At 60.9% G+C, this 57,671-nt stretch carries 46 protein-coding genes and 2 tRNA genes (1 of these 48 running past the window's edge); 29 read left to right on the top strand and 19 right to left on the bottom strand.

The window, feature by feature from the left end; genetic code table 11:
- Positions 1 to 899, bottom strand: the 5' end (the start) of a protein-coding gene (locus J3T92_RS08210) for a heavy metal translocating P-type ATPase (RefSeq protein WP_267400999.1). The gene continues 1,960 nt to the left of window position 1, outside the view; 899 of the gene's 2,859 nt are visible here — the first part of the coding sequence; its start codon is at positions 897 to 899; the stop codon falls past the left edge of the window.
- Between the two features lie 115 nt (positions 900 to 1,014).
- Here J3T92_RS08210 and J3T92_RS08205 point away from each other — a divergent pair, with 115 nt between their 5' ends.
- Both J3T92_RS08205 and J3T92_RS08200 read left to right on the top strand, forming a co-directional pair.
- Positions 1,015 to 1,296 carry a metal-sensitive transcriptional regulator gene (locus J3T92_RS08205; protein ID WP_110416674.1) on the top strand — a complete coding sequence of 94 codons (282 nt, stop codon included), beginning with the start codon at positions 1,015 to 1,017 and terminating at the stop codon, positions 1,294 to 1,296.
- Between the two features lie 165 nt (positions 1,297 to 1,461).
- On the top strand, positions 1,462 to 2,796 hold the full coding sequence (locus J3T92_RS08200) for a dicarboxylate/amino acid:cation symporter (RefSeq protein WP_267400996.1): 1,335 nt from the start codon (positions 1,462 to 1,464) through the stop codon (positions 2,794 to 2,796).
- Between the two features lie 178 nt (positions 2,797 to 2,974).
- On the opposite strand, the gene J3T92_RS08195 is transcribed toward J3T92_RS08200, so the two are convergent.
- Positions 2,975 to 3,057, bottom strand: a tRNA-Leu gene (locus J3T92_RS08195).
- A gap of 56 nt (positions 3,058 to 3,113) precedes the next feature.
- On the bottom strand, positions 3,114 to 4,412 hold the full coding sequence (tgt, locus tag J3T92_RS08190; RefSeq protein ID WP_267400995.1) for a tRNA guanosine(34) transglycosylase Tgt: 1,299 nt from the start codon (positions 4,410 to 4,412) through the stop codon (positions 3,114 to 3,116).
- Between the two features lie 232 nt (positions 4,413 to 4,644).
- Here tgt and J3T92_RS08185 point away from each other — a divergent pair, with 232 nt between their 5' ends.
- From J3T92_RS08185 to J3T92_RS08145, 9 genes are all read left to right on the top strand, one after another.
- The gene (locus J3T92_RS08185; protein WP_267400993.1) at positions 4,645 to 6,519 is read left to right on the top strand and encodes a S1C family serine protease; all 1,875 of its coding nucleotides are present in this window, start codon (positions 4,645 to 4,647) and stop codon (positions 6,517 to 6,519) included.
- 172 nt (positions 6,520 to 6,691) lie between these two features.
- The gene (locus J3T92_RS08180) at positions 6,692 to 8,659 is read left to right on the top strand and encodes a heavy metal translocating P-type ATPase (protein WP_267400992.1); all 1,968 of its coding nucleotides are present in this window, start codon (positions 6,692 to 6,694) and stop codon (positions 8,657 to 8,659) included.
- Between the two features lie 88 nt (positions 8,660 to 8,747).
- Complete coding sequence (locus tag J3T92_RS08175) at positions 8,748 to 10,244, top strand: FAD-dependent oxidoreductase (protein WP_416378884.1); 1,497 nt, start codon at positions 8,748 to 8,750, stop codon at positions 10,242 to 10,244.
- A gap of 250 nt (positions 10,245 to 10,494) precedes the next feature.
- Positions 10,495 to 11,505 (top strand): D-alanine--D-alanine ligase family protein, encoded by a 1,011-nt coding sequence (locus J3T92_RS08170; protein WP_267400991.1) that lies wholly within the window; start codon positions 10,495 to 10,497, stop codon positions 11,503 to 11,505.
- A 136-nt stretch (positions 11,506 to 11,641) separates the two neighbouring features.
- Positions 11,642 to 12,577, top strand: coding sequence for a zinc metalloprotease HtpX (gene htpX / locus J3T92_RS08165; RefSeq protein ID WP_254478207.1), 936 nt, complete (start codon positions 11,642 to 11,644; stop codon positions 12,575 to 12,577).
- Between the two features lie 47 nt (positions 12,578 to 12,624).
- Entirely contained in the window at positions 12,625 to 13,251 is a 627-nt protein-coding gene (locus tag J3T92_RS08160; RefSeq protein WP_267400989.1) for a response regulator, read from the top strand.
- Entirely contained in the window at positions 13,248 to 14,423 is a 1,176-nt protein-coding gene (locus J3T92_RS08155; protein ID WP_254478205.1) for a sensor histidine kinase, read from the top strand. The genes J3T92_RS08160 and J3T92_RS08155 overlap by 4 nt, the downstream gene beginning before the upstream one ends.
- Before the next feature lie 110 nt (positions 14,424 to 14,533).
- Positions 14,534 to 16,522 (top strand): ABC transporter permease, encoded by a 1,989-nt coding sequence (locus tag J3T92_RS08150; RefSeq protein ID WP_267400986.1) that lies wholly within the window; start codon positions 14,534 to 14,536, stop codon positions 16,520 to 16,522.
- Between the two features lie 176 nt (positions 16,523 to 16,698).
- A complete protein-coding gene (locus tag J3T92_RS08145) occupies positions 16,699 to 17,571 on the top strand; it encodes an ABC transporter ATP-binding protein (RefSeq protein ID WP_267400985.1) in 873 nt (290 codons plus the stop codon).
- On the opposite strand, the gene nagA is transcribed toward J3T92_RS08145, so the two are convergent.
- The 4 genes from nagA to J3T92_RS08125 are packed head-to-tail and all read right to left on the bottom strand — an operon-like array spanning position 17,562 to position 22,109.
- Complete coding sequence (nagA, locus tag J3T92_RS08140; RefSeq protein WP_267400984.1) at positions 17,562 to 18,869, bottom strand: N-acetylglucosamine-6-phosphate deacetylase; 1,308 nt, start codon at positions 18,867 to 18,869, stop codon at positions 17,562 to 17,564. The genes J3T92_RS08145 and nagA overlap by 10 nt on opposite strands.
- Positions 18,870 to 18,906: 37 nt before the next feature.
- Positions 18,907 to 19,695: a glucosamine-6-phosphate deaminase gene (nagB, locus tag J3T92_RS08135; protein WP_267400982.1), complete on the bottom strand. Its 789-nt coding sequence runs from the start codon at positions 19,693 to 19,695 to the stop codon at positions 18,907 to 18,909.
- Positions 19,692 to 20,798, bottom strand: coding sequence for an ROK family protein (locus J3T92_RS08130; RefSeq protein WP_267400980.1), 1,107 nt, complete (start codon positions 20,796 to 20,798; stop codon positions 19,692 to 19,694). The genes nagB and J3T92_RS08130 overlap by 4 nt, the downstream gene beginning before the upstream one ends.
- A 6-nt stretch (positions 20,799 to 20,804) precedes the next feature.
- On the bottom strand, positions 20,805 to 22,109 hold the full coding sequence (locus J3T92_RS08125) for an AGE family epimerase/isomerase (protein WP_416378828.1): 1,305 nt from the start codon (positions 22,107 to 22,109) through the stop codon (positions 20,805 to 20,807).
- A gap of 296 nt (positions 22,110 to 22,405) precedes the next feature.
- Between J3T92_RS08125 and J3T92_RS08120 the strand changes: the two genes are divergently transcribed.
- The 3 genes from J3T92_RS08120 (at position 22,406) to J3T92_RS08110 (ending at position 24,298) form a co-directional block, all read left to right on the top strand.
- Positions 22,406 to 23,524 carry an ROK family transcriptional regulator gene (locus J3T92_RS08120; RefSeq protein WP_267400978.1) on the top strand — a complete coding sequence of 373 codons (1,119 nt, stop codon included), beginning with the start codon at positions 22,406 to 22,408 and terminating at the stop codon, positions 23,522 to 23,524.
- Between the two features lie 118 nt (positions 23,525 to 23,642).
- Positions 23,643 to 23,713, top strand: a tRNA-Gly gene (locus tag J3T92_RS08115).
- A gap of 102 nt (positions 23,714 to 23,815) precedes the next feature.
- The gene (locus tag J3T92_RS08110; RefSeq protein WP_267400976.1) at positions 23,816 to 24,298 is read left to right on the top strand and encodes a hypothetical protein; all 483 of its coding nucleotides are present in this window, start codon (positions 23,816 to 23,818) and stop codon (positions 24,296 to 24,298) included.
- Here J3T92_RS08110 and J3T92_RS08105 read toward each other — a convergent pair.
- From J3T92_RS08105 to J3T92_RS08070, 8 genes are all read right to left on the bottom strand, one after another.
- The gene (locus J3T92_RS08105) at positions 24,249 to 24,881 is read right to left on the bottom strand and encodes a bifunctional DNA primase/polymerase (protein ID WP_267400975.1); all 633 of its coding nucleotides are present in this window, start codon (positions 24,879 to 24,881) and stop codon (positions 24,249 to 24,251) included. The two genes, J3T92_RS08110 and J3T92_RS08105, sit on opposite strands and share 50 nt — an antisense overlap.
- 822 nt (positions 24,882 to 25,703) lie before the next feature.
- Entirely contained in the window at positions 25,704 to 26,555 is an 852-nt protein-coding gene (locus J3T92_RS08100) for a phage major capsid protein (RefSeq protein WP_267400974.1), read from the bottom strand.
- A gap of 214 nt (positions 26,556 to 26,769) precedes the next feature.
- Complete coding sequence (locus tag J3T92_RS08095; protein ID WP_267400973.1) at positions 26,770 to 27,147, bottom strand: hypothetical protein; 378 nt, start codon at positions 27,145 to 27,147, stop codon at positions 26,770 to 26,772.
- Positions 27,140 to 27,655, bottom strand: coding sequence for a hypothetical protein (locus J3T92_RS08090; RefSeq protein WP_267400970.1), 516 nt, complete (start codon positions 27,653 to 27,655; stop codon positions 27,140 to 27,142). The genes J3T92_RS08095 and J3T92_RS08090 overlap by 8 nt, the downstream gene beginning before the upstream one ends.
- Positions 27,652 to 27,999 (bottom strand): hypothetical protein, encoded by a 348-nt coding sequence (locus J3T92_RS08085; protein ID WP_267400968.1) that lies wholly within the window; start codon positions 27,997 to 27,999, stop codon positions 27,652 to 27,654. Before J3T92_RS08085 ends, J3T92_RS08090 begins: the two co-directional genes overlap by 4 nt.
- On the bottom strand, positions 27,993 to 28,250 hold the full coding sequence (locus tag J3T92_RS08080; RefSeq protein WP_267400967.1) for a hypothetical protein: 258 nt from the start codon (positions 28,248 to 28,250) through the stop codon (positions 27,993 to 27,995). The genes J3T92_RS08085 and J3T92_RS08080 overlap by 7 nt, the downstream gene beginning before the upstream one ends.
- Positions 28,228 to 29,358 carry a DUF3631 domain-containing protein gene (locus tag J3T92_RS08075; RefSeq protein ID WP_267400965.1) on the bottom strand — a complete coding sequence of 377 codons (1,131 nt, stop codon included), beginning with the start codon at positions 29,356 to 29,358 and terminating at the stop codon, positions 28,228 to 28,230. Before J3T92_RS08075 ends, J3T92_RS08080 begins: the two co-directional genes overlap by 23 nt.
- A 392-nt stretch (positions 29,359 to 29,750) precedes the next feature.
- Positions 29,751 to 30,071: a hypothetical protein gene (locus tag J3T92_RS08070; protein WP_267400963.1), complete on the bottom strand. Its 321-nt coding sequence runs from the start codon at positions 30,069 to 30,071 to the stop codon at positions 29,751 to 29,753.
- A gap of 344 nt (positions 30,072 to 30,415) precedes the next feature.
- Here J3T92_RS08070 and J3T92_RS08065 point away from each other — a divergent pair, with 344 nt between their 5' ends.
- The 5 genes from J3T92_RS08065 (at position 30,416) to J3T92_RS08045 (ending at position 34,865) form a co-directional block, all read left to right on the top strand.
- Complete coding sequence (locus J3T92_RS08065) at positions 30,416 to 31,078, top strand: hypothetical protein (protein ID WP_267400961.1); 663 nt, start codon at positions 30,416 to 30,418, stop codon at positions 31,076 to 31,078.
- Positions 31,062 to 32,243, top strand: a complete 1,182-nt coding sequence (locus tag J3T92_RS08060; protein ID WP_267400960.1) for a tyrosine-type recombinase/integrase — start codon at positions 31,062 to 31,064, stop codon at positions 32,241 to 32,243. Before J3T92_RS08065 ends, J3T92_RS08060 begins: the two co-directional genes overlap by 17 nt.
- A gap of 588 nt (positions 32,244 to 32,831) precedes the next feature.
- Entirely contained in the window at positions 32,832 to 33,065 is a 234-nt protein-coding gene (locus J3T92_RS08055; RefSeq protein WP_045934889.1) for a DUF2188 domain-containing protein, read from the top strand.
- 203 nt (positions 33,066 to 33,268) lie between these two features.
- The gene (locus J3T92_RS08050; protein ID WP_267400954.1) at positions 33,269 to 34,078 is read left to right on the top strand and encodes a hypothetical protein; all 810 of its coding nucleotides are present in this window, start codon (positions 33,269 to 33,271) and stop codon (positions 34,076 to 34,078) included.
- A gap of 31 nt (positions 34,079 to 34,109) precedes the next feature.
- Positions 34,110 to 34,865, top strand: a complete 756-nt coding sequence (locus J3T92_RS08045; protein WP_267400953.1) for an alpha/beta hydrolase — start codon at positions 34,110 to 34,112, stop codon at positions 34,863 to 34,865.
- Between the two features lie 6 nt (positions 34,866 to 34,871).
- On the opposite strand, the gene J3T92_RS08040 is transcribed toward J3T92_RS08045, so the two are convergent.
- Positions 34,872 to 37,091 (bottom strand): cation:proton antiporter, encoded by a 2,220-nt coding sequence (locus tag J3T92_RS08040; protein WP_267400952.1) that lies wholly within the window; start codon positions 37,089 to 37,091, stop codon positions 34,872 to 34,874.
- A 571-nt stretch (positions 37,092 to 37,662) separates the two neighbouring features.
- Here J3T92_RS08040 and J3T92_RS08035 point away from each other — a divergent pair.
- Positions 37,663 to 40,398, top strand: coding sequence for a cation-translocating P-type ATPase (locus J3T92_RS08035; RefSeq protein WP_267400950.1), 2,736 nt, complete (start codon positions 37,663 to 37,665; stop codon positions 40,396 to 40,398).
- 35 nt (positions 40,399 to 40,433) lie between these two features.
- Positions 40,434 to 40,886, top strand: coding sequence for a nucleoside deaminase (locus J3T92_RS08030; protein WP_258561511.1), 453 nt, complete (start codon positions 40,434 to 40,436; stop codon positions 40,884 to 40,886).
- An 8-nt stretch (positions 40,887 to 40,894) separates the two neighbouring features.
- On the opposite strand, the gene J3T92_RS08025 is transcribed toward J3T92_RS08030, so the two are convergent.
- Complete coding sequence (locus J3T92_RS08025; RefSeq protein WP_267400948.1) at positions 40,895 to 41,722, bottom strand: sulfite exporter TauE/SafE family protein; 828 nt, start codon at positions 41,720 to 41,722, stop codon at positions 40,895 to 40,897.
- Positions 41,723 to 41,966: 244 nt separating this feature from the next.
- On the opposite strand from J3T92_RS08025, the gene J3T92_RS08020 reads away from it, so the two are divergent.
- Together J3T92_RS08020 and J3T92_RS08015 are read left to right on the top strand one after the other, a co-directional pair.
- The gene (locus J3T92_RS08020) at positions 41,967 to 42,941 is read left to right on the top strand and encodes a ketopantoate reductase family protein (RefSeq protein ID WP_267400946.1); all 975 of its coding nucleotides are present in this window, start codon (positions 41,967 to 41,969) and stop codon (positions 42,939 to 42,941) included.
- 176 nt (positions 42,942 to 43,117) lie between these two features.
- A complete protein-coding gene (locus J3T92_RS08015) occupies positions 43,118 to 45,343 on the top strand; it encodes an alpha-galactosidase (RefSeq protein WP_416378885.1) in 2,226 nt (741 codons plus the stop codon).
- A gap of 22 nt (positions 45,344 to 45,365) precedes the next feature.
- On the opposite strand, the gene J3T92_RS08010 is transcribed toward J3T92_RS08015, so the two are convergent.
- Positions 45,366 to 46,649 (bottom strand): ROK family transcriptional regulator, encoded by a 1,284-nt coding sequence (locus J3T92_RS08010; RefSeq protein WP_267400942.1) that lies wholly within the window; start codon positions 46,647 to 46,649, stop codon positions 45,366 to 45,368.
- Positions 46,650 to 46,880: 231 nt separating this feature from the next.
- On the opposite strand from J3T92_RS08010, the gene J3T92_RS08005 reads away from it, so the two are divergent.
- From J3T92_RS08005 to ilvA, 6 genes are all read left to right on the top strand, one after another.
- Positions 46,881 to 48,137, top strand: a complete 1,257-nt coding sequence (locus J3T92_RS08005) for an ABC transporter substrate-binding protein (RefSeq protein WP_267401078.1) — start codon at positions 46,881 to 46,883, stop codon at positions 48,135 to 48,137.
- Positions 48,138 to 48,157: 20 nt separating this feature from the next.
- Positions 48,158 to 49,096, top strand: coding sequence for a carbohydrate ABC transporter permease (locus tag J3T92_RS08000; RefSeq protein ID WP_267400940.1), 939 nt, complete (start codon positions 48,158 to 48,160; stop codon positions 49,094 to 49,096).
- 1 nt (position 49,097) lies between these two features.
- Positions 49,098 to 49,997: a carbohydrate ABC transporter permease gene (locus J3T92_RS07995; protein ID WP_267400939.1), complete on the top strand. Its 900-nt coding sequence runs from the start codon at positions 49,098 to 49,100 to the stop codon at positions 49,995 to 49,997.
- Positions 49,998 to 50,084: 87 nt separating this feature from the next.
- On the top strand, positions 50,085 to 51,995 hold the full coding sequence (locus J3T92_RS07990) for a glycoside hydrolase family 13 protein (RefSeq protein WP_267400938.1): 1,911 nt from the start codon (positions 50,085 to 50,087) through the stop codon (positions 51,993 to 51,995).
- A 162-nt stretch (positions 51,996 to 52,157) separates the two neighbouring features.
- A complete protein-coding gene (gene otsB / locus J3T92_RS07985; RefSeq protein ID WP_267400936.1) occupies positions 52,158 to 54,623 on the top strand; it encodes a trehalose-phosphatase in 2,466 nt (821 codons plus the stop codon).
- Positions 54,624 to 54,925: 302 nt separating this feature from the next.
- The gene (gene ilvA, locus J3T92_RS07980) at positions 54,926 to 56,191 is read left to right on the top strand and encodes a threonine ammonia-lyase (RefSeq protein WP_267400935.1); all 1,266 of its coding nucleotides are present in this window, start codon (positions 54,926 to 54,928) and stop codon (positions 56,189 to 56,191) included.
- Between the two features lie 196 nt (positions 56,192 to 56,387).
- Here the strand turns inward: ilvA and J3T92_RS07975 are convergent, their stop codons facing one another.
- Positions 56,388 to 57,143 carry a Sir2 family NAD-dependent protein deacetylase gene (locus J3T92_RS07975; protein WP_267400934.1) on the bottom strand — a complete coding sequence of 252 codons (756 nt, stop codon included), beginning with the start codon at positions 57,141 to 57,143 and terminating at the stop codon, positions 56,388 to 56,390.
- Between the last annotated feature and the right edge of the window lie 528 nt (positions 57,144 to 57,671).

Below are 57,671 nucleotides of genomic sequence, written 5' to 3'. Positions count from 1 at the left end.
CGGGCCCGTGCCTCCAGGATCTGGCCGAGGATCATCAGGGTGATGATGGTGCCCACGGCCTCGTAGTAGGGTTCACGGCTTCCCTCAGGCAGGAGCTGCGGGGCCACGGTGACCACCAGTGAGTAGAGGAAGGCCGTCGCAGTGCCCAGGGCGACCAGGGAGTTCATCTCCGGAGCCCGGTGTGCCAGAGCCAGCCAACCGGTGCGGTGGATGGGCCAGCCAGAGTAGAACATCACCGGCAATATCAGGACAAGCTGGACCCAGGGGTTCATCAGAATGTGGGGCATGGGCAGGAACATGCCGAACATGGCCGGGACGAAGACCGGGAGCGTGAAGACCAGGGCCACGATGAACCGCCTGGTCAGGTCGCGGATTTCTGCCGTGCGCTCCTGATCCGCCTCATCCTGGCCGTTGTCGCCTTTGGTCTGGGCGGGCTTGGCAGATTCGGCGGCCTCGTCCTGTGAATGCTCTTCTTGCGACTGGCTACTTTGTGCTTGTTTGGACTGAGTCTCGGCATTGTCGGTCGTCGGTCCATCGGTGGCCCGGAGTATCCCGTGGAGCATGTTCATCCCGCAGGCGAAGGGATAGTCGCCGGCCTTGGGCGGGGTCAGCTGGACGGTCGAGGTCTGGAAGGCGGGCAGGGTCTTATCGATGTTGAAATCGTTGAAGACCACGTGCGAGGAGCATTCCCCGCTCTCCTGGCGGTCGAAGACCAGCTTGACCGGTCGCCCGGCCTGAACCTGGATCAGCTGGGGGCTGTATCCGCCCTTGACTGTGATGTGGACGGTCTGGATGCCGCCCTCATCCTTGGCCTGGGTGGCCTTTCTGGGCGCGAAGAAGTACCAGATGATGCCTGCCGTGATGGCCAGGGCTGCTATAAGGACCAGGATGCTGCTCATGTGGCCCACTATACCCCCCAGGGGTATACTGATAGTGAATTTCGAGATGGGTTTCATGGATTCGGGTCGGTCCTGGCTCTGCCATGAAGACCATTGACTAGGAATGGAGTGAATCGTGCCCGGATATGCCAACGATAAAAAGCGGACCATTACCAGACTCCGGCGTGTCGAGGGCCAGGTCAGGGCCATCGAGCAGATGGTCGAGTCAGACACTTACTGCATCGATATTCTCACTCAGATTGCCGCCTCGACCAGCGCCCTGAAGTCGGTGGCCCTAACCCTGCTGGACGACCACATGAACCACTGCGTCCGCGAAGCTGCCGAAAAGGGAGGTGAAGAGGCCGACGAGAAGATGGAGGAGGCCTCCGAGGCCATCGCCCGCCTGGTCCGTTCTTAGCAATCCTCGTCAGACAGGCCTAATCTGCCCGGGAATAGCAGTCCATAAGCAACGGGTATAGGCATTCTTCCGGGAATCGTTGGACTTCCGCCGCTCTCCTGTTAGATTGAACCCCAACCCCAGGCCGTTTGGTCCTGGGGAGGAGAGATCGATGAGGGAGAGGCAATGTCGGAAACGAGTTGGGATTGGGCGGCCCTGATAGTGGTCGTCATTCTCTTTGTGGGGCTGGCCCTGCTGAGCAGGAGGACCAAGGTCAACTTCAGTTGGCGGGTCATCATAGCGACGGTGCTGGGAATCCTGGTGGGTGTGGGCTTCTCAGGTCACACGACCTATGTGGGGGCATTCGGCAACGTTTGGTCCGAGGTCATTTCGGCCTTGGTGGTGCCGCTCCTGCTCTTCAGCATCATCGCCAGCATCAGCCGTATCGGCGGGTCCGGTCGGCTGAAAAACATCAGTCTGAAAACCATCGTTCTGCTCCTGGTCAACACCTTCACAGCAGCCGTGATCGCCCTGGTTCTGGGGCTGCTCTTCCAGGTCGGCAAGGGGTTCGACCAGGCCCTGCCCAAGAGGGCCAAGCCTCACGAGGTGCCAGGGGTGCTTGACACCCTGGTCGGTCTCTTCCCCTCGAATCTGGCTGAAAACTGGGCCCAGAACCAGGTCATTCCTGTCGTGATCTTCGCCATCCTCCTGGCGGTCTCTCTGAACAAGGCCGCCTCAACCCCGCGCGGCGAGCAGAGTGTGGCCCCCTTCAAGGCTTTCGTGGAAGCCGGCAATGTGGTCCTGTCCAAGGCCACCCAAATCGTCGTTGGCTTCACCCCCTATGCGGTCCTGTCCCTGATCGCAGCCGCCATCGGTCGAAGCAACCTGAAGACCCTTCTGCCCCTGTTGGCTGTCCTCTTGGTGTCCTACCTGGGCTTGGCTATTCAGCTCTTCCTAGTCCAACCCCTGATCCTGGCCCTGGTCGGCCGGGTCAATCCTCTGCCCTTCTTCCGCTCCCTTTGGCCGGCGGGCGTGGTGGCCTTCACCTCCGAGAGCAGCATCGGTACCATCCCAGTCACAGTCCGTCAGTTGCGTTCCGCTGGTGTTCCTGAAGAGACGGCCTCCTTTGTGGCCAGTCTGGGAGCCAATCTGGGCATGCCAGGATGCGCCGGGCTCTGGCCCGTTCTTCTGGCGGTTTTCGCTATCAATGCTCAGGGGATTCCTTACTCCCCTCTCCGTTTTGCGCTCCTGATCGTCTTTGCTCTGGTGGTTTCCGTGGGGACGGTGGGTGTGCCAGGCACAGCTACGATCACCGCCACCTCCCTCTTCACAGCAGCTGGCCTGCCCGTACCCTTCATCGCTATCATGCAACCTATTTCCCAGCTGGTGGATATGGGCCGCACGCTGGTGAACGTAGCAGGTGCCGCCAATACGGCAGTCATCGTGGCCAGGACCGAGAACGAGCTGGACCTCGACCTCTACAAGGGCCGCAAGGTCTTCGACGACCAGGACATCGAGTGACTGGTCTGTATGATCAAAAGCTGCATGGTCGGGCGGCAGGCGGCAAGAGGATGAACCATCCTGACCCGACTTGCGGCGGCCAGAAGGCCGGATAGCCAGAACGGCCTCAGCTGTAATTCGACCAATAAAAAATGTCTTCGACTGACATCAATCAGTCGAAGACATTTCCATTTCTTCGTGCGAACGGAGGGAGTTGAACCCTCACGAGCATCAGCTCACTGCCACCTGAAGACAGCGCGTCTACCATTCCGCCACGTTCGCAGACAACTGGAAAGGTTAGCACGGTTGTCTGCGCGGCGCAATAATGGCGTGTTGGTTCAGCCCTTGGATCCGTGGGCGTAGAACCTGGCCAGCGTCTTCTTCTTATATTCGTCGAAGTAGCCGCCGTCAATGGACTGGCGGATCTCGTCCAGCAGCCTCACGAAGAAGCGTTCGTTGTGGATGGTGGCCAGCGTGTAGCCGTTGAGCTCATGGGCGCGAAGCAGATGGTCGATGTAGGCCCGGGAGTAGTGGGTGCAGGTGTAGCAGTCGCAGTCCTCTTCGATGGGTCTGAAATCGGCCTTGAACTGGGCGCGTTTGATGTTCCAGCGGCCGTCACGGGTGAAGACGGCCCCGTTGCGGCCGCAGCGAGCCGGGGATACGCAGTCGAAGGTGTCCCCGCCGTTTTCCACGCCTGCAAAGATGTCGTCCACGGCGGCGATGCCCAAGACGTGCCTGGGCCGGGATTCGGGCATTTCGTCGCAGATCCAGGCGCAGGTCTGCCCCAGCAGCCGTTTCTCTATGGCGCCCCCGATGCCCACGCCGTCAAAGTCCAGGGAGGCGATCTGGCGGGCGGCGCGTCGGCGGAGATCCTCGTAGTTGGCCCCTTGTACCACGCCGAACAGGGCCTGATAGGGCTTGCCGGTCCGCGCCTGGGTCAGCCTGTGGTGCTCATCCACGCAGCGCTTCGCCCACCGGAAGGTGCGCTCCACTGACTGTTCCTGGTAAGTGCGGGTGTTCATCAGTGTGGTCAGCTCGTCGAAGGAGAACATGATGTCGGCGCCGATGCGGTGCTGGATGCCCATGGAGATCTCAGCCGAGAAGCGGTGCCGGTCGCCGTTGAGCGGAGACTTGAAGGTGACTCCGTCCTCATCCACGAAAGCCAGGCGCTCCTTGCCCTCGGCGATCACCTGGTCCGACTTCATGCCGGTCACGTCCATGGCCAGTGTCTTCTTGAATCCCGCTCCCAGCGATAGGACCTGGAAGCCGCCCGAGTCGGTGTAGGTGGGGCCGTCCCAGTTCATGAACCGGGCCAGGCCGCCTGCTTGGTCCAGAATGTCGGGGCCGGGGCGTTCGAACAGGTGGAAGGCGTTGGCCAGCAGGACCTGGGCGCCCAGCTGACGCATTTGCTCTGGCAGAACGGCCTTCATGGCCGCCTGTGTGGCCACGGGGATGAATGCGGGGGTGTGGATGTCTCCGTGCGGAGTATGGATGATGCCGGTGCGGCCGTAGCGGCGGCCATTGCGTCCCAGGCCTTCGGGGCTGTCGGGCAAGCGGTTCAGGGTCTCGAATGAGAATGCGGTGCGGTCGCCGGGTCGGCCCGGTGTGGCTCCCAGCGGGTTGGTGATCAGGCTCATGGCTCCACTGTATCCAAGACATCCAACCGTCCTGCTGCTGCCCTGCGTACAGTCGATATGACTTTCATCCAACGTCCAGACAACATTCAGCATTTCGGCCCTAGACTTGGAAGCAATGCATGCGAGGACCCGCTTCGCCTGTCAGCCGGAAACGGCAAAAAGCGCGGGCGACGGGGTAGATTGACAAGCGTGACCGAATAGCAGGCAGTGGCATCGATCCGAAGGAGCAGAAATGGCTGAAGAGCATAAGGCCGACCCGTGGAGGGGCGGCGATGACGGTCAGTCCTGGCAGCCAAGCCACATCGAGCGCGGGGCCGCCGAGCAAGAGCAGGAGACGGGAGCCTCCACAGAACAGACCGACTCTGCTCAAGTCCCAGCGACAGAAGAAGGGGACCAGCAGACTCAGGCCTGGGACCAGAGGCCCACGACACCTATTGCCATGCCTGGTGGCGATGCACGGCCCGCGACTACAGAAAATGCGTCGAATGACAGTAGCGGCACCGGGACCTCCGCCTCCGCCTCCGGTGGCTCGACTGCGGGGCAGGATGCGCAGACGCAGCAGCAGCCTTACTATCGGCCAGCGCCCGAGTATGGTGCTTATGCTCCCGCAGGCTCGCGTCCACCTGCCAACAATCAGGGTCAGCAGCAGTCCAACCAGCAGTCCAACCAGGGGTATGGCTCTGGTCCTCGGCAGAGCTTCTTCGGACAATATGGACAGCCAGGCCAGTTCGGTCAGAATGGCCAGCCTCGCCAGAATGCCGGTCAGAACCCCCAGGGTGGCCGACCCGCCAGCCAGGGGCCCTACGTGCCCTTCGGAACTGGCGGCCCCAATGGTCGGCCCGGTCCTGCCAACAATGCCAGCAGCAGCATGAGCGGCACGGGCAAGTACGTCTTTACCGCGGTGGTGGCCGCCCTGGTGGCCGCAGCCCTCATGCTGGGCCTGGGCTGGGCGGCTCTGTCCAACGGGTGGATCACTCTGCCCTCGTCCTCCTCGCTCAGCGGGGTCTCCTCTAACTCCTCGGGCCAGGGCACGGCCAAGGTCGAGGGCGGGCAGGCTCCTGACTGGCAGGGCATCAGCAAGCAGGTCTCCGAGTCCGTGGTCTCCATCCAGGTGCAGACCAAGAGCGGGGTCGGGGCCGGATCGGGCGCGGTCTTCGATACTCAGGGCCATGTGGTCACCAACAACCACGTGGTCGATGGCGCCCAGGAGATCCACGTCACCCTCTCCAACGGGCAGATGTACACGGCCAAGGTTGTCGGTACCGACACCACAGCCGATCTGGCCATCCTCAGCCTGGATCAGGCGCCTTCCGACCTGAAGCCAGTGAAGTTCGCCGACTCCGAAAAGCTGGCCGTGGGCGAGAACGTCATGGCCATTGGCAACCCCCTGGGCTACGAGAATACGGCCACCACTGGCATCGTCTCGGCTCTGAACCGCCCGGTCTCGGTCATGGACGAGAGCAATAACAACCCCATCGTGACCAACGCGGTCCAGCTGGATGCGGCCATCAACCCCGGCAACTCGGGCGGTCCCACTTTCAACGCGGCCGGTGAGGTCATCGGGATCAACTCCTCCATCGCCTCCATGGCCTCCTCCAAATCTGAGGCAGGGTCCATCGGCATCGGATTCGCCATCCCATCCAACCTGGTCAAGCGGATTGCCGATGAAATCATCAAGGACGGCAAGGCTAAGCACGTCTCCCTGGGGGTCACCATCCAGAGCAGCACAGCCCAGGCCAACGGGGTCACCCGCGGCGGCGCCAAGGTCACCAATGTGGTTTCAGGTTCTCCGGCGGACAAGGCCGGCATCAAGGTCGGCGACACCATCGTGGCCTTCAATGGCCATGCCGTCAACAACAACTACTCCCTGCTGGGCTTCGTCAGGGCTGCCGCTTTCGGTGACTCGGTCAAGATCACCGTGGTGCGCGACGGCAAGACTGCCGAGGTGAATGCCACGCTTGACAGCGAGGAGCAGAACGTCCAAGGCAAGCCCAGGACCAACAGGAAGAACTCGGACGGCAGTGGCCAGGACGGTGGCTCCGACCAGGGCGGTTCGGGCGATGACGATGACTCCATGGATCCCTTCCGCTTCTTCTTCGGGCAGTGATCCGGGACTGAACCCAGGGGGCCGCACCCGTCACATGGCGGGTGCGGCCCCCTGACGTATCCGCCATCCATCACTGGCTCTGGCGCGGTATAGGCTTGATGTACAAGAGGACAAGAGAGCTGTAATCCGGCTGCGGTCGACGGATCGACAAGTCCGGATCGGGGAAGTGGTCATGTCAAGAATTCTGCGTTTCGCCAAGAAGGTCCCCATGCTTTGGGTGGTTCTGGCCTGCGGACTGGCCATGGGCCTGCTCTGGCACCCCTATCGCCAGGCTGCCCAATGGCTGGTCGCCGTCCTGGTGGCCGTCTCGCTGGTTGACACCCTCAAGGGGATGATCGATGACGTGCGTCAGGGCCACGTGGGCGTGGACATCCTGGCCGTGGTAGCCATCCTCTCCACGCTCGCCGTTCGGCAATACTGGGCCAGTTGGGCTGTGGTCCTCATGCTCTATTCCGGCGACGCCATCGAACAGTACGCCGGGAACAAGGCGCAGAACAACCTGACCGTCTTGGTCCAGGCCGCCCCCCAGGTGGCCCACGTGGTCCAGGCAGATCTGCCGGAGGGGGAGCATACCCTTCCCAAAGAGAGCGACTGGAGCACGGTGGATGTCGATAAGGTCCGTCTGAACGACCTCCTGGTGGTCAAGCCGGGCGAGACCGTGCCCGTTGATGGCGAGCTGATCAGTCCCGCCGCCACCCTGGACATGTCCACCATCAATGGCGAACCCATGCCCCGCAGGCTCTACCAGGATGCCCAGGTCATGTCCGGGGCGGTCAATGGTTCGGGCACCTTCCTGATGCGGGCCCGGCAGCTGGCCCGGGATTCCCAGTACCAGCGAATCCTCAACCTGGTGCGCTCCGCCCAGAACTCGCGTGCTGCAGTCGTCAGAACAGCCGATCTGATGGCGGTGCCCTTCACTGTAGTGGCCTTCATCATCGCCTGCGTGGCCTGGATCATCTCCGGAGCGCCGACCCGGTTCGCCCAGGTTCTGGTCCTGGCCACCCCCTGCCCTCTGTTGATCGCCGCTCCTGTGGCCTACATGGCCGGGACGGGAAGGCTGGCCAAGGCGGGGCTGCTGATCAAGACCCAGGACGTGATTGAGAATCTGGGCCGGGTTTCGCACATTTTCTTCGATAAGACCGGCACGCTGACTGTCAGACGTCCCCAAGTGGTTCGAATCGATCTGCCTGACGGTGAGGGGCAGGAGGTCGATACGGACCGGATTCTGGCTATGGCGGGCGCTGTGGAGTCCTACTCGGTTCACATCCTGGCTAACGGGATTGCCGAGGCTGGGGCTGCAGTCCAGGAGCGTTTGCGTGCACAGAGCAGCGGTGAGGTCCATCTGCACGCGCGGGAGGTTCAGGAGGACTCTGGCAATGGGGTCCAGGGTTTGGTTGACGGCCATCAGGTCAAGGTGGGCAGGGCCGAATTCGTGGCTGGCGAGCAACCAAGCGATTCATTCGGCCCCCTGGCTCCTGACGAGATGGCCTCCTACATCGCTATAGACGGGGCCTTGGCCGCGCGAGTCGTCATGAAGGACGTGCCCAGGTCGGATGCCGCTCAGACCGTCGCTCGGCTGCGGGAGCTGGGGATTACCCGCCTATCCATGGTCACTGGAGACAAGGAGGCCTCGGCCCGGATCATCGCCGACCAAGTGGGGATCACCGACGTGCATGCTGGCCTTTTCCCTGAGGACAAGGCCGATCTGATCGCCAAGGCCGCCAGGGAGGAGCCCAACCGGCAGCCCCTCTGGGACATCTGGCTGTCCAAGTTCCTAGGTGAATCGGTGACTAAATCCATCACCATGATGGTGGGGGACGGGGTCAACGATGCCCCGGTCCTGGCTGCCGCCGACGTGGGCATGGCCATCACCGACGGGACCACCACGGCCGCCTCCGAATCCGCCCAGGCCGTGATCATGAACGACGACATCGCCTGCCTGCCCAGGTCGATCACCATCGCCCGCAGGACCAAGCGGGTCATGCTCCAGGCGGTCATGCTGGGGCTGACCCTGGCCACGGTGGGCATGCTCTGCGCCGCCTTCGACCTGATCCCGGTGGTTGTCGGCGCCTTTACGCAGGAGGCCATCGACGTGGTTTCCATCCTCTGGGCCTTGACTGCCCTGATAGACCGGGGCTGAGGCCATTTCATGACGCTTGGTGAAAGTCCCGGGGATGGAGCCCGGCCAGCTCTGTTCCCGACCGTTGCTTTGCGTTAGGCTGGCAAACATGAGCGATAATAATGCCAACGATTCCACCATGCCTGCGTCGGCCAGCGACGAGGGAGCCGACTCCCCGCTGCGCGTAGCCGTCATAGGCGCCGGGCCTGCAGGGGTCTATGCCTCCGATATCCTGTTGCGGCAGCTTCGGGAGAAGGGTGCAGGATTGGGCCTGGGCGACCGGGCCCGGATCGATCTGTTTGAGAAGCTGCCCGTTCCCTTCGGCCTGGTCCGTTATGGAGTAGCCCCGGACCATCCCAGCATCAAGTACATTGCAGGCGCCTTGGAGAAGACGCTGGACAACCCTGAGATTCACCTCTATGCGGATGTGGAATTCGGCAGGGACATTAACTTGGATGATCTGCTTCAACGCTACGATGTGGTCCTCTTCGCCACCGGCGCCGTGGACGACCGCCCATTGGAGATCGCCGGCCATGAACTTGATGGCGTTCACGGGGCCGCCCACTTCGTCGAGTGGTATGACGGCTATCCCGACGCTGACCAGGATTGGCCCCTGGATGCCAAGCAGGTGGCCGTCATCGGTGGCGGGAACGTGGCCATGGATGTGTCCAGAATCCTGATGCGCCGGGCTGACGATCTTCTGGGCACCGACATCCCCGACAATGTCTACAAGGGGATTCAGGGCAACCAGGCCCGCGAGCTGCACATGTTCATCCGTCGCGGGCCGGCCCAGGCCAAGTTCTCGGTCCAGGAGCTGCGCGAACTGGAGAAGCTGCCCGGGGTGCAAATCGTCCTCGACGAGGAGGACTTCGACCTGGATCAGGAGACAATCGATCGGGCCGGTGCCGACAAGCTGACCCGGCAGATGCTGGAGGAGCTCTTCGCCATCAGGGAGATGGCCGAGGACATGGCTGAGGACGGCGGAGTCGACTTCGAGGGCAATCCTGCCGATCGCCGTTTCTATATGCACTTCTACCGGATGCCTGCCGCAATCATCGGCCAGGATGGCACAGTGACCGGCATTCGCGTGGAGAAGACCAGGGTCACGCCCGAGGGCACCATGGAGGAGACCGGCCAGTACGAGGAGTACCCGGTTCAGGCCGTCTACCACGCCATCGGCTACAAGCCTGCCGAAGTTCCCGGCATTCCATACGATTTCTCCGGCTACACCCTCTCCAACGTCCACGGCCGGGTGACCACTGCTCCCGAGGGGCAGGGCGGCCGGTCCATCGACCGTCTCTACGCCACGGGCTGGGCCAAGAGGGGGCCCGTGGGTCTGATCGGATCCACCAAGTCCGATGCCCTGGAGACCATCGGCAACATGCTGGATGACCTGGCTGCCAGCCCGGATCATGGCCGCTTCGCCCAGGACCGGGACGACGATTCGATTGACCGCTTCCTGGCGGACAAGGGCATCCAGCCTATCGACTTCGCCGGCTGGAAGCGGGTGGATGCTTATGAGCGGGCCGAGGGCGCCAAGGTCGGCCGTGAGCACATCAAGGTCACCGACCCCGACCAGCTCCGCCAGCTTGCCCACGGCGAGTAAGCGAGCGGTCCTGGGTCGGCAGCGGCAGAATTTGGATGAGGTTCATGAATCCTCGTCCAAATCCTGTTTTCTTGGTCTGCACCACGGGGAGGGCATCTGGCAGAGTATTCAATCGCCTATACGGTTGAATCGTCCCTTTGTATTCGTTATCTTAAGGAGTGTGCCGGTTAAGCGTTGACGAACACGCTCTAGATTCTCTAGTCCATGAAGTGGAACTATGCAGGTGAGTGGACAGCCAGGAGGCTGAACGATGAGGATAGCTGTCGTCTTTGGTGGGACCAGTACCGAACGCGAGGTATCGGTCGCTTCGGCTATTGAAGTCATTCGTGCGCTCCGTGAACGAGGCCACGAGGTCGTCGCCGTTGACAGTGCCCGCGGCAGATTGAGTTTGGAGGAGGAAGGCAGGCTGGCCCTTTCTTCATCGGCATCGACTTCCATCCAGAATCATCCAGGCGCCAAACAACTTGAGACATTGAAACGTGCACATTCTGAGGTGAATCTTTCGTCGGCTGTCCTGGACTGCGATTTGGTCTTCCTGGCCCTACATGGTGGCTCTGGTGAGAACGGTCAGATCCAGGCCCTTTTAGAATTGGCTCAGATTCCGTTCACTGGGTCGGGAAGCACAGCAAGTGGCTTGGCCATGGATAAGGAGGTCTCGAAGAGGGTGGCTGGAAGTGCGGGCATCCTCACGCCTGAATGGTTGACGGGCTCCGTCGACGCGACTGAGGTTGAGGATCGTCTGGGCTGGCCAGTAGTAGTCAAACCGAATGCCGAAGGTTCCAGTGTCGGCCTGAGTATTGTGGACAATCCTGATGGTCTGCCTGCTGCCATTCAGGAGGCGGCTGCCTATGGCCAGGTCATCATAGAGCGTTTCATCACAGGCAGGGAGTTCACTGTCAGTGTTATCGACGACTCTGCGCTTCCAGTCGGTGAAATCGTCAAACCGGATGGGCGGGTCTTTGACTATGCCTCAAAGTACCAGAAGGACGGGGTGGATGAGATCTTCCCGGCCCGAATACCTGCAAGCTTGGCTGAACGGCTCCGAGAGGGGGCCGAGACTATTCACCGGGTTTTCAAACTGAGCGGTTACAGCCGCAGTGACTTCATTGTGGATGGAGAAGAACAGATCTGGTTCATGGAGGCCAACACTTTGCCCGGCCTGACGCGGTCCAGCCTCCTGCCCAAGGCAGCAGCTGCAGCTGGTATAAGTTTTGGCGATCTATGCGAACGGATCTGTCAGCTGGCTCTGGCTAAGGAATAAATCGCTCTTTGGCTCATGAAACTGCTCCGTCAAGCTTCTCCCGGGGTATGTGTTTCTGGTCTGACGCGTATGAAACCCGTGGGACGTACAGGCTTCGTTCAGCAGAAATTCAGCAGCATTGTCTACCATGGTGTCTATGAATGGCAAGCTGAAGGTTCACGGACATTTCAACGGCCTGAAAACGACGCTTTTGTTCGCCCTTATGTGGGCCGTTATCATGCTCATCTGGTGGCTGACGGGTGGCCGTCAGGGGACTCTGGGCATCTATATCCTCATAGGCCTGGCCACCACTTTCGGGTCCTACTGGTTCTCCGACAAGGTGGCGATCGCCTCCATGCATGCCCGGCCGGTCAGCGAGCAGGAGGCTCCCGACCTCTACCGTATCGTCCGAGAACTGTCGGGGAGGGCAGGCAAGCCCATGCCCCGTATATACATCGCCCCCACGGACTCTCCCAACGCTTTTGCCACAGGCCGTAACGAGCGCCATGCCGCCGTCTGCTGCACCCAGGGAATCCTGCGAATCCTCAACGAGCGTGAGATCCGCGGGGTGCTGGGCCACGAGCTCATGCACGTCTACAACCATGACATCCTGACTTCTGCAGTGGCTTCGGCCATGGCCACGGTCATCACCTATCTGGGATACTCTCTTATGTATTTCGGCGGCGACAGCAGGGACAGGGATAACGATTCCGGCGTCTTCGGCCTCCTGGGTGTGCTGATCAGCTCGATTCTGGCCCCCCTGGGCGCTTCCTTGATCCAGATGGCCATTTCCCGCACCCGTGAGTATGACGCCGACGAGGACGGCAGTCGGCTGACTGGTGACCCAGCGGCTCTGGCATCGGCGTTGAACAAAATATCCTACGGGTCTCAGGCTGTGCCCATGCCTCAGACTGCCGGCACCCAGAGCGCCGCCGCCATGATGATCGAAAATCCCTTCTCGGTCAAGGGGTTCAGCAGGCTCTTCTCCACTCATCCGCCCACGGAGGAGCGCATAGCCCGCCTGATGCAGATGAGTCAGGAGATGGGGCAGACCCAGGTGAATTCCGGGCATGAAGCCCAGGTGGGGTACTGAGAGGCAGAGCAGCTTTGCGCTTCAGTCGATGGGAGATGATGCCTGGGATGACGGAGACCATCAATCTGGCCATCGTCGATGATCAGGAACTGGTCAGAGCAGGACTGGTCTCAATACTGGCTGATGAGGACGATATCAAGATTGTTGCGGATGCAGCCAGCGCCCGAGAGCTTCTGGAGCATCCTCGTCTGAGCGATGTCGATGTGGCCCTAGTTGACTGCCGGATGCCTGACATCGACGGGATTTGTCTCATTGGCATTCTGCGGAAAAGAGGACTGAAAGTCCGATGCGTCGCACTGACGGCATTCGACGAGGATGAGAATCTTGTGGGGAGCATCAAGGCTGGGGCATATGGGCACCTGCTCAAAGACGCCGATGCCGAGGAGATTATCGGTACTGTGCATAGGGTCTATAGGGGCGAACGCGTCCTTGGGGCTGCCGAGTCGGGCAGACTGATGGATCTCATTAGCAGGGAAGGAGTCGATGATGCCTGCGACTTCGATCGGACGGACCGTCAGATTATCGACATGATTGTGGCTGGCTCAACCAACAGGGAGATCGCCGATCGTCTATGCCTGGCTCTGGGCACGGTCAGGAACCGCGTCAGCAGCATTTTCGACAAGATCGGCGTGCGTAACCGCACCGAGTTGGCCATGACCTTAAGGCGGCCATGAGCCCGTCAGAGCCTGAGCCATCTCAGGAGCGGAAACCAGGGTCCCTCCCATATGTAGGCCTGGTGGAGGTCGCCTCGTTCTGCTGCTCCTTCCTATGGTCAAAATACGGCAATCCGCTCAACTTCTTTCTCTTCCAGACTGCCATGATCTCGGCCTGGCTGGGTTATAGGCTGATTCGGCGACGTATTCCCGCCTTGATCTGCGGGGGCCTTCTCATCGTGGTTTGTCTTGCAGCCACCCTTTTCGACAATCCGCCGCAGATGTTTCTCACCGCCATCGTGACCGTGGATGTTCTCTTCGCATTCCCGGAGATCTGGACCTGGGTCTCAGTGGGAGGGGAAATTGCGGCCTATATTCTGCATATGGCATGGAAAAGCGGATGGCGGCAGACCATCTGGGGCGATATGATCCTGAACTTGGCTCTGATTATCTTCTTCGCGGTGGCTTTCCTGTTTTATGCACGGGCCAGCCGTCTGCTTATTGAAAAGAACCGGCAGCTGGCCAGACAGTCGTTCACAATCGAGAGTCTGGCCTTGTCCAAAGAGCGGGCGGAAATGGCCTCGCAGATGCATGATTCGATTGGTCAGTACCTGTCGGCCATGCACATGGAGCTTGAAGCAGCGCAAAGGACTCTGCACAAGGGTTTGTCCATCGACCGAGTCCTCGCTCATGTGGCTAAGGCCGAAGACATCGATAAGAAGGCTCTGGCTCAGGTACGTCAGCAGGCCAGGGCTTTGAATCCGGCCGTCTTTGGTGGGGAACTGACCAAGGAGTCGATTGTCAGTCTGGCAGACTCATTTGAATCCACGGGTCTGCATGTGACCGCTACGGTGCATGGGAGCCTAGAGGGCCTGTCGTCGCAGAGCAAAGTCCTTATCTACCGGGCCTTGCAGGAGACTTTGACTAACGTGGTCCGTCACGCTCATGCCTCATCCGCCTCGATTGTCATTGATCTGGCACCAAGAACCCTTCGCCTGAGTGTGACGGACAACGGAGTAGGTCCTGGCGACGGATCCGTTCGGTTTGTGCCTGGCTTCGGCCTGTCCTCCCTGGAGCAGAGGGCGAAGGCCCTGGGCGGCTCTCTGGATGTGGGGCCGGCAGAGGCATCGGAGTCTCCTCATGGCACTAGGGTGGCGCTTTCTTTTCCGCTGGCTGCGCAATCCGGTAGGTAACTTCGGACCTTCGGCCAGGATGACGACTTCTGCAAGGCAGTGACATTCGTCCACTTGATAGTGACGTCTGTCGGTGGCCTACCTGTTGCTTGCCCATGTAGCTTGGTCCTATGCAACGGATAAGAATAGGCGGTGACGGGAAAGAATCCGGGGCGGAATTGCCTAGAGGGCGGGGTATCAGGATCGGATACATCCGCCTGGTGAATTCCCTATGGAGGGAGAACCGCGGCCTGCAAACCCTGAACGTACTGGCTGGAGCCTGCCCCATGGCCTTGATCTTCCTGGTCCTTGAGGCCATGGCCAGGGGAGAAGGGCGGCCCGACTCGACCACCCCGGTAGCTATGGTGGCTATATTTTTAGCATCCTCGGCCTCCGTTTCCAAGACCATCAGCGATCACGCCTTTACAGCTCAATGGGACAGGCTCATGCGCGTCCGTCTGCTGGGCGCCTCCCCCAGCCGGCTCTTGGGATCGATATTGGTCGTCCAAGGTCTCATGGCTGTCTTCTCTGGCCTCATCGGCGTGATCGTGGGTGAGCTGGTGATGCCTCTGGCAGGGTCGGCCATGTCCCAGCTGGGCATGCTTCTGCCAAGGCAGAGCAGCCTGCCGAGCTTCTCCTCCATTCTTGTGACGGTTCTGCTTTCCGTCTTGTGCCAATGTCTGGGCGCCATGTTGGCTGCAGTGAGGGTCGTCAGAGCTCGGCCTGACTTGCAGTCCATGCCCTGCTCGTCCGGGAGGCGCCGCCGCGCCCTGTTTACTGTGGTCATTCTTTTGGCGGTCTCTGCGGCCTGCATGATGATCTGCCTAAAGGGGACTGGAGCGACCGCCGGCAGTTTGGGCATCTTCCTGATCCCTCTTCTGGTGTGGGCCTTGGCACGAATGGGCAGGACCCTATTGAACCGAATAGCGAGCGTTATCCTGGCTGGTCGTCTGAAAGGTCCCGTGGTCACCTTGGCCTTGCGCAGTCAGGAGACCGCCAGGGCAGCTTCCCTTTTCACGATGGTGGTCGTCGCCGCTGCGGTCACTTGTGGGCTTTTCGGGTTTTTGGGGTACAGCGATGCCAATGCGCGCGCCTCCCTGATCGAAGCGCTGGCAGGCGGGTCTGTGATCAGACCGGTCGGGCGCGGCCAGGGGACTTTGGATCGTTGGTCCGCCTATGTAAGGTCGCGCGATGCTGACCCGCTTATTCTGGCTCCTGCCACTGTTGTGCCTATGGAGAAGAACGGTGGAGGATGTGATCGGCAGGTCCAGCGGGCAGCCTCTTACTATCGTGGTGCCTCCCGTCTTCAAATAGACGGCGATCTAGGCCGGGTTCTTCCATCCGCCGCCCTCCGCCATGCGCAGGGCGGAACAAGCCTGGAGGGGCTCGATGGGGTGGTAGCCTCCAAGCCGGAGGCGGGGGTGGGCGTGTCAGTCGACAGCCCGGTCTGTATCGATGATGGGAGCGGGTCAGCCCGACGTAGTCGAATTGCGGCTGTGGCCGATTTGCCGGGGGGAATGGGCCAGTACTTCATCCCCTCCCGTCTGTCGTCTTCTATATCCCGAGGTTCATGGAAGTCCGGATATGAACGTTGGGGTGAGCACACGCCTCTGGCCCTGGTTTCGTCCCGGCCAGATGGCCGGGAGGTGCCGACAGGAGTTACCGACCAGGCGGCCAAGGCATGGGTGGCGGATCTGCCGACAGGCAAAATCTACACGCAGACTGGGGGGGACGGGATGAGAGAGATGGCTGTCATCGTGTACCCAGTCCTGGCCATATGTGCTGTGGGCGTCCTGTCGCTGATCTTCACCATGGTGGAGGAGGGGCGCAGAACCAGGGCCGTGACCGTTCTCCTGGACCTGGGAGTCTGGCGGTACGGGTGCAGCGGGACTCTCAGGTATCTGGGCGAAGTTTTGTCGGCCTTCTTCCTGGGCTGCGTCGGCTCGCTCCTGGTCGTCAACCTCTGCTCCCACCCACAGTCAGTCGAACTCTACGGGGGTATCTCCTTTTATTGCCCGGCTAGGCAGCTGGGCCTGCTTTTGACGGTAATCCTGACGATGGGTCTGGTGGCCCTGTCCGCCCACATGGTTTCCTATGCTCGTCTGGCTTGCCAAGGATGAGCGAGCAGCCTGTGGCGGTGGCGGCATGGGAATGAGTGAGTGCACGACGGACGGCCGTGCAGGCGGGGGTGGGGGATAAGTGGCCTGAGAAGTCTGTTGCGGTCATCACGAAATGCGTTGCTCGCAGCAGTCGTGCAGCTGGCATTTCGAAAATCGGACGCAGGAAAGAGGGACATATGGAAACAAGACATGGGGGACGGGACGCAAGGATAAGGCTGAAAACTGCTCATGACGGGGATCCGGATGCCAACGATAAGGTCTTGCAGGCCAAGTCTGTCTGCTACGACTATCCGGACAGCGGTCGCCGTAGGCGTCGTCTGCTGGGAAGGTCGCATGACAGGAATGGGTCGGCCCCGCAGATCGGGCCGGTCGATATAGTGTTGCAATCTGGTCGGATCACGGCCTTGATCGGACCTTCGGGATGCGGGAAGTCCACTGTGCTCAAGCTGCTTGCCGGCATTCTGACCCCGTCGCGAGGAGAGGTCTGGTATGGGCATCGGAACATCGCTCAGCAGCCGGGTTTTCGCCGGGCAAGGCTTCGCAGGACCGAATTCGCCTTCATCTTCCAGGATTACATGCTGGTCGATTCCCTGACAGTCGCCGAGAACATCATCCTGCCGCAGTCCTTGAATGGTTCAGCCGCCGATGATCATGCTGTACGTCGGGCTCTGTCCTGTGTGGACCTGCCGACCGATGTAATGGGGCGAAAGGTGGGCGAGCTGTCAGGAGGTCAGCAGCAGCGGGTGGCCATCGCTCGGGCCATGATCATGGATGCGCATGTTCTCTTTGCGGATGAGCCCACCGGCAACCTGGATCCCAGAGCCCGTGAGGACACACTTGATGCCATCCAAGCAGCCATGAGTGCGGGACTCAAGGCCAGCCTTCTGGTCACTCATGATGCCAGGGTGGCTTCCAGGGCTGACAGAATCCTGTATATGCGGGATGGGAGGATTTGCGGTTCCTACCATCATATGGATCAGGAGGATATAGAGCGGCTCCTTCTGTCCGGATCCGAGCAGAAGGAGCCGCTCAGATCAATTCAGGTCTGAATTCTGCGCCCGTTGCAAACCACGGTTTTGACGGACCAGTCGGCCGGGCTCAGGAGGAGGAGGTCGGCTGCATAGCCGGGTGCCAGCAGACCCAGTGGAGCACCTGTGACCGGGTTGGGACGGTCCAGCCCCAGAGCCCGGGCTGGTGTCAGAGTGGCGGCTTCCACGGCCTGGTGGGCCGGGAGACCGATGGCCTGGATGGCTCTGCCGACTGCCACATCCAGGGTCAGGGTTGAACCAGCTATGGCTCCGTTGGAGGTCAGGCGGGCGTGGCCGCCTCTCACTGTTACATCCAGGGAGCCCAGCTTGTAGGCACCGTCCTCGCAGCCAGTAGCCTCCATGGCATCGGTGACCAGGGCTATCCGATGGGGAAAGAGCCTGAAGGCCAAGTCGATGCAGGGGTCCTGGACATGGAAACCGTCGTTGATCAGCTCGGCCGTGACACGGGGGTCCTTCACGGCGGCCGGAACAGGTCCTGGCTGACGATGATGGATGCCGTTCATGGCGTTGAAAACATGAGTGAGTATGCGGGCGCCGGCATCGAAGGCGCGGCGGGTCTGGTCGTAGTCGGCATCGCAATGGCCGACCGCAGGAACCACGCCGGACTCAGCCAGGCGGGATATGGCCTCGTAGCCATGGTCGCGCTCGGGAGCCAATGTCACCTGGCGTATGCAACCGTCGGCAGCCTCCAGGAGACTGTCGAGGGCCGCAGGTTCAGGGTCGCGTAGACACTTGGGATCGTGCGCCCCTTTACGGGAGAGGGCGATGAAAGGCCCCTCCAAGTGGGCCCCCAGCACGTCGGGTCTGGAGTCCATGACCCGCCTGACCGAGCGCAGATTGACGCACATCGTGTCGACTGGGTTGGTGATCAGGCTGAGCACCTGCCTGGTGGTTCCATGGACCATATGGCAGGCTCTGGCTGTACGGATGGCCTCGTCTCCGTCATCGAAGGAGTGGACCCAACCGCCGTGGGAGTGGATGTCGATGAACCCGGGAGTGAGGATGGAGCCGGTCGCGTCGATGAACTCTACACCGTTCGCATTCGCGTCATGGTTATCGGATCCAGGCTGAAAGAATGAGAGCAGGCTGGGCAGGCCAGCGGCTCTCAGGGCGGATTCCAGGCTCTCCCTGCCTTGCCCGACCTGCTCAATCCTGCCATCCAGGGCCAGAATCCAGCTAGCTTCCCTGATGCCGCGGGCGTCTATCAGCCTTGCGCCGGTCAGGACAAGGGGATGGGCAGGTCCGTTCAGGGATGACTCGACCGCGAGCCCTGCCGACTCGTATGCTTCCTTGGACATGTATGATTTGCCTTCTGTACTTTGCCGGTCAGGACGATCAGATGGATTGCCAGTCAGGCTTGTTGGCATATGCCCACTTGTAGTAGTCGCGGTTGCGCAGGCGTGAGGCGGCGGCCTCGTCCACGATCACGGTGGCATGAGGATGCATCTGGAGGGCGGAGGCTGGGCAGAAGGACGATATGCCGCCCTCTACGCTCTCGGCCACGGCTTCCGCCTTCCCGGCGCCGAAGGCCAGAAGGACCAACTGGCGTGCCTTGAGGATGGTTCCGATTCCTTGGGTGATGCAGTGGGTGGGCACCTGGTCCATGTCATCGTCGAAGAAGCGGGCGTTGTCGATGCGAGTCTGCTCGGTCAGGGTCTTGATGCGGGTGCCCGAGGCCAGGGAGGATCCGGGCTCGTTGAAGCCGATGTGTCCGTCGGTGCCGATGCCCAGGATCTGCAGGTCGACGCCGCCGGCATCCTCGATTGCCTGGTCGTATACGCGGCCAGCGTCCTTGATGGTGTCCAGGTTTCCATCAGGTACCCTCACCTTGGCGGGGTCCAGGCCCAGAGGCTCGACCACTGTCCGGTCGATGGTGGACCGGTAGGACTGGGGGTGGGCCGGATCCAGCCCTGCATACTCGTCCAGGGCGAACCCGCGCACCTGGGAGACGTCGATTCCCTCCTTGTGGACCAGATTGGCAAGCGCCTGGTATGCCGCCAGTGGGCTGGACCCCGTGGCCAGACCCAGCACGCAGTCGGGCTTGCGCCGGATCAGGTCGGCCGTGCAGCGGGCATAGATTTCGCCGGCTTCCTCCTGGGACTTGACGATGATGATTTCGGTCATGATGCGGTTTCCTTTCCAATAAAGTCAGATGGACGACTATCGGCGGCCATGCGTCCTGCCAGGGCTGCGCCGATGGCCGCGATGGGCAGGTCGGCTGGGGCTAGACGAAGCCGGTCGGGCAGACTCAGCGAGGTGATGAAGTGGCTGCAGGCCGCACTCCTATTCAGATGCTCGGTGACCAGATCCAGCAGGGGCTGACCGGTTTTGCTCATGCCTCCGCCCAGGATGATGACTGCGGGGTCGATGGTCAGGGCCACGATCTGCACGGCCAGGGCAATGCCATGTCCAATGATGTCCAGCACATCCTGGGCCTGCTGATTCCCCTGGCCTGCCTGGGCGATAAGGTCAGGCAAGGGGTGCGCGATCCCCGGCCAGAGGGCCTGCGCGGCCGAGCCGGAGGCCACGGTCTCCAGACAGCCCCGCTGGCCGCACTTGCAGGGAAACTGGTGGGCATCTACTGGGATGTGGCCGATTTCGCCGATTGCCCCGCTGGCTCCGTGTTCGATCCGGTCCCCGCTGATGATGCCCGCTGCGAGACCAGTGCCTAGGTTGATGAAGGCCACCGTGTGGTCGTCATGGTCGGGCAGGGCCCTGGGGCCGTCGCGTCCAGGCTCAGTTGCGGGTCGTCGGGCCTGGTCCCGAGCAGCCTGGGAGTGGGGTGTGGCTCCAGGGGTCATCAGAGTGTCGCCAGTCTGCGAGGCAGCTCCCAGAGCAGCGATGTTCACATCGTTCTCGACGCGGACGGGCAGACCGGTCGTCTTGGCGACGGCAGGGCCCAGAGCCATGTGGCGGATGCCTAAGTTGACCGCGTCGTCCACCATCCCTCGATTGGCGTCCACTCGCCCCGGGATGCCTAAGCCTACGGTGACCGGACCCTGGTTTGGGCCCACCTGGTCCAGCAGGTGGCGGATAAGCATCACTGTGTCGTCATGAACCGCTTGGCTGCCCTCGCGCGTGGGGATCCGATGGCAGGCCAGCAGGTGTTCGTCACCATCCATGGCCACACCCTCGATCTTGGTGCCGCCGATGTCTATCCCTAGGCTGATCGGGTCGGCCTGGACGCTATTTGTGCCCGCCCTGAGGTGCGGGGTCGCTGCTGCCATGGGGTTTTAGCGGGCCTGGGCCTGGTTCGCCCATCCCTGTCCGCAGGCCTGCTTGATGGCCGTAGCGATGGAGACCGCCGGGTCGTTGTAGGGGATCAGGGTGGATTGGAAGGCGTGGTAGAGGTCGGACTTGCCGGGCCAGACCGTGCCGATCACGTGGTTGTCGGCATTCAGCTGATGCCACCAAGATCCGCCCTGGTGGTCGATCAGGTAGTGGTCTACGTAGCTGCAGAAGGTTGCGTACCAGTCAGCGTAGGTGGTCTTGCCGGTGGCTGCGTAGAGGGTGGACGAAGTGTTCAGGGCCTCGGCCAGGGTCCAGTGCATGCGGTCGTGGACCACCGGGCCGCCCTGCCAGTCGGTGGTGTAGACCAGGCCTTCGGACCCGTCGGCGGCCCAGCCATCCTCCACAGCCCTGGCGAACAGGTGCTCGGCTGCCTCGGTGTAGCGGCGGCGGTCGGCCTCCTGATCGAACCTGCTTAATGCGTACTGAGTGATCAGCCTGGCCCATTCGATTCCGTGGCCCGGCGTGGCCCCGTAGGGCTTGAACTGATCGGCCTTGTTGTCCTCGTTGTAGTCCAGGTCGGCCTGCCAATCGCTGTTGAAGTGCTCGGGGATGCGCCACTGATTGTTCTCGGCCCAGCCGATGACCTGGTCGATGATGCGTCCGGCGCGCTCGCGGTATTCCTCCTTGCCGGTGGCATCGGCTACGGCGAGGAAGGCCTCAGTGCTGTGCATATTGGCGTTGAGCCCCCGGTAGGGGTCCAGCCGGGTGAAGCCGCTGTCCCAAGTGTCGACGGCCAGGCCCCTGTCATCATCCCAGAAGTAGCGGTTGAAGATCTCCAGCGCCTGTTCCAGCAGGGATTGTCCATCGGAGTCGCCCGCCAGCATGGCCGAAGAGGCGGCCAAGACCACGAAGGCGTGGGTGTAGCAGGTCTTGCCGCTCTCGGGCTGGCCCTGCCAGGAGACCGAGGGGTACCAGCCGCCGTGTTCGTCATCGTGCAGGTTTCCTTGAAGAGCCTGGACGCCGCGGTGGACCAGTTGTGATGCTCCCGGGTAGCCCAGGAGGCTGCCGATGGCGTAGACGTGCGTCATTCTGCAGGTGATCCAGGTTTGGATTCCCTGGTCTGGGTCGATGCTGCCGTCGTCATTGAGCCAGCCGGCGCCGCCCTGCTCGGTGGGGAACCCGCGCCCGAAGTCCAGGAAGCCATAGGTCTGCGAGGCCATGAAGATGCGATTGGCTTCGTTTCCCAGCAGGTATCGGGGATTCATGGCGGAAGATGAGGCTCCCGGATGGTTCGGTGTCTTGGTCATGGCGATCGCTCCTTTGCTCAGCGAGGGATGCAGCTGTTTCTGGTATCTGTTCACAGCCTAACACGTAATTGTTAGGGAACTGAACTTTTTACTGACTATCCCGTAGTCTTGCCCATGATGCTAGTGCGTAGTCTTGAAAACGAACCAGTTTGATGCCGTTATGGCGAGATCTGGATCTGTCCGGGCAAGGATGTTTACAATATAAGGAGCAAGCATGGATGGGCATGGTCACGGGGTTCAAGGCCCAATCCCCATGGCGGGTCCCCGTTCCCGCATTATCTATCGTCAGGCGAATTATGACCAGCAATAGCGGCAACCTGTCCAAGGCATTGCCCAAGTCGGTGCGGCACCACAATCGAGCAATCCTGCTCAGATTGCTCTATCCCGATGTCAGTATGACCAGGGCTGATCTGGCCCGCGCTTCAGGACTGACCAGGGTCGCCATATCAGATATTGTGGCCGAGCTGCTGGGCGAGCATCTGCTCATGGAGGTGGGTTACAGCAAATCCACCGGGCCGGGCAAGAGGGGACGGCTGCTGCGCATCAATCCCGACGGGCGCAACATCCTGGCCCTGGACCTTTCCACGCCCTACGTTTTCAGGGGGGCGGTGCTCAACCTGACCGGGCAGGTAGTGGCGCGTGAGGAGATCCCTCTGACTGCTGGCGGCAAGGTTCCCCTGGACTTGGTGGGGGAGCTGACCGATTCATTGATGCAGCGGGCAGCCCACCCCATCATGGGCATCGGCGTATCCAGTCCTGGCATCGTCAGTGCTGAAGGCGTGGTGGATGATGCTACCAACCTTGGCTGGGTTCAGACCGACCTGCGCGGCTATTTGCATGAGAAGACAGGCCTGGAGGTAACGGTCAACAACGATGCTAACAACGAGGTGCTGGCCGAGCAGCAGTTCGGCTCAGGACAATCTGACCTACTGCTGGTCCATCTGGGCGACGGAGTTGGGGCGGGGTTGCTGGTTTCCGGCGAGCTGGTGACCGGTTGCAACCGTGCGGCCGGCGAGATCGGCCATGTGGTCGTTGACCCCACAGGCCCTCAGTGCCGCTGCGGCAAGCGCGGCTGCTTGGAATCTCTGATCAGCGTTCCCAAGCTGACTGCTGCAATGGACAGGGATCCTGACAATCTGGCCAGCATTTTGCGCCGAGCCGGTGAACTGCTGGGCCGTGTTCTGACCATGTCTGCCGGCCTTATGGACATTCCTCGCGTGGCTGTTCTGGGCGACTCCAGGGTGGTCAACCGCATCTTCCTGAGTGCTATGGAAAAAACCATGAACGATGCCCTGGCCACTGATTTCCGGCGGCCCCTTGTGGTTGACCGCTCGGCCCTGGGTGAGGATGCCGCCTTGCTTGGGGCCTGCTCCACAGTGGTGTCCGACCTGATTGAGCCTGACGGCACCGTCTGAAAGTTGATTGAAGACCTGTTTCGCAGCCGCACCCGGAGTTGGTGATTCGCGCACATCGCCGAGACCTGCTACCATGGTGACTCGCGGTTGGCCGAGGTCTGACCCCGGTAGCCAATTTGCGGGCGTAGTTCATTGGTAGAATGGAAGCTTCCCAAGCTTCAGAGGCGGGTCCGATTCCCGTCGCCCGCTCTTATAGGATTGTTGGAATGCCAAAGAAGACATCGCCTTATTGCTCTGTTTTTTAAGTGAGTGGCAACACTTTGGCAACACTTTGCTGATGAAGGAGAAGTAATGCCAGCACTAGAGGCAATGGCTGTAACGCTTACTAATTTAGTAGGGAAGTCACTTGGCGATGCGGTTTTCAGCAAGATGAAAGCAGCTAGGCTTCGTAAAAATCAGAAAGAAATGGCCGACTCGTATGAGGCTATTATCCATGACTTAATGGAGGACCGCTCCGAAGCCATTACACTGGCACAAACATATAAGTCTGAGATAGATAGAATCGAAATTAGTGACGAAGATATTGAGCATTTACATAATACGATAGAGCAACTTATTAATATCTTTGGCAAGGACAATGCTGACTTTAAGACTGAGGCTGATGAAATAAATGCTTTAGTGTCGGTAGATACACTTAAAGCAGTTCAACTATTAGGCTTCAACTATAAAGAAGCAATTGGTGAGCCGCTCACGGAAGCATGCGCGGATGCAATTCAAATGATGTTCACGAAGGACAATCATAAACGGCCAGTCTCTCGATCACGTCGAAAATGAAGGTCAGGTCGGCCAGCTTCACAGGGCTGTCTCGCCAGGCGTGGCCCGTGTAGGTCATGTACCGGCCCTGCGAGTAGGCCTCCGCGTCCATCAGGCCCCGGACCTTGATGCCCTTGCGCTCCTGGCAGCGGCCCCAGATGTGCAAACCCTGGCCGGATGGGCTGATCTCGATCCAAGTCCTGCCCGCCACGGGCGCAAGCAGCATCTTGGCCCAGTCCGCCAGATAGCCGCGCGCATCGTAGCAGTGATCCAGGTCGATGCAGGCGAACCCGCCCCCCAGGGCGAACCCCAGGCCATCCCCGGCCGTGGACTGCTCCGCTGTGGACAGGCCGGTCCAGGTGGCGGGGTCGGTGCTTGAGGCCGGGGCTCCGTCGAAGCGGATCGGACGCTTGCTGGCGCTCTCGCCCCCGTGGACCAGCCGCCAGCGCAGCCACCGGTCGGCCATCGCCATGTCCGGGGGCACCGGCATCGTCCTGCCGGCCCGATGGGCACGCTGCCGGCAGGCGTCGGAACAGAACCTGCGCCGGCGTCCCCTTCCGGAATGCTCAGGCAGGGGCTTGCCGCAGAACTCGCATCGTGTCATGCTTTAATTATATCGTGACAATACTTGGAAAACAAGAAAACCAAGCAATAGCAGGCATTCAGTCCATTACGTGACAACGGTAAAAACCAGTTCCTGCCACGGAATGCCGACCCAAGCACATCGCCCAGCCGCTCCTGAAAGGCACAGAATCGGGCCGCAGAGCCGCGAACGCCAGGAGACCCTGCAAGCCCTGAATCCGGCCGGAAAACGAATGGGAAGGCGCACGCACAATCGGTGGTGCTATCCGGCGGTTATCCGCCCTTGCCGGGGGAGGCACCCCCCACCCCGGGTCGGATCATTCATTGAGCAAGTAACCCTGAATAAAGTGTGACGAAGATCACACTTGAGTTCCCCGAAAACTAGTCAAAAAAGGCTCCATCGCTGAGCTGATCGGTACCATGCACAAAGTCAGCAGTCAAGAAGGTCTTGACTCGACTGGCAAGAAAGGAACAGTCCAGCGATGGATAAACACAATATCGAAAGCATGCTGATCATATTCATCTCGTCACAGTTGATTGATCAACTCACTTCTATCCAAGCAATGATAACACTGATTATTGTTAGCGCAATAATAATTGTGATCAGTTTGTGGAGGTCGCGACATCAGTGAGTCAGTGAGTCACTGAGTCACTGCGCCTTGCTGCTATTTTGTCAACAAGGCGCAATTGTCCTGAATGCCACGAGCATGCCGAGTGGCCGATACCAGGGGTGGCTGTCTGAGTCTTCCGGCGTGTTCGTGATGTAGGTGTGGTTGAAGGCAGCCGTCGCGTGTTGGTTCGTGTCGGCTGCCTTCTGGTTTGCTCCTGGTTTCGCCTGTGGTGTTTATTTGGCTGGTGTCTTGTTGACGGTGAGTCTGGCGAGCCGGTTGGGGCGGAGGACTCCGAAGCCGAGGCGCATGGTGACGCGCAGGGCGATGGAGTCGTTGGCGAAGTAGGCCTGGTCGCTGGAAGCGATGGCGGCCTGGCTGACGGCGCTGAGGACCTGGCTGCTGTCGTTGAGGAGGATGGTGCCTGCCGGGGTCTGCATGTTCAGGATGATGGGGATCCCGTAGATGGCGGGTGTGGGGCTGTTGGCCACGTCGGTGGCGATCAGGGGCCGGTTGTTTTTGTCGTTGAGTTTGAGCAGGTTGGCCCAGGTGCCGTAGCCCATGATGATGCCGGTGGGGCTGCCTCCGTTGTCGCCGACCTTGCCGATGGCGTCCAGGAGCGGGGTGAGCCCGGTGGTTTCGTTGATGTCGCCCGCGTCGATCATGTCGGGGGTGAGGGCCAGGCCCTTGATGTCGCCCTGGTCGCCTTGCAGGAGGAGCCTGTCGGCCTTGTCGGTGATGGCTTTGACCATGCCGGCCTGGATGAGGTTGACGGTCTGATCGTATTCGGCGGCCTCGTTGCTGATGGGGGTGAGGACGGCGATCTTGTGGGTGTGCACGTACATTTCGCTCAGGTCGGGGTCGGTTTCGGCGATCCTGGTGCCTTCGGCGACGATGGCCGCGTCCAGGCCGTCCTTGATGTAGGGGATGCGTGCGACGGGTCCGTCGCCGCTGATGCTGCCGCCGACGCTGGTCTGGGAGAAGATGAGCGCGTCGGGGGTGATCTGCTGGGCGGGGTAGAAGGTGCCTCCGGGCCACAGGCCTTCCTTGCCGGTGCCGGTGGTGATGATGTTGGTGGTGTCGGTCATGATGGTGTTCCTGTCCGCATGGCGCGTCGGGAGCCCTGTGAAAGGACGTGCTGCGGCCATGCTCGTCTTGTTGCGAGTGTGATTGATTGTGTCCAGTCCCGGTCGCCTTGGACCCGGATCCGGTCGGCATGGCCTGCACGCCGTTGAAATTATAAAAGTGAGACGCCCGCATGTCCTGCACGCGGACGTCTCCATTATACCTCATGGGCCGGTTTCATGCCTGGCCTTCCCCGGTCTGCCTCCTCCAGTCGGTGATGGTGGTGTAGGGCAGGCCCAGCCGGTCGCAGGCCTCCAGCAGGAGGGTGCCCGGGTCGCTGTCCCGGTCCTTGGCCTGGGTCTCCTGAAGGTCCAGGAGCCCTTCGGCCACGTTGCGCAGCACGGCGGCCACCATCAGGCGGGTGCGTTCCGGGGTGTCGGGGTTCGCGCAGGGCAGGGCCACCCTGACCTCGCCCACGCCCAGCGCGTACGCCCTGGCCGCCAGGAGCACCCAGTCCATCATGACCCGCAGGCCCACCGTCCTGGCCGCCTGCCCGTCCAGCCGGTCGGCCTCCTCCAGGCGGCGCGCCAGCCCGTCCATGTCCTCCTCAGTCATTGGCCTGCCCCCTCCTTGTGGTGTTGATGGCCCTTTCCGCCGCTTCCACCCGCATGAGCACCCCGTCCATGCCTGTGCCGCAGGCTTGCGCGATTTGTCGCATGTGGTCGACGGGAACCTGGCCGCTCATGAGCTCCCGGTGGAGTCGTCGCGCGTCCAGGCCGGTCCTGTCGGCCAGCTCGCACACGGTCAATCCGGCCTCATGGATCATGAGGTCTTGCAGTCCCAGGCTGACGGCCAGTGGGTAAATAGGTTCGTCGGGGTCCTGGCAGCGGCGGGCGAGCCGTTCGCGTTCCAGGTCGCACATGGGGCAGACGACCCCCTCGCCGCCGGTCAGCCCTTTGCTGGTGGCCTCCTGGTCGCAGGTGACGGGCTGCCCGCACAGGGCGATTGAGCGTCTGCCCTGCCGGACTGCCAGATCGGGCACGTAGTGCAGGATGATGGGCCGGTGTCCCCAGTCCTGCCCGGCATGGGGCCGGGTCTCAGTCGATGCGGGTGCGGTGTTCATTTGTCCGCCTCCTCGCCTGGGAGTCCTGTATCATTGATGGTGGAGTTACTCATAGTGGTTCTCCTTGATAATGGCCCGGATGTTGATGGCGTCCGGGCTTTTTCTTGTGTTCCTTCAGGCCGTGAAGGTGCGGTGAGGCTGATGGTGTCGATCCGGTCGGCGAGCAGTTGCAGGCTCCGGCCGCACACCGCGCCGAACAGCGGGTCCATGCGCGGGATGCGTACACTGCCCGCCCTGCCCTCCATGAGGGCCAGGCTCGCTTCGTTCAACAGTCGGTGGGCCAGATGGCGCGCGTACTCGCGTTCGGCGCTCACGTCGATGGTTTCGGGGAAGTCGCTCACCATAGGGTCCCCTGTTCCGGTCGGGGGATGGGGATGTCGGCGAGCTGCCAGGCGGCCTCGCACAGGGCGCACACCACGTATTCGCCCGAGCCGGTCGCTTCGAGGGTGCCGTCCAGGTCCAGGGTCATGTCCTGCCCGCACAGGGTGGTGATCTCCTCCCCGTCCCTGAGAGTGCCATGGAACAGGTGGACGATCGTGGCCTGCCTGGGCGGGCCGGTCCGTTTCCTGTCCTCAGAATCCGAGAGTCGGTTCATCCCCACCCACCCCCTCTTTTAAAGTGTCCAAAGTGTCCGAAGCGTCCAAAGTGTCCAGTCGTTGGACGCCCGCACCCCCCTCCTGGACGTGGTTCGCGTGGTGTTCGTGGTTCGCATGGTTCGCACTGTCACCACGTGCACCACGTGCACCACGCGAACCATGCCCGGAAGGGGTGGTGAGGGCTTGGGCCACCCGTTCGAGGTCGGACCTCAGATAGCCTCTGGTCCTGTCGTTGTGGGCCCTGTTCTGCACGCTGTGCACGCCTATGGGGGACAGCATCTTCGCCAGGCGCTGTCGGGTCAGTGGGGTGCCGTATGGGGATTCTGACCCCCAACGTTCCGGGTGTCCCATGGACAGGCGCGAGACCAGGGTCAGGGTCGGGGTGAACTCCGCCGCCATGACTTCAAGGCAATCCTGGATGAGCAGGGCCTTGGGCGGCATGGTGTTCAGCCCGTCGGCCTGTTCCGCCTCTTCGCGTTCCATGTCCTGAAGGACCATGCTGGTGACGGCTTCGGGCCATCTGCCGCCTGCCACCGCGGCGATCTTCGCGAACGAGACCCAACGCTCTTTCGCTCGTCCCCTGCATCCCTCCGGCAGTACCGGTCTGGCGGCCTGCACCTGGTCCCCATACTGATCGGCCCATGCGGCGATGTCGTCGTGAAGGCTTTTGGCGGCGTCGTCCATGCTTGAGTCGGATACCCAGTCGGTTTCCTCGGCTTGGCCGCTCGTGTCTGGCAGAAGGAACACCTGCCCGCTGCGGCTCCTGGTGTCACTGGGGAGCATGGGGCTGTTGCCGGCCATGGCGACAGCGCAATAGGTGGGCATGTTCTGCGCCTTCCAACCTGAGTCCTTGTCGGGGACCAGCACTGGTCTGGTTGCTCCGCGTTTGGATCCCGAGTTGATGACGGCCATCAGGTCGCCTACCCCATCCTTCTTCGGGTCCAGCGTGCGGTCCGCTTCGTCGATGAGCACGGTGATGGACTCGTCCCCGGTGGCCGCGATCATCCTTGGAATCAATGCCGGGCTGCTGATACCGCTGGCGATCAACGGCAGGTGACAGACATGCGCCAGATGCTCCAGCAGGGTTGTCTTTCCTGAACCGGGCATGATGGAATCGATGATCAGCCTGGGCGATACGGGTAGCGCGGGTAACAGGTGCGTATGCACCGCCCACAAGGTGACATACTCCAGATCGGAAGGGCGTTGAGTGCGGATATAACGAGAAAACCAGGCAAAGACCCGATCCACGACGCCGGACGCTTCGGACGGAAAAGACACTTTGGACACTTCCTGGAGGGGGTCCCCCCGCCTGCCCGGGGTAGACACTTTAGACGGATTAGACACATTAGACACTTTCACTGAGGGGGTGGGTGCCTGCCGTCCGGCATGGATCGGGACGGCGTTGCCATGACCCCGCCCAGGCCCTTGCATGGAGGGGTTCATCGAGTCGAACCGTCTTTTGACCACGGGGTGGCTGTTCATGTATTCGTCGATCGCGCTCATGCGGCCTCACCCCAACGGGAGCCCAGCCAGACACGTCTGAACCTGTTGCGCCGCGCCTGGGAGGCCAGGCAGTGCCCCTGCTTCAGGCTCCACTCACGCAGCCTGGCCAGGTCGGCCTGGCGCTTCAGCTCCTCCTGCCTGACCTGCTCGAAGTCGTCGGGCATGGTGTTCGCCACCCTGGCCCGGCTCACCCGGGGGCTGACCTCCAGGAAGGAGAACAATGCTAAAGTGAACGATGAATCCCGGCCATCCAAGGATTCTCTACCGGTCGCACCTGCTCCAACAGGCGCGGCCATTCTCATTCTTGCTTTATTCATCTCATGCCTCCGCCGTGGAGGTTCTGGCTGAGGATTCCAACCATTCGAGGATGTCTGATTTTCTGTACAGCACAGTTCTAGGTGTTGGTTTATAGAATTTTGGGCCTTTACCTGTGTATCTGAGTTGTGCCAGATGGTTTTTCGAAAACCCTGGCATCAAAGATAGCGCTTGATCAATGTCTAGAAACGAATCGGTACTTAATTCCGGGACCTGCTGTTGCATCATTCTCCTAACTCTGAAATAGAAACATCGTGTTACTAAATGAAAACATAACACAGTGTTTCGATTTGAGACAACCTGGAAATAAACGGCGTGTTGTGATTCTGTGATGTAGCATAGAGATATGGATAAGTCCTCTGACTCAATTATCGGGAATAATCTAACTGGATTGCGCGGCTCAATGTCCATGGATTTGTTGGCTGCTAAAATGCGAGAGCTCGGCCACAATTGGACCAAAACAACGGTTTTTAATGTTGAACACGGTAAACGGCAGCTGAGATTGGGTGAGGCTGCTGATGTATTGAGTTGTTTGGGCTTTGGGAAAACTGAAATGTGGCGTTATTTCGTGGGTTCTGAAAATAAGGCGCTCGTTGATTCTTTAGACAGAGTGAGTGAGCTTGCAGAGCAAGTTAGAACCTCTATTATGCATCTGCTTGAAGAACGTCTTAGGCTGGTCCGCGTTGCTTCGATGAGCGATAGTGAATTTGATGAAGATGTAGAAGATCTGCTTGAAATAACGAGCCCGTCGGCACTTTTTGGATACATGAAAGATGAAGCCGGGGTAGTGCTTTCTAAATGGATCGCTGAGAGCTCCACTAATGCAGATGAATCGGAAGAAAAAGAAAGCTCTATGGCCCACACGTATGGGCCTTACTGGGCTTATGTGCAGCCTAGCTATCTTTTTGACGAGGACGCATTTTCTAAACGGCAGCTTGAAACGTTAAAGCGCTCTTTTCGGCAAACAGATGATTTGAATAATTCTGACGGTAATGGCGTCGATTCATGAGTATGGGGCCTCTGACGGTTCCAAACGCTACAGGGTCCTCTACCGTGACCCGGCCCACCGGCAAAGGCAGAAGCGCGGGTTCAGGACCAAGAAGGCGGCCAAGGACTATATAGCCCGCGTCACCGTCGCCATCAATGACCACGACTACATAGACCCCCACGGGGGAAGGACCCTCATAGAAGACCTGGGGGAGACCTGGCTGGAAGGCAAACAAGGGGCCATCAAACCCAAATACTACGGGGATCTGGAATCAGCCTGGAGGGTCCATGTGCAACCCCAATGGGGCGACAGGACCGTGGCATCCATACGACACAGCGAAGTGCAGGCATGGGTGTCACAACTCAGCAGGGGAGACCCCGCCAGGAACATACCGGGCCGGAGCCCGACAGTGGTCATCAGAGCCTACGGGGTCCTCAAAGGCATATTCGACTCGGCGGTGGCGGACGGCCTCCTGCGCCGCTCACCATGCGAAAACACCCAACTACCAAGGAAGGTGCGCAAGGAACGCGTCTACCTGACACCCGAACAGGTCATCAGCCTGGCCAACCAGGCCGGGCACCACAAGGCCCTCATCCTCACCCTCGGCTTCTGCGGGCTCAGATGGGGGGAAGCCGCAGCCCTCCGCGTCAAACATGTGGACCGGGCCAACCGCAGACTGACCATCAGGCTCAACTACGTTCGCTCAGGCTCCAACTACTACGAGGGGACGCCGAAGACCTGGGAGACCAGGGACGTGCCCGTCCCGCCGCAGGTGCTCGACGCGATCATGGAGGACTGCCGGGGCAAAGACCCGGAGGATTTGGTGTTCACCGAAGAGGACGGCCGCAGGATACACGAGCAGACCACCAGGAAGAACGGCTGGTACAGGCAGGCCCTCGACGCTTCAGGCTGCCCCTACCTCACCTGTCATGACCTGCGGCACACGGCGGCATCCATAGCGATCAGCAGCGGGGCCAACGTGAAGGCCGTCCAGCGGATGCTGGGGCACAAGAGCGCCCAGATGACCCTGGACACCTACGCGGACCTGTTCGACACCGACCTGGACGATGTGGCCGTCAGCATCGGAAGGCGCATAGACGAGGCCCTGAGCGGCAACAATTTGGCAACACAATCAGACGAAACCAGCCATATCACCATAATCCAGGATGATTCAGAAACCCTGTAATCACAACGAAAACAGAGTTCCTGTGATTGGATGGAATCGAATGGTAATCAAAGGTCACGGGTCCGATTCCCGTCGCCCGCTCCAGTCGGATTCACGGACATGTCGATCAAGATCGGGATTTCAAACCTTTCATATTTGCATATATTTTGAGCTTTATTATCATAATCTGGTTTTGAGATCGCGCCATATGTCGCAAATCTGACATATGGAATATGGGGTGCTTACGTGGGTGTTTCCTGGTCATAGGCTTATCGAGTCCGTATATCTCCGCAAAGCGCCTTATTCCTAAACGGCTTTTTATTGGTTCTAGGTAAGAAGACTCTTGAAAATTATTTCTCAGTAACAAACGCGGAAGAATGAATGCCGAAGTCATGCGTGTGCTTTTCGGTATTTGCAGGATCATGTCGAGTTGTCGCCAGACTCCGCTCTAATCACAGAGCCACTTTGTATTTGAGACAGGAGTTGCAACACAGGGCCGGGTCTTTGATGAACAATATTCCTGAAAATTCTGGAGTGTCGAAGCACGGTGTCTCAGGTCGGGCAGTGGAAGATGAGGGGGTACAGGGAAGTATGGAAAGGACGGCCATCATGGCTGATTATCACGTGCAATACGACGGGGATCGCGATCTCTGGACAGTCAAGCGTGCCGGGGCTTCACGCGTCTCTCGTACCTTCGCCACCAAGGCGGAGGCCACCAAGCAGGCCAAGGTCTTTGCAGATCGGTCCGGCGGCGGCGAGGTCAACATCCATAACAAGGGCGGCAATAAAATCCGCGACAAGCGCACCATAGGCAAGAAGGATCCCCGAGACATCAAGGGCTGAACTCCAACCGGGCTCCAGGTTCTTTCGCCGTCATCGGACCTGTGCTGGTGCCGAACGTCGCGGCGATAAGTAACTAGGCGCTTCTAATATGCCTATCTATCAGTCCAGCAGGATGTTGGGATGGTGAAGCATTGGCCGCCGGCGCTGGTCTGCATGTGTCCGCCCCCATAGACTGAAACCAACCGTGAAAGGTGGCGAGGTCGATGGCCGATGGATTCAACCAGCTGGATCAGCGGCTGGCGGACAGCGGGTATGACGAGGGTCTGCCAGCCTCCTATCCTCCTCGCCCGGATATTGATGAGCGTCCTATTCAGATAGCCCATGCCAACATCTGGAGTCGGTTTGCGGTGGTTACAGGGCTGGTCTCAGCCCTGGCGGGCGCTGCCTTGCTGGCCCATGCCATAGCCCCCTCCAGGCTAGGGGTGATAGGCCAGGTGGGCATCTCGGCCTGGGTGGGTGTCTCCGTGGCCTTTGCCCTTTTGACCATAATCCTGGTCGTCATAGCCCGTCACTCCGGAACAATCCCGAACCGGCCATCCGTGGGCTCGGCGGGCATTATTCTTCTGATCTGCGGAATGCTCCTGACCGTGGCAGGCCTGCTCATCGCCAACTCTTTTCCCAAGGGCATCATCAAGGCTCCTGCGCGTGACGAAGCGCCCATCAGTTCGGCCCAGGCTATGACCGGCGGTATCGACAAGGCTGTCGGTCAGTGCGCTTCGGGTTGGCATGACATTGGCCTAGATGGGTATGTGGGCATCTCCCAGGCCCGGTATTGCACGGATACGACCATGGCCTACGTGGTCTTCGACAACGATTCTGCGGCATCTCTGGCCAAGGGGCCCATCCGCGCCCGCGTGCCTGACCTGCACTCCCGCTACGGAGGCGGGCTGCAGCCCCAGGATCTATGGCTGCTGACCGGCAAGCGTTGGATGGTGGTAGGCAGCAAGACTCAGGTGACCGGACTGCAGGGCCAGTGGGGTGGCCAGGCCGAGCCGCTCATGAGTCAGCATTGAATGACCGGCCCGGTCGACTATCGTGGCAGATATGGATCAAGCACAAAAGGATAATGGCGGATTGGTGGGTCGGCCCTCCACGGTGGTGCCCGGACGTTTTGGGCAGGAGCTCAAGGTCGAGCAGGTCCGCTGGTCCCGCAAGCAGGGCACAGGCAACCCCTCGCGGCCCATTTTTGTACTCATGCACGGCTGGGGCTCCAACGAGGAGGACATGGCTGACCTGATGCGCTACGTGGCCCCCTACAACGACTATGCATCCCTGCGGGCGCCCATGGTGGTGCCGGGCAGCGAGCGCGGCATGTTCGGCCCTGGGTACACCTGGTTTCACGATATGCGCCCCGAACAGGAGGACTTGGATCGGGATGGCTACGCAGCGGCTCGGGCTGTGGATGCCTGGGTTTCAGCCAACATCCCCGAGGACCGACCTGTGGTGGCCATGGGCTTCTCGCAGGGAGCCATGCTGGCGGTTCATCTGCTTCGGGTCAACCCTGAGCGCTACCGGGCATCCATATGCCTGTCCGGGTTCCTTGCCCCAGGCCTAGTGCCCGGCACTGCTCCGGCGGATGAGCGCCTGGCTGGCTTGAACAAGCCGGTCTTCCTGGGCTTCGGTTCGGATGACACCACGGTGCCCAAGTACGAATTCCGGGCCCTGGCCGCCTGGTTGGACGAGCACGTATGGCTGCACACCACCGAGTACGATCACTTGGACCATGCCGTCGACATGCGCGAGATGAATGACCTTCGCCAGTGGCTGGGCGAGATCGACGTGACCTCGGGCCTTATGTAGATCGGCTCACAGGGCCGAGTCGGCATCGACCTGCATGACGTAGACGTTGCGGCGCATCTTCCTGGCTGTCGTGCGCGAGATCTCTCCGGATTCGACCATGTCCTGGATCTGGCCCAGCTCGATGGCATACCCTTCGCGCTTGGCCTCCTCCACCTGATCTCTGACGGCCGGCATGCCCGCGTATTCGGTCTTTCCCTCCGCCGAGGATTCGATCATCTGGTGGTTGATGATGGTGTTGAGCAGGTCCTCGGTCTTGAAGCGGCCCTTGCCCAGCTCGGAGTAGAGCTTTTCAATTAGGAAGTGGTTCATCTCCGCCTGCAGGTGGCGTCCGGCCACGAAGACACGATCCTTGTCGATCGGCTGGGTCAGGTGCTTCAGGCGGTGGAACTGGCTGTGTAGCAGGCCCCTGAGTCGCCTGCGAGCCGTGTAGGCCCTCCAGCGGAGCTCTCCGCCCCTGTCCAAGTGGAAGAGGGAGCCGGATATGGTGGACAGGATCCTGCGTGCTGCCTGTTCCTGGCTGCGCAGATTCAGCAGTTCCTCCTGGTCGTCTCCGCGGTCGTTGCGCCGGTCGATCAGCTGTGCATCGGCATCCCTGTCGGCTACGGTCTCGGCCTCGGTGCTGGGTTCGGCCTCGGTCGCAGGATGTGCTGATGCAGGTGCCTGCTCAATACTGGCGTCTTTGCTTTTGAGCCGTTCCTCCAGCTGATCCTGGGCCTCCTCAATCCGGCTCAGCCGTTCCTCCATGTAATCCTGCTCCCACTCCATAGTCTGCACCTGCAGGTCCTGGAAGTCCTTGGGGGAATACTGACCGATCCGCGACTTGAGCTTGGCGATGCGGTGGTTGTACTGCTTGATCACGTGCTGGATGGCCAGCCGGTTCTCGTCAGTGATTCGGCTGGAAAGCTCCCGGACTGTGCCTCTGAGCACCTTGATGGATTTTTCGACCTGTTGGGCCGGAACTTCGCTGCTCTGTGAAGGGGCCAGCAGCGGCAGGGCGAAGTTGGCTAGCACCAGGGTGACGATGATGACCCCGGCGGCCACGAAGATCAGCTCGCTGCGCATGGGGAAAGCGGACCCGTCGTCGGTCATATAGGGGATGGTCAGGGCCAAGGATAAGGTGATGGTCCCCTTGGGTCCGCCGAAGGTCATGACGGCCGCCGACCTCAGGAGCTTGGATGTGATCCTTCGTCTGCTGCCGGTATCATGGTCCTTGGTGAAGATCAGGACGCTGGCTGTCCAGAGGAAGCGCAGTGCAATCACGGTCAGGCAGACCAGGGTGATGGTGGCCACCAACATCCAGTTGCTGACCCGACGGTCTCGCCAGCTGGTGCCCATGGCCGCCGGCAGCAGCATGCCCAGAAGGACGAAGACCGCGCCGTTGAGACTGAAGGAGAGCACCTTCCAGACGCTGGATGAGACGATGTTGGCCTTGGATGTGTTGGGGCCTACTCCGGTGTGGTCGAAGCGAACCAGCAGCCCGGTGGAGACCACGGCCAGGACCCCGGACACATGCAGGATGTTCTGCCCGACCATGTAGATCAGGAAAGGCAGGAAGAGCTCCAGCAGGATTCTGGTGGTGGTGGTCTCCCAGCCCAGGCGGCGGGCGGACTCAAAGAGCCAGTTGACCACGAAGCCCATGATCAGGCCGAAACCGATGCCGCCTACGAACTCGAGGAGGAACTCGCCCAGGGCTTGAGGCAGGGAGAAGGAGCCGGTCACGGTGGCCAGGATGGCGAACTGGAAGCCGATGACGCCAGTGGCGTCGTTGAAGAGCGATTCACCGGCAAGAATGGAATGTTCGTCCGGTGTAAGGTCGGCACTCTCGCCCAAGGAGGAAACAGCCACGGCATCGGTGGGCCCCAGGGCGGCACCCAGGGCCATGGCTGCAGCCAGGGGAAACATGGGCCAGGCAGCGTGCAGGATGACGCCCACCATGATCATGGTCAGGGCAGCCAGTCCGATGGCCAGGGAAAGGGATGATCGCAAGCCCTTGAGCAGCTCCACCTTGTTGACGGTGTGGGCTTCGTAGTAGAGCAGGGGCGCAATGAAGAGAACCATGAACAGCTCAGGATCCAGCCGCATCCGCGGAAAAATGGGCAGCAGGGCCATGACCGCGCCCAAGGCAATCTGGACCAAGGGGGTGGAGATCCGGGGAATGAATCTGGAGATGAAGGAAGAGACGAGGACGGCAGCAAGTATGCACAGAATGAGGATGAATGTTTCCACGGGCTTCCTTTCCGCCACGCAATCCCGGGCGGGCTGCCGCAGGCCCGACTAGTAGGGTTCATTCGACCGATGAAGGAATCTCCGAGTACAGGGTTGCATGAGGATTGACGTCGCATAATCCATTGTACGGAATCACGGTATCCAGGAACAGCATTAATGGACAATGTGCGCTAAGTTGACACCTCAAGGCGAAATGGTGGACAGACTGCGCTCGCGATAGGCGAACATTTGTGAAAATCCGGCCTGGGGACTCCCGTAAGTGCATGAAGAGCCGGCTCAATCGGTATACTCATGAAGACCGGGAAGGCTCCGAACCTCCCAGCGGGCACTGCTTGCGGCGGCTGACCATGGAGCCCCATCTCTTGACCCCGGGGACTTGCGCGCACGCTATTGTTTCCCCGATGCTTTTGGACATCCCCCGGTCCAGAAGGAAGATTGCGAGAAAGACTGCAGAGGGTCGCATGCGGGGACAAATGACCGATCCGGTTTGGAAAGGCCAGGTTGACCGATGACATCATCCATGACATCTACAAGCATTAAGAATCAGAACGCAGCGGTAGCAGGGACTGACATGCGTTTCGACGACACCGATTGGCACAGCCTGGAGACCTCGGCTGTGCTGGAGACCCTGCGCACCGGGGACCAAGGTTTGGATACGCAGGAGAGCGCACGCCGACTGGAGATCTTCGGGCCCAACAGCCTGGCCGAGGCCCAGGCCAAACCCCGTTGGAAACTTTTCCTGGAGCAGTTCGCCGGCCCCCTGATCGCCGTTCTGATGGTCTGCGGCATCATCACCATTTTTCTGCAGCACTATGTGGACGCTGCGGCCATATTCCTGGTCCTTTTTCTCAATGCCATCATCGGCTATGTGCAGGAATCCAAGGCGGACAAGGCCGTGGAGGCCCTGACCACCCTGTCCACCCCCACCACACGGGTGGTGCGCCAGGGCAGGGTGGAGCAGATTGACGCCGACCAGCTGGTTCCGGGCGACCTGGTCCTCCTGGAGAGCGGCGACCGCATCCCCGCCGATCTGCGATTGATCGAGGCCCTTCACCTGCGCATCGACGAGGCCATGCTGACGGGCGAGAGCGAGGATGCCAAGAAGAATACGGATCCCGTGGACCGCGATGCAGCCCTGGGCGACAGGCGATGCATGGCCTTCTCGGGCACCATGGTCACCAGCGGCCGTGGACGCGGGCTGGTGGTGGCCACCGGTTCCGACACCGAGCTGGGCGAAATCAACGATCTGGTCCATGTGTCCAAGGGCCGCACGCCCCTGCAGCGAATCATCCACCGCACCGAGGTGGGCATCGCTGTCGCCGTCATTCTGGTGGCCATCTTCGTCTTCATCGGCGGAGCCATTCTCAATGGCGACGCTACCGGGGCCTTCCTGTCTGCGGTCTCCTTGGTGGTGGCCTCCATGCCTGAGGCCCTGCCCATCGTGCTGACCGTGGCCATGGCCTTGGGAGTTTCTAGGATGGCCGAATACCATGCCATCGTCCGCTCATTGCCGGCCGTTGAAACCCTGGGATCCATCACCGTCATCGGCTCGGACAAGACCGGCACGCTGACCCAGAACCGCATGACCGTGGAACAGTTCACCCTGGGCGGCGGCCAGCCGATCCCCGTAGAGGGCATGGACCTGGGCGCAGCGGCCGTATCCGACGACGACCGTATGCGTGGTCTGTCCGCCCTTGCTCGGGCTGGGGCTCTGACCAACGAGGCCCACCGGCAGCCGAATGAACAAGGCGGCATCGAATACAGTGGCGACGCGGTCGATATGGCCATGGCCCGCCTGGCCGACCAGACCGGGGCTGTGACCACCGAAGACCTGGACGCTCCTATCGTCATGGAGACCCCCTACGAGCCGGAGCTGCTCCACTCCATGACCATCCGCCGCAGCCCGGACGGCACCCTGACCCAATACGTCAAGGGTGCCCCCGATGCGATCATGGCCATGAGCCGAACCATGCTGGACCCGGATGGCCAGGTCGTTCCCTTGGACACCCAGGCTGTCCACAAGTCCTACGAAGCAATGGGCTCCCAGGGGCTGCGCGTCATAGGCGTGGCCAGCAGGGTCCTCTCCTCTGACCAGGATCCCGCCTCCCGCCGTCGACCTGACGACCTGACCTTCCTGGGGCTTGAAGGCATGCTCGATCCGCCCCGACCCGGCGTGCGCGAGGCCATCGCCGAATGCGCCGGGGCCGGCATCCGCGTGGTCATGATTACCGGCGACCACCCGGTGACCGCAGCCGCCATAGGTCGTCGCCTGGGTCTGGAGCATACCGACCAGGCGTTGACCGGCAGCGAGATGCTGGAGATGAGCGACGAGGTCCTCCGGGCCCGTCTGCGTGAGACCTCCATCGCCGCCCGCGTCTCCCCCCAGGACAAGCTGCGCATTGTGGAAGCCCTGCAGGATGAGGGCCATGTGGTGGCTGTGACCGGCGACGGCGTCAATGACGCCCCAGCGCTGAAGGCTGCCTCGGTGGGCATCGCCATGGGCCGCTCCGGCACCGACGTGGCCCGGGAGGCCAGCGATGTGGTTCTGACCGACGACAACTTCGTCACCATCACCCAGGCTGTGCGTCAGGGGAGGGTCATCTTCAAGGCCATCCGCGGGTCCGCCTACTTCCTCCTGTCCACGGCCGCAGCCGCCATGATCGCCGTGGGGGTCAATGTGATTGCCGAGGAGCCCCTGCTCTTCCTGCCCCTGCAGATGCTCTGGATCAACTTCGTGACCAACGGCGTCCAGGACATAGCCCTGGGATTCGAGCCGGGCAGCGGGGACGAGCTGGAGTCGCCCCCGCGTTCGTCCGGAGAGGGCTTGCTCTCGCGAGTGCTTTGGGCACGGCTTGCCGTCTGCGGGCTCTGGATGGCCACTTGCATCCTGGTCCTGTTCCGCCTCAACATCAATGCAGGGATGGATCTGGCCCACGCCCGGACCATGGCCCTGACCTTATTGGTCCTCTTCAACTTCTTCGTCGCCATGTCGGCCAGGTCTGAGAACAGGCTGATCGTCCAGCTCAACCCCTTGGACAACACCTTCCTCCTGGTGGCTTCGTTCGTGGCCCTGGGCATCCACGCGGGGGCCATGTATCTGGCTCCGGTTGCAAGCGTTCTGGGCATGGCTCCACTGAGTGCAAGCCAGTGGCTCATCTGCCTGGGGATTGGACTGACGGTTCTGATCTTCAGCGAGGGGGACAAGATGGTTCGTGCCTTCCTAGCCAAGCGAGGCATCGACACGTCCGGGCGGCCCAAGGCCCATCTGCACCATGTGCGTCGCCGTATCGCAGGCATGATCAACTGAACTGACCTGTCGGGCTGGACTGCCAGACTGAACCCGTGCAAGAACAGTGGAAGGCGCCCATGGAGGAGGCCCTGCGGCTGGCCGGCTTGGCTGGAGACCGTGGGGACGTGCCCGTGGGCGCTCTGGTCTTGGATGCCTCGGACCGCGTCATCGGCCGGGGCTTCAACCAGCGGCAGGCCCTGGGCCGTCCCCTGGCTCATGCCGAGATGGAGGCCATCGGGAAATCCGACGTGGGCTGGGATCTGGCCGGGTGCACCATGATCGTGACCCTGGAGCCCTGCCCCATGTGTGCAGGGGCGCTGATGGCTTGTCATTTCAGCAGGGTGGTTTTCGGAGCCTGGGACCCCAAGATGGGAGCCTGCGGGTCGGTCTGGGATCTGCCCCGTGACCCGCACACCGGAACAAAGGCCGAGGTGCTGGGTGGTGTGTGCGAACAGGCGTGTGCCAGGATTCTTGCCGATTTCTTTGCACGGCACCGCCAGGGCTGAGCCTGTTTTTAGCGGTGGTTGTGATTGGCCATGTACTGCTGGAAGACCGGGGTAACCTGGAGGGCCGCCCAGATGCAGCGCAGGACGATCAGGCAGAGGTAGGCGGCGAACAGATTGGCGCCCACTCGCGCGCTGACCCCCGAGGCCGCCCAGGTGCCCACAGGTGTGGTCAGAGCGGCCACGATTCCCAGAAGCAGCCCTTGACCGGCGTGGACCAGGTGGTGCCGCAGGTTGGTGAACGTTCCCGACAATGAACTGGGCAGGATGGCCAGCAGGGAGGTTCCCCTGGCGATCAGGTCGCTGGCGCCCAGCAGAGCCAGGGCGGGCACCGCGATGGCTCCGCCGCCGACACCCAGCAACCCTGACAGGGTTCCGATCAGGACGCCGACCAGCAGAATGATCAAGGCCACCACTGGGCTCAGCTGGATGCTGCTCTCCCTTGAGGGCGTGGACAGCAGCTGCTGGGCAATGACTGCCATGAGGAAGCCCACGTAGAGCCATCTGAGGATCACCTCAGGAAGCCGGTCCAGCAGCCAGGTGCCGACCTGCGCCCCAATGACCGTGCCCACGGCCAGCAACAGAGCCGCCAGCCAGTCCACATGCCCGCTCAGGGCGTAAGAGGCCACCCCGGCCAGCGACATGGGGATCATGGAGGCCAGCGACGTGGCAGAGGCCTGCCGTTGCTGCAGTCCGGTCCATACCAGGGCAGGCACTATGATCGATCCGCCGCCGATGCCGAACATCCCCGACAGGAATCCGCTGATCACGCCCACCAGGACCAGGATGGCCAGGGTCCGCCGGTCCATCCCTCCGGCTCCTCTCTGCTCTCTTTGCATGGGTTCTAGCCTATGCCGGTGTTTTTGCCGGGATGGCTGGATGTCCGCTTATGCTCCTATCGGCGTCGATTAGGCGTGGCGAGGCTTTCCACGCTGCAGGAATCCACGCATGCTCCAGTCCTTATGTCCACTATGCGAACGTTGTCCTGGTCCCCCTCTGCCGTCCCGGCATACTGCTTGGTATCCCTCGGGCCGGTCCCCGAAGGTGCGTCGCCTAGTCAGGAAAAGAAGAGGGTGTATTTCGATGCGATATACGGTCATCGGTGCCGGAGCCATGGGCTATCGTCTGGGTGTGCTGCTGCAGGAGCAGGCCGGCCTGCAGGTGGATTTCGTGGATACCTGGATGCCCAATATTGACAAGGTTCACGACCAAGGAGGCGTCTATGTCTCCCGCGATCATGAGAATCGGCATTTGGTGTCCGTTAATATTTACACCCCTGAGGACTACAAGGGCGACCCCGACGTCTGGATCGTCATGCTCAAGCAGATGCAGCTGGAGGCCGTCCTGGAGCGCTGCGCACCGCTCTTCCGCGACCATCAGGTGGTCGTCTCGGCCATGAACGGCTGGGGTCACTTCGACAAGCTGCTCAAGTACTTCCCCCAGGAGCGGATCTATGGTGGCACGGCCATGATCGGCACGGTCCTCAATGGGCCCGGCGACGTGGATTTCATAGGCAAGTCCGGGGCCGGATCCCTGCACCTGTGCGCCATGACCGAGCAGACCACCGACCTGGAGCGCAGGATGGCCGAGGACTTCAAGGCCGCCAACCTCAACCCCATCCTGACGGAAAACTTCGAGGGCACCTGCCTGGCCAAGATCATCTTCAACTCGGTGGTCAACACCATCTGCACCATGTATCAGATCACCATGGGCCAGTTCGTCTCCTACCCGGGCGCCAAGGATATGTCCCGCCAGCTGATTGACGAGGCCTATGACGCCTGCGAGAGGGCCGGCAAGCAGCTGATCCAGACCCGTCAGGAGACACTGGACGAGGTGGACTATGTCAGTCGGGTGAGCAACCCGCTTCACTACCCCTCCATGTATCAGGACATGTCCAAGGGCCGCCCGACCGAGGTGGACTACATCAACGGCTACCTGGCGCGCCTGGGCCGTGAGCATGACTATGTCTGCCGGACTCAGGAGTTCCTGACCCACGGTGTCCACCTGGCCGAGCTGGCCTTCCGTGTTCACCACGAAGAGCAGGTCGGCCAGAGCTGATGTAAACAGCTGCTGAGCGGATTTCCATGAATTACTTTCCCAAGTAAGAAAAACACGCCCTTCCAGACAAGTTAGCCGCGGGTTCTTAGCATGGAGCCTGATTTATCAGCCTCGGCGACCGGCATCGCCGGGCTTATGGCGGAGGTGTCATGGAGGTTCATCGCGGCGGCCCGAGGATGGGGTCTTATCAGAGCAAATCGAATCTGGGGGTTCCCCTCAGGTTGGTTTACATGGAGCAGTCCGAGCTGTCCCTTGCTGCCCTTTTCCCGGGGAGGGGTCTGCCGCGAATAGTTCACTGGGGCGATCCAGTGGCCGATCCGCAGGCCCTTCTGGGAACCTATGACGCTCTGGCCCCGCAGCGGGTCTCAGGAGGACTGGACCTGACGGCCTGGCCCAGCATCCTTCCGACCCAGTCCGAGGCTTGGACCGGACAGCGCCGACTGCGCATCTGCCGCAGCGGTGTTGAGGTCTTTTGCCGCTTCCAGGTGGTGTCAGTCGATTTGGGCACAGCCCAGGTCCGCCCTGACGGCTCCGCCGTTCCGACGCTGAAAGTTCAGGTATGCGACCGGGGCCAGGGCGTGGGGCTGACTTGGCAGTGCCAAGTGCTTTCGTCCGGTCTAGTCAGGCAGCGTGCGGACCTGTTCAACCTGGATAAGGTCAGAGAGCTGGATGTCAACGGCTTGGAGCTGGCTTTCCCCTTGCCGGCCGAGGCAAGCGAGATTCTGACCACCACCGGTCACCACCTGCGCGAGCGCAGCCCGCAACGCCAGCCATTGACCGTAGGCCGTCTGGAGCGTTCAAGCTTGGTGGGCCGGCCGGATTTTGATTCCTCCCTGGTCATGTGCGCGGGTCGACCCGGGTTCGGATTCGAGCATGATGAGGTATGCATGGTCCACTTGGGTTGGAGCGGCAATGGTCTGCTCAGCGCCGAGCGGATTCCTTCAGCTCCCGCATTGCTGGGCGGCGGCGAGATTCTGATGGCGGGAGAAATCGCGCTTCCTCCTGCTGATGGCCATTCCGGCCAGCCAGCGTATTCCACGCCCTGGCTCTATGGTTCCCGGGGCAAAGGGTTGGACCAGGCGGCCAATAGGTATCATGCTTTCCTGCGATCCCTGCATCCCGGGTTGGCCTCACATCCCAGGCCTGTCACTCTGAACACCTGGGAGGCGGTCTACTTCGACCAGTCCTATGACAAGCTGGCTGCCCTGGCCGAACAGGCCGCCCGTATAGGTGTGGAGCGTTTTGTCGTTGATGATGGCTGGTTCCAGGGCAGGCGTTCGGATGAGGCCGGACTGGGGGACTGGTCCATCGATCGGCAGGTATGGCCCGAAGGGCCTAAGAGCCTGGAGGCTCTGGCTGCCAAGGTGCATCAGCTGGGAATGGAATTCGGCCTCTGGTTCGAACCCGAAATGATCAGTCCAGACTCAAACGTCTTTCGCGCACATCCTGACTGGGTCATGTCCCCGGGGCCTTCCCGGCTGCCTGTCGAAGGCCGCAACCAGCAGGTCATGGATCTGACCAATCCCGATGCCTATGGCTATGTGTTCGATGCCATGGACTCGCTCATTGCGCTTATGAGCATCGACTACATCAAATGGGATCACAATCGTTACGTGACCGAAGCCTGCTCGCCCCGGTCGCGACGTCCTGCCATGCATGCGCAGACCGAGGCGGTCTATAGAATCATGCGCGACCTGAAAACCAGGCATCCTGGCTTGGAGCTTGAATCCTGCGCTTCAGGGGGCGCACGCATCGATCTGGGCGTATTGGAATATGCTGACAGGGTTTGGGTCTCGGACTGCGTGGATCCGGTCGAGCGGGCTGACATCCAGCGCTACACATCCTTACTGCTGCCGCCGGAGATGATGGGTGAGCATGTGGGCGATTCCCCGGCCCATTCCACCGGCCGTGCCACCTCGCTCGGTCTGCGTGCGGCCATGGCTTTCTTCGGCCATATGGGCGTGGAATGGAACCTGCTTGCCGTGCCCCAGGATCAGCTGGATGAGCTGGGGCGTTGGATTGATCTTTATAAGCAGTGGCGACATATGCTGCACACCGGTCGTGTAGTGCATGGCGACGCACCCGACCCGGCAGTCCGCTTGGATGGAGTAGTCTCTGCTGGCGGCTCGCAGGCGCTCTACCGCTTCACCCAGTTGACCTCTTCGGTCAATTACCCTCCGCAGCCCTTGGCGCTTCCCGGTTTGGATCCCAAGGCTGATTACAAGATCAGACCCTTGGATGTCTGCCGTGACCTGGATCGGATCGGCAACGGACAGAGCCCTCTGGCCTGGTGGCGTTCCCAAGGCGTGGTCCTTCCGGGCGCGGTCTTGGGCGCTCAGGGAATCCGGCCACCGGTCATTCACCCGGCGGAGGCAGTGATTTTTGAAGCGAGCCGTATCTGAATCCGTCCAGTCGTTTCCTCGTTCATTCGGGCTTATCGGCCTCTCCGGGGCCCTGCAGGTACCGGGCAATTGCTCTGGCCGCCGGTGCTTGGGCCCAGCGGAGCCAGTCGCCGTCAATGATTTTCACGGGAACCTCGACCATCTGGCTGTGGCGGAATGATGCAGTGCCCTTGCGTACGGATTCGACGCACCTTTTCATCAAATAGGAAGTCTCCCCGCCAACCAGAACCTTGTCAGGCAGGGCCACGTTGGCCACCAGAGCGATCAGCACCCCTAGCCGATAACCGGTCAGATTGAGCAGGGTCTCCGCCTGTGGCATGTCCTCCTCCAGGTCTTTGACCAACTCGTCAAGGCTGGCAGCCTGCCCGATGGCATGCGAGTACTGCTCAGCCAGGGAGCCTGTAGTCAGGCACTGGGCGCAGCCACGATGACCTAGATAGCAGCCCGGTCCGTCCGGATCCACCAGCTGATGGCCAATCAGCCCAAAACCCTCATCCGGTGAGGAGACAGGCATGCCGTGCTCGCTCAGGGCATAGCCGATGCCGGATCCCATGGTGATCAGAGCGAAACGATCCAGCCCGATGCCCTCGCCGAACCATCCTTCGTACAGGGCCAGAGCATCGAGATCGTTGAAGACCAGACAAGGCAGATCACATGTATTCTCCATCTGGGTGGCAAGATCAATGGGTTCGCTCCAGTGCAGGAAGGGGGCGTAGGTGACGATCCTGTCTCCCTCCGCCCGACCCCCAAGGGAGATGGCAAGGCCGGAGGGGCTGGGCAGCCCGGCCTGGCTGATCTCGCGCATGCATTCCTGGGCAAGGTCTGACAGCATCCTTACGACCTGGCCTGGGCTTCGCTGTCGAATGTGATGACTGTGGGGCTGGCCGACGGGTCGGCAGGCCAGGTCCGTCGCCGTGGCCAGGGCGGTGCCGCCGTGAAGATTGATGCCGATGAAGGTCTTGGCTTCCCGGCGGATGATCAGAGCCTGCTGCGGTCTGCCTACGCTATTGGAGCTATGATTGCCGTCATCCTGTCTTCCTGGGTCTTTTTTTGCCTGCGGCAGTGTGCGTGCCTCTCTGATGACCCCGCGGTGGGTCAGATCGTTGGTGATGCGCGATACGGCACCCTGGGTCAGGTTGAATCGCCGTGCCAGAGCTACTCTGGAGATCGGGCCGTGCTGGAGGATTTCAACGGCGATGCGGTGGGTATATTGGGAGGCCGTGAACCAGGCTGGGAACGGCCGTGCTTCTCCTAGGCGGTAATCGTTCTCGTGATGGTTTGAGCTCTGGTTGTCTCTGTCGGCCACGGTGCCTCCTTACGGAAAATTGGTCCGACCTGATTGCGGACAAACCCCATGCACTGAACAGCATATCTTAATTACTTTCTTAACGAAAGGAACTCGCCGGGGCTGGGAATGAAATATCCCTGTCCCCTATGCTGGTCCGCAGAATCATCTAGGTCATTGTTGCCCGTGCGGATGGTAAAGGAGCCAAATATGAAGGATATCGGCAGTAGGGAGGGATCCGGGCTTGGTCGAATGACGACCTGGGTTCGCAACGGAGTCGCCTCGCTCCTGGCTCTGCTGACCGTCGTGGCCATGGCGGGCTGCGGCTCAGCAGATTCAGGCCAAGTCACTCTGGACTTCTTCCAGTTCAAGTTCGAGGCCGCCGACCAGTTCAAGGCCATGGTTGCACAGTTTGAGAAGGAGAATCCTGACATCAGGGTGAACATCAATAATTCGGCCGATGCCCAGACGGATTTGCGCACTCGTCTGGTCAAAAACCGGGTGCCCGACGTCATCACCTTCAACGGCGATATCAGCTTCGGCATGTTCGCGGCATCCGGGGTCTTCCATGATTTCACTGACGATCCCTTGGTCAAGGGGCTCAATCCGGGCATGGTGTCGATAGCCAGGAATCTGGTCCAGACCAAGGATCCTTCGGCCAAGCGCCTGTATGGCCTGCCCTTTGCCGGCAACGCCAGCGGGTACATATACAACAAGACGCTTTGGCGAAAGGCCGGGCTTGACCCTGACAATCCGCCGCGCACCTGGTCGGAGTTCACGGCTGTCATGGACAAGTTCAAGTCCCTGGGCATCGAACCTGTGCAGGGCACTCTCTCTGATTCCTGGACCGCCCAGGCCCCCTTGGCGTCACTGGCGGGGACCCTGGTCCCCGAGAGCAGGTACAGGGATCTGATGGCTGGGAAAACCGATTTCAAGACCCTGTGGACGGAGCCGGCTCGGCGCGAGGTCGAGCTCTTCAGCCATTCCACTGGCGACAAGGGCGTCACCTACCAGCAGGGCACCCAAAATATGGCCAAGGGCAAGGTGGCGATCCTTCCCCTGGGAACATACGCCATACCGCAAATCAGGATGATCGAACCGGATGTGGACCTCGGATTCGCCCAGATGCCCGCGAATGATTCCCGCTCCCGGCAGATATTGACGGCTGGCGACGATGTCATGCTGACCATGGGCGCCAGCACCAGGCATCCCAAGGAGGCCATGCGGCTGATCCGTTATCTGATGCAGCCCCAGCAGCTGCGCACGTATGCCAAGGCCCAGACGGCCTTCACGCCGACCAGAAAGGTGGAGGCAGGTGATCCGGCCCTGAACGGGGTTCTTCCCTTCTTCCAGCAGAACCGCTTGGCCGACTTCTGCGACCATTACATCCCCTCTTCCATCAATATCGGCGGCTATCTGCAGACAATGGTCACCAAGGGGGATGTGGATGGCTTCATCGGTTCCATGCAGAACGAATGGGACAAGGTCCAGGCAAGGAACTTCCAATGATGAAAGGTCAGGATTCAGACATGGCACAATCCAAGGTCGTCGGCATCCGTACTGCTGACGGAACAGCCAAGGTCGGGAAACGGCCTTCAAGGTTCTCCAATCGCAAGGTCGACCGCGCTTTCTACTGGATGGCGGTCCCTGCCGCCCTGATTTTCACGCTCTTCCTCTATGTGCCCTTCCTCCAGGGCGTGGCCTACTCTTTTACGAATTCCCAGGGATACGGGCGCTTCTCATGGATCGGCTTCAAGAATTACGGCGCCCTCTTCCGTGACGGCCGCGTGGGCCACGCTTATCTGTTCACTTTGCTGATCGCCATCCTGATCACCCTGCTGGTCAACTTCATCGCCCTGTTCATCTCGGTGGCGCTGAATGGAAAGATCGCTTTCAAGAACGGGTTCCGGGTCATCTATTTCATCCCCTACACGCTCTCGGTTCTGGTCATCGGCTATGTCTTCAAATACATCTTCATGACGCCCCTGCCGGCTCTAGGCAAGGCCCTGGGCATCAGCTGGCTCTCCCAGTCCCTGCTGACCAGCGAGCACTATGCGTGGATCCCCATCGTCTTCCTCTCGGTTTGGCAGGCGGTGGCTTATTCGACCCTCATATATCTGGCGGGTCTGCAGACCATCGACTCGGAGGTTTATGAGGCTGCATCCATCGATGGCGCCAATGAGTGGCAGAAATTCTGGAGGATCACCTTCCCCTTGATTGGTCCATTCTTCACCATCAACCTTGTGCTGACTCTGAAGAATGCCTTCAACACCTTCGACCAGGTGGTGGCTCTGACCGCAGGAGGGCCCGATTCCAAGACCGAAACAGTCACCTACCTCATCTACAAGGGCGGCCTTACCGGAGGCGAGTACGCCTACCAGACAGCCAACGCGGTCATGTTCTTCATCGTCCTGGCTGTGATCGCATTCATCCAGCTGGGCATTTCCAGAAGAGGGGAGAAGATCTGAGATGGCACAGACAGCGCTTATGCAACCGCAGACACCGGCACAATCAGCAGAAAGAAGGGGAAGGCGGCATTGGGGATCCCCGGGATCGCACCTCAAGAGGGTCAACTGGTGGCTGACGGCCACCGTGGCTGTGCTCTCCCTGACGATTCTTGTGCCGCTCTACTTCACCGTGGTCACGGCTCTGAAGACCCCTGCGGAAGCCGGAACCTTCAGCCTGCCCTCTTCCTGGCAGTGGCACAATTTCGCCGATGCCTGGAACAAGGTCAACTATCCCAAGGCCGCTCTGAATTCAGCCGTCGTCACGGTCTGCGCAGTGGCGCTCACCCTGCTGACCAACACCTTCGTGGCCTATGCCGTGGCCAGGAACATGGACAAGCGCTTCTTCCGCTTCCTCTACTACTTCTTCATCGCGGCCATGTTCGTCCCCTTCCCCGTGGTCATGCTTCCCATCGCCAAGCAGTTCGGCAGCTGGCACTTGGACAACGTGCCAGGTCTGATCCTGCTCTACGTGGTATTAGGACTCGGCACCAACCTCTTCATCGCCACGGGGTTCATCCGATCCATCCCCACCGCTCTTGAGGAGGCCGCCCGATTGGATGGCGCAGGCACTTGGAGGATATTCTGGACCATCATCTTCCCCCTTATGGGTCCAATCAATGCGACCATCGCCATCACCACGGCTCTCTGGGCCTGGAACGATTTCCTCATGCCGCTGATTGTCCTGACGGATCAGACCAGTCAGACCATCCCTCTGGCGCAGTATGTCTTCAGCTCCCAGTTCGCCACCAACTATCCGATGGCCTTCTCCAGCTACCTGATGGCTCTGGCGCCCATCCTGATCGTCTACCTGTTCGCACAGAAGTGGGTCATCAGCGGCGTTATGAGAGGAGCTGTCAAGTAGCCCAGCTAGGACAGGCAGTCAGGGCGGCCTATAGTGGAGGTCACAGAACAAGGAAGTCCCAGGAATCCAATCTTCGTGAGGAGGGCCATGACCCAGGAAGAACGCATGCAGCTGCCCGATAGGGTGCGGACCAACGGAGCCGCCCCCAATCCCTGGTGGGCCAACGCGGTGGTCTATCAGATCTATCCGCGGTCCTTCCAGGACACCAACGGTGACGGCTACGGCGATCTGCCGGGCATCACCCAGCGGCTGGACTACTTGGCCGACCTGGGCGTGGACGTGATCTGGCTGAGCCCGGTCTACAAGTCTCCTCAGGATGACAACGGCTATGACATCGCCGATTACCAGGACATCGACCCCATGTTCGGCACCATGGACGATATGGATGAGCTTCTGGACCAGGCCCACCGGCGGGGCATCAAGGTGGTCATGGACCTGGTGGTCAATCACACCTCGGACGAGCACGCCTGGTTCCAGGCCTCCCGCAACAGGGATGACCCGCACGCCGACTGGTACTGGTGGCGTCCCGCCAAGGCCGGCCGCGAACCCGGCACCCCTGGTGCAGAGCCCAACCAATGGGGGTCCTACTTTGGGGGCTCCGCCTGGCAATACGATCCGCAGCGCGGCGAGTACTACCTGCACCTGTTTTCCAAGAAGCAGCCCGACCTCAACTGGGAGAACTCACAGGTCCGGCAGGCTGTCTTCGGCATGATGAACTGGTGGATGGACCGGGGCATCGACGGGTTCCGCATGGATGTGATCGTCATGATCTCCAAGACCGTCGACTCCGAGGGCCGTCTGCCCGGCGAGGACGGATCGGCCATTGCTGACGGTTCTGTAGGGCCCGAGGGGTACTCGTCCTCGGCGCCCTTCTGTGTGGACGGCCCCAGGCTGGACGAGTTCCTCAGACAGATGCGCAGCGAGGTCTTCCAAGGTCGGCATGGCTACCTGACCGTGGGGGAGGCTCCCAGCCTGGCCCCTGCTCGCAGCGGGCAGATCACCGACCCGGCCAACCACGAGCTGGACATGCTCTTCCTCTTCACCCAGACCGAGGTTGACACCGGGGACAGCAAGTGGGACATCCGCCCCTTCCAGGTCTCCCGGCTCAAGGCGGCCATGAACGAGCAGCAGCAGGCTGTGGCCAAGGCCGGGTGGGCCAGCCTCTACTTCGACAACCACGACCAGCCCAGGATCGTCTCCCGTTGGGGCGACACCTCCAGTGATGAGCTGCGCTCCCGTTCGGCCAAGGCCCTGGGACTCCTCCTGCACATGCACCGGGGAACCCCCTACATCTATCAGGGCGAGGAGCTGGGCATGACCAACGCCGGCTTCACCAGCCTGGACCAGTACCGGGATCTGGAGTCCATCAACCTCTACCACCAGCGGGTCGACCAGGCGCACGAGCAGGATCCGGAGTCCATGATGGCCGCCCTGGCTTATATGAGCCGCGACAATGCCCGCACCCCCATGCAGTGGGACTCCACCAAGTTCGCTGGCTTTACGGCTTCATACGCTCCTAAGGAGCCCTGGCTGGCCGTCAACTCTAATAGAAACAAGGTCAACGTCAAGACCGAGCTGCGCGATCCGGATTCGGTCCTGGCCTTCTACCGGGAGCTGATCCGCCTGCGGCACACCAATCCGGTCGTGGCGGCCGGCGACTTCACCCTTCTGGATCCGGATGCGGACCGGATCTATTCATTCACCCGTTCCCTGGACCAGGTGCCGGAGCCCAAGTCGGGACCTGAGGCTGCCAGTGTGCTGGATGCCCTGCCCTGCCAGCGCCTGCTGGTTGCGGTCAATCTGAGCAGCCGCCCAGCCTCGCTGCCGCCTCAGACCGCTGCCATTCTGGGCCTGGATCAGACCGGATTCACCTCTATGGCCCTCGGGGCGGTGGACCCCGACCGGATCCTCATAACCACCTACCGGCCTGAGCAGACAGCCAGCTCCCTGCTGACCAGCCGCCTCTCCCCATGGGAGGGTTTCGTCTACCGACTCTGAGGAAAACTTCGCCGTCGGCATGCTTTCCCGGCTAGAGTGGAAGTCAGCGATGCCCCGTTGTGCCTGTACGGACCGGTTGGGTCCCCGGGTTCCGGGGCGATGGGTCCGCGTCATGGCAAGTCGTGACGACTTCGTCGCGGACGGAAAAAGAAAGCGGGTTGCATGTCTCGTCTGATCATCGTCTCCAACCGTTTGCCCATGTCACTGCAGGCACGGGAGGACGGCTCTTACACTTTGCGCCAGAACGTCGGAGGGCTGGCCACGGCGATCGGCCCCTACCACCGTTCCCATAAGGACAGCCTTTGGATCGGCTGGAGTGGTATCGATCCTCAGAAGTACTCCGAAAAGGAACTGGCTGGGATTCGTCAGGCCTACCGGGAGAGCCGGTGCATTCCCATCTTCCTAAGCAAGGATGAGCTGAACGGCTACTACGCCGGATTTTCCAACAACACCCTCTGGCCCCTCTTCCATGACTTCTCGCATGAGGCGGTCTTCCGTCAGGAGGACTGGGAGATGTACCGCAAAGTCAATATGCGTTTCGCGCAGGTGGTGGAACCGCTTATTCGCAAGGGCGACACCATATGGATCCAGGACTACCATCTGATGCTCCTGCCCAAGATGCTGCGCGAACGCTACCCTGATGCCTCCATCGGCTGGTTCCTGCACGTGCCCTTCCCCAGCGCCGAGATCTTCCGATCCCTGCCCTGGAGTCGAGAGATCCTGGAGGGCGTCCTGGGCGCCAACCTGATCGGCTTCCACACGGTGGACTTCTCCGCCAGCTTCCTGGCTTCGCTGCACAGGCTGCTGCCCGAACTGCCAATCAACCATGACGGCGTGGTCGAGATGCCTGACGGCCACCGCGCAGCCATCGACGCCTTCCCCATCGGCATCGACTACAACCTCTACCGGCGTACTGCCCATTCCAGCCTGGCCAGGGCCATGCGCCGAGGGATCGACGAGGTCTGCGGCAAGTCCCCCCGTCATCGCTACCGCACCTCGGTGACCGCTGAAGGGGTCGCAGCCAACGAAGCCGCCGCGTCGGACGCCAACTGGTGGAGCCACTACATGAAGGAGGACATCCCCGAGTCCACGCTTGCCAAGCAGGCGGCCTCCTCGGTGGGCAGCCGGTCCAACAAGGTCATCGTCTCGGTGGACCGGCTGGATTACACCAAGGGTCTGCCCGAGCGGCTTCAGGCCTTCGGCCGCATGCTGGACAAGTACCCTGAATGGGTGGGCCATGTCACCTACTACCTGCTGGCCACCCCCTCGCGTGAGGTCGTCGAGTCCTATCAGCGGCTCAAGGCCCAGGTGGATCAGCTGGTGGGCGAGATCAACGGCCGCTACTCCCTGCTGGCCTGGACCCCCATCCACTACATCACCCGCTCCCTGTCCATCAAGCCGGTCTGCGGTATATACACGGCTGGCGATGTAGCCCTGGTCACCCCCCTGCGCGATGGGATGAACCTGGTGGCCAAGGAGTACCTGGCCTGCCATGACGGGCGCGACGGCACCCTTGTCCTGTCGGACATGTGTGGGGCGGCCGACGAGCTGACCGATGCCTTCATCGTCAATCCCTACGACATCGACATGGTCTGTGAGGCGCTGCACAACGCCCTGGAGATTACTCCCGAGGAGTCCAAGCGGCGCAACATTCGCATGCAGGCCCGGCTCAAGGTGCGCACTGCAGCCAACTGGTGCGCCTCGTTCCTCGACTCCCTGCGGCAGGTGTCCGCTCCTGGCATGACAGATAGAAGGCTGCGTATGGATCACCACAACGCCATCGTTCGTCAGTGGGACGGCGCCCATCGTCGTCTGGTCCTGTGTGATTATGACGGGACGCTGACCCCGCTGGTTCGCCGTCCTGAGCGGGCTAAGCCCACCCAGGCCCTCCGCCGTCTGCTGACCCAGGTTGGGAGCAATCCCGATGTGGACTTCCTGCTGGTCTCCGGCCGCAGCCATCAGATCATGCAGGACTGGTTCGGCAACCTGCCGGTGGGGCTGATTGCTGAACATGGCGCTTGGAACCGGAACCTGCCTGGCAGCGACTCGGACGAGTGGCAGCGGGCGAAAGGCCTGCCCGACTCCGATACCTGGCAGAAGGTGATCCGGCCCATCATGGATGAATCGGCCACAAGGGTTCCTCGCTCCTTCGTGGAGAGCAAGTCGGATGCGGTTGCTTGGCACTACCGGATGAGCGACGCCCAGGTGGCCGACCAGGAGCGTCAGGATCTGCTCCATCGCCTGCGCGGAGTAGTGGTCGGCCTGGGGCTGATGATCATGGAGAACTCCAAGGTCGTCGAAGTCACCCCCGTGGCCACCAGCAAGGGCCAGGCCATCCTGCCCTTCGTCAACAGCGGCGACTACGACTTCATGATGGCCTTGGGCGACGATGAAACGGACGAGACCATGTTCGCCGTCATGCCCGATAAGGGCTGGACCATCAAGGTCGGGCCGGGCCAGACCAAGGCCCGTCTGCGGGTCAATGACCCGACTGCGGTCACCTTGCTGCTGGCCGACCTGGGCGCCGGAGTAGCCCGTGACTCTGATGAACCTGTGGCCTCCCACGACTTCCGCGATGACCATACCGTGGTCGACGAGGCACATGCCCAGTCTACTGACGACAAGTAGGGCAGGTGATCGCTAGCCCCACCGGTGACTGCTGGTGAAGTTCGATAAGCTTGCGGGCAGCTGGCGGTGATTGACGCTCACCGCAGTGACGGCATGTGATGACCGGGGGCGGATGACCATGGGCTGTAGGTTGCGACTGTTGCCTGCCACTACCTGTCAGCGACGACTGTCGGGAACTGCCGACAACTTTTTCGGGTGTTTAGATGTCCGAGTGCTCACATCTTTTGGTTTTCGATAAGTTTGGGTGTCCACCATGTTGACGGCTGACCCCGTTGGCCGGGCTCGCCGACCATACTTGGAGCATGGATGCCTCAACAATCACTGCCTGTCTCGAGTCCGATCATGCTGCTGATCTGCGTAACGCCGCACGTCGTCTGGAGGGTGTGGCCCGCCACACCCTTATCGAGCAATCCGATGACCTGGGTGCTCGGATAGGCCATCGTGTTCTGCTCAAGCCGGAGAATCTGCAGCTGACCGGATCCTTCAAGATCCGTGGAGCTTACAACAAGGTGGCCTCGCTGAATCAGGACGAGCTGGACCGCGGCATCGTCACCGCTTCCGCTGGCAATCATGCCCAGGGGGTGGCTTTTGCCGCCCGCAGCCGGGGCGCGAAGGCCACCATCGTCATGCCCAGGATCACGCCGCCGCTCAAGGTCGATGCCACTCGGGCCTATGGCGCCGAGGTTGTCCTGCAGGGTGAGGTCTTCGATGAAAGTTCTGATTACGCCCTGGGGATGGCGCGTGATCGCGGCATGACCTTCATCCCGCCCTTTGATGACTACGAGGTCGTCTGCGGTCAGGGGACTATCGCCATGGAGATTCTTCAGGACGTGCCCGATGCCACCGATATCGTGGTTCCCCTGGGTGGGGGCGGGCTGGGCGCCGGCGTGGCGCTCGCTGTAAAGACTTTTAAGCCTGAGGTCAGAGTCATCGGAGCCACCCCGGTTGGATCTCCCGCCTGGCGTGAATCTCTGACAGCTGGTCATGTGGTTGCAGCAGATCAGATGCGTACGGCTGCCGAGGGCGTAGCCGTCAGACGTCCCGGCGATCTGAACTATGCTCTGCTCAGCCGCTATATGGATGATCTGGTCCAAGTGACTGAAAGCGACATCTCCGAGATGATCCTATTCATGCTGGAGAAGCACAAACTGGTGGTCGAGGCAGCCGGTGCCGTCTCCCTTGCAGCACTGGGCCAGTTGGATCTGCAGTCCGATGTCTTCCGGTCCGCCCCAGGGCCGCACGTGATCGTCCCCATCATCTCGGGTGGCAACATCGACACGGTCACCATGGGCGCAGTCATCCAGCGTGGAATGATTTCCCGCGGGCGCATCATGCAATTCGGCGTGGAATTGCCCGACGTTCCCGGCCAGCTGGTCAATGTGGCCACGGTCTTGGCCGATCTGCGTGCCAATGTGATCGAGCTCAACCATGATCAGTTCAAATCCTCTGGCCACTATGACAACGGCGTGCTCTTGGAGGTGACCGTGGAGACCAACGGCCCCGACCACATCACCCAGATTTTGGATACCTTGCGCAGTCGAGGCTTCCAAGTCCATCAGAACTACTGACTTGGTTTCCCGGTCGGAACCAGGCTCCGGTGCCCGTCATCCAGGCTTCCGCGATAAGGATCATGGCCGGGTGAACAGCTAGAATGGCTCCCTATTGCTGAACTTGGCTGATGGGACCCATATGAGCCTGTGGGATCTATCAGAAATCTGCAGAATGTCACTCTGCTTCAAAAAAATAGGCGGAGCAGTCAGCGAATCATCCCTGTCCGGCGATGGTTTTGTCGACGAGTTTGGGCAGCGCCTCTTCGATGGGTTCGTGGATGAGCCGGGTTGCCAGAGAATCATACCGGGTCGAGCCCATGTTCATGATGGTGATCGGTACGCCAGCCTGGGCTGCCGCCGGCACCAGCGAGGCCGCCGGATAAACCTCCAAGGTGGAGCCGATCACCCAGAATTGATCGGCCTGGCTAGCCAGCCTCATGCTCTTCTCCATGGCTCCCTCGGGCAGGGCCTGACCGAAGTAGACCACATCGGTCTTGATGATGCCGTTGCATGGCATGTTGCCTTGGTAGGGCATGGGCTTGTGGCAGTGCGGATCGGGTTCCTGATCAAGCTTGGCCATGATGTCGGCTGTCCGGTATGCCTGACCGCATTTCATACAGTGGGAGGTGCCGATGGTTCCGTGAAGGTTGACGATGACGTCCTCGGAGTTGCCGGCTTTCTCGTGGAGGGCATCGAAGTTCTGCGTAGCCAACAGGTTCAGCATGCCTGCCTGCTCCAGCTTGGCCAGTGCCTTGTGGGCCACTCCCGGTTGGGCCTTCCATACAGGCGACTCCTTTTGCCACCGCCATGAATACTCCCGCTGTTTCCGGTCGCTCATGAACAGGTCCAGGTCATAGACGCTCATTTGATCAGGATGCTTGGTCCAAACCCCGTCAGGCCCGCGGAAATCCGGTATGCCGGCTGAAGTCGAGATGCCCGCCCCGGTCAGTACTGCAATTGTTGTGCTCATACACCCGTCTTACCATCCGTCAACAGAATCCATGATCCGCAAATCAACATAGTGCGTGAATGTGCACCTATATCAATACCGGCATTCATAAGCTGTGGATGATAGAGGATAGAAGACTGAAGGCGAACTCAGCATCGAGCATGACCGTCCATGATCTGAATTCAAAATGACTATTAAAGGATTGTGCTGACACGCCGATCCAGCTGTGGCCTGACCAGCACTTTGTGAATAAAATGTGTGCATGAAGTCGTGAGGGTGCGCTGAAGTTCCTTCTTCGCGGGGCTCAAAGCCAGAAAGTCTCATGCAGCGACACGCCGTTTAAAGGCCTGCTATTGCTTGTTTTGACCGTCCCTGCGTGAGGGCCGAGTTGCGTTTTGGCCGGCTCGTGGTAGGTTTACTTCTTGCTGCCCGGCAGTGATGAGAACTCTTCGGAGGGCTTGGAGTTGTTGGTGTGGTGGTGGTTTGAGAACTCAAGAGCGTGTTTGTGCTACTTATAGCTTTTTGATTGCCAGTCCGATGCCCGCCCGG

This window comes from Bifidobacterium sp. B4081 (assembly GCF_026537335.1).
In the GTDB taxonomy this organism is placed as follows: Bacteria; Actinomycetota; Actinomycetes; order Actinomycetales; family Bifidobacteriaceae; genus Bombiscardovia.
The sequence above is the reverse complement of the archived record's forward strand: the minus strand, read 5'-3'. Positions and strand labels throughout refer to the sequence as shown.

Excerpts from the sequence above, each read along its gene's own strand:
- J3T92_RS08200 (WP_267400996.1), top strand. The coding sequence starts at position 1,462 with ATGTCGGAAACGAGTTGGGATTGGGCGGCCCTGATAGTGGTCGTCATT.
- tgt (WP_267400995.1), bottom strand. The coding sequence starts at position 4,412 with ATGAGCCTGATCACCAACCCGCTGGGAGCCACACCGGGCCGACCCGGC.
- J3T92_RS08185 (WP_267400993.1), top strand. The coding sequence starts at position 4,645 with ATGGCTGAAGAGCATAAGGCCGACCCGTGGAGGGGCGGCGATGACGGT.
- J3T92_RS08180 (WP_267400992.1), top strand. The coding sequence starts at position 6,692 with ATGTCAAGAATTCTGCGTTTCGCCAAGAAGGTCCCCATGCTTTGGGTG.
- J3T92_RS08175 (WP_416378884.1), top strand. The coding sequence starts at position 8,748 with ATGAGCGATAATAATGCCAACGATTCCACCATGCCTGCGTCGGCCAGC.
- J3T92_RS08170 (WP_267400991.1), top strand. The coding sequence starts at position 10,495 with ATGAGGATAGCTGTCGTCTTTGGTGGGACCAGTACCGAACGCGAGGTA.
- htpX (WP_254478207.1), top strand. The coding sequence starts at position 11,642 with ATGAATGGCAAGCTGAAGGTTCACGGACATTTCAACGGCCTGAAAACG.
- J3T92_RS08160 (WP_267400989.1), top strand. The coding sequence starts at position 12,625 with ATGACGGAGACCATCAATCTGGCCATCGTCGATGATCAGGAACTGGTC.
- J3T92_RS08155 (WP_254478205.1), top strand. The coding sequence starts at position 13,248 with ATGAGCCCGTCAGAGCCTGAGCCATCTCAGGAGCGGAAACCAGGGTCC.
- J3T92_RS08150 (WP_267400986.1), top strand. The coding sequence starts at position 14,534 with ATGCAACGGATAAGAATAGGCGGTGACGGGAAAGAATCCGGGGCGGAA.
- J3T92_RS08145 (WP_267400985.1), top strand. The coding sequence starts at position 16,699 with ATGGAAACAAGACATGGGGGACGGGACGCAAGGATAAGGCTGAAAACT.
- nagA (WP_267400984.1), bottom strand. The coding sequence starts at position 18,869 with ATGTCCAAGGAAGCATACGAGTCGGCAGGGCTCGCGGTCGAGTCATCC.
- nagB (WP_267400982.1), bottom strand. The coding sequence starts at position 19,695 with ATGACCGAAATCATCATCGTCAAGTCCCAGGAGGAAGCCGGCGAAATC.
- J3T92_RS08130 (WP_267400980.1), bottom strand. The coding sequence starts at position 20,798 with ATGGCAGCAGCGACCCCGCACCTCAGGGCGGGCACAAATAGCGTCCAG.
- J3T92_RS08125 (WP_416378828.1), bottom strand. The coding sequence starts at position 22,109 with ATGACCAAGACACCGAACCATCCGGGAGCCTCATCTTCCGCCATGAAT.
- J3T92_RS08120 (WP_267400978.1), top strand. The coding sequence starts at position 22,406 with ATGACCAGCAATAGCGGCAACCTGTCCAAGGCATTGCCCAAGTCGGTG.
- J3T92_RS08110 (WP_267400976.1), top strand. The coding sequence starts at position 23,816 with ATGCCAGCACTAGAGGCAATGGCTGTAACGCTTACTAATTTAGTAGGG.
- J3T92_RS08105 (WP_267400975.1), bottom strand. The coding sequence starts at position 24,881 with ATGACACGATGCGAGTTCTGCGGCAAGCCCCTGCCTGAGCATTCCGGA.
- J3T92_RS08100 (WP_267400974.1), bottom strand. The coding sequence starts at position 26,555 with ATGACCGACACCACCAACATCATCACCACCGGCACCGGCAAGGAAGGC.
- J3T92_RS08095 (WP_267400973.1), bottom strand. The coding sequence starts at position 27,147 with ATGACTGAGGAGGACATGGACGGGCTGGCGCGCCGCCTGGAGGAGGCC.
- J3T92_RS08090 (WP_267400970.1), bottom strand. The coding sequence starts at position 27,655 with ATGAACACCGCACCCGCATCGACTGAGACCCGGCCCCATGCCGGGCAG.
- J3T92_RS08085 (WP_267400968.1), bottom strand. The coding sequence starts at position 27,999 with ATGGTGAGCGACTTCCCCGAAACCATCGACGTGAGCGCCGAACGCGAG.
- J3T92_RS08080 (WP_267400967.1), bottom strand. The coding sequence starts at position 28,250 with ATGAACCGACTCTCGGATTCTGAGGACAGGAAACGGACCGGCCCGCCC.
- J3T92_RS08075 (WP_267400965.1), bottom strand. The coding sequence starts at position 29,358 with ATGCCCGGTTCAGGAAAGACAACCCTGCTGGAGCATCTGGCGCATGTC.
- J3T92_RS08070 (WP_267400963.1), bottom strand. The coding sequence starts at position 30,071 with ATGAATAAAGCAAGAATGAGAATGGCCGCGCCTGTTGGAGCAGGTGCG.
- J3T92_RS08065 (WP_267400961.1), top strand. The coding sequence starts at position 30,416 with ATGGATAAGTCCTCTGACTCAATTATCGGGAATAATCTAACTGGATTG.
- J3T92_RS08060 (WP_267400960.1), top strand. The coding sequence starts at position 31,062 with ATGGCGTCGATTCATGAGTATGGGGCCTCTGACGGTTCCAAACGCTAC.
- J3T92_RS08055 (WP_045934889.1), top strand. The coding sequence starts at position 32,832 with ATGGCTGATTATCACGTGCAATACGACGGGGATCGCGATCTCTGGACA.
- J3T92_RS08050 (WP_267400954.1), top strand. The coding sequence starts at position 33,269 with ATGGCCGATGGATTCAACCAGCTGGATCAGCGGCTGGCGGACAGCGGG.
- J3T92_RS08045 (WP_267400953.1), top strand. The coding sequence starts at position 34,110 with ATGGATCAAGCACAAAAGGATAATGGCGGATTGGTGGGTCGGCCCTCC.
- J3T92_RS08035 (WP_267400950.1), top strand. The coding sequence starts at position 37,663 with ATGCGTTTCGACGACACCGATTGGCACAGCCTGGAGACCTCGGCTGTG.
- J3T92_RS08025 (WP_267400948.1), bottom strand. The coding sequence starts at position 41,722 with ATGCAAAGAGAGCAGAGAGGAGCCGGAGGGATGGACCGGCGGACCCTG.
- J3T92_RS08020 (WP_267400946.1), top strand. The coding sequence starts at position 41,967 with ATGCGATATACGGTCATCGGTGCCGGAGCCATGGGCTATCGTCTGGGT.
- J3T92_RS08015 (WP_416378885.1), top strand. The coding sequence starts at position 43,118 with ATGGGGTCTTATCAGAGCAAATCGAATCTGGGGGTTCCCCTCAGGTTG.
- J3T92_RS08005 (WP_267401078.1), top strand. The coding sequence starts at position 46,881 with ATGACGACCTGGGTTCGCAACGGAGTCGCCTCGCTCCTGGCTCTGCTG.
- J3T92_RS08000 (WP_267400940.1), top strand. The coding sequence starts at position 48,158 with ATGGCACAATCCAAGGTCGTCGGCATCCGTACTGCTGACGGAACAGCC.
- J3T92_RS07995 (WP_267400939.1), top strand. The coding sequence starts at position 49,098 with ATGGCACAGACAGCGCTTATGCAACCGCAGACACCGGCACAATCAGCA.
- J3T92_RS07990 (WP_267400938.1), top strand. The coding sequence starts at position 50,085 with ATGACCCAGGAAGAACGCATGCAGCTGCCCGATAGGGTGCGGACCAAC.
- otsB (WP_267400936.1), top strand. The coding sequence starts at position 52,158 with ATGTCTCGTCTGATCATCGTCTCCAACCGTTTGCCCATGTCACTGCAG.
- ilvA (WP_267400935.1), top strand. The coding sequence starts at position 54,926 with ATGGATGCCTCAACAATCACTGCCTGTCTCGAGTCCGATCATGCTGCT.
- J3T92_RS07975 (WP_267400934.1), bottom strand. The coding sequence starts at position 57,143 with ATGAGCACAACAATTGCAGTACTGACCGGGGCGGGCATCTCGACTTCA.